Here is a 54376-nt window from a genome sequence, read left to right on the forward strand (position 1 = left end):
TGCCGGTGCCGTGGGCGGCGGCCATCGCGGCCCAGGCGTGCGCGGTGCTGTCGGCGGCCCACGCCCTGGCGATCTGCCACCGCGACCTCAAGCCGACCAACCTCATGCTCTGCCCCGACGGCAGCGTCAAGGTGCTCGACTTCGGGCTCGCGCTGCTGCGGGACGCCGACGTCACCACCTTCACCCGCATCGGCCAGATCCTCGGCACGCCGGCGTACATGGCCCCCGAGCAGATCCAGCACGGCGTGGCCGAGCCGCGCAGCGACCTGTACTCCCTCGGCTGCGTCCTGCACGAGATGCTGACCGGGCGGCAGCTCTTCACCGGGCCGACCGACTACGTGGTGTTCGAGCAGCAGGTCAAGGAGCGCCCTCCGGCCATCCCCGGGCTGCCCGACGAGCTGGGCGCGCTCCTGGCCGAGCTGCTGGAGAAGCAGCCGGAGAACCGTCCGGCCGACGCCGACGACCTGTACGAGCGGCTGGCCCCCTTCGCCGTCGAGCTGCCGATGCTGCCCGGCTTCCTGACCGAGGCGCCGAGCCCCGGCCGCATGTACGCCCGCATGGTGGGCCGCGTGCTCAGCCGCCGGTCGTAGCGCCCGGGAGCCCGGCGAAGGCGGCGATCAGGGCGTCCCCCAGGCGGTCGCGCCAGCAGTAGCGGTCGTGGCCGCCCTCGAACTCCCGGTAGTCCGCCGCCGCGCCGAGGACGGCCCGCAGCCGCTCGGTCGGGCCGTGCATGTCGTCGTCCTCCAGGCTGCCGAGCTGGAGGTGCACGCGCGGCGCCGGGCCCCTGGCCAGCTCGCCCGTCAGCCATTCGGACTCGGGGCCGTCCGGCCACCAGAACGAGCCCGACTGCGACACCGCCGCCGCGAACCTGCCGGGATGCCGGTGGGCGGCGTAGACGGCGGTGAGCCCGCCGAGGCTCTGGCCGGCGATCACGGTGCGGCCGTCGTGGGGCAGGGCGTCCACGAAGGCAGGGTCGCAGGTGAGCCGGGCCGCGCGCTCGGGGCCCGACTCGACCAGCCAGGCCCGCACCGGCGGGATGCGGCCGGCCGCGATGAGGTTGTCGAGGATGACGGGCAGGTCGCCGGTCCACTCCTCGCCGTCGAGCGCGACCAGCGAGCCGGCCGGCGGGAGGACGGGCTCGTACCGGAACCCGGCGCGCTCGCGCACGAGCCGGTGGCGGCGCCGGCCGGGGACCAGCCACGGTGACGACGGGGTCGTCTCGGCGATCGAGCAGCCCCGCCACAGGCGGGGGTTGAGCGGGTCGGCGAGCTGCGCGCCGTCAACCTGGAGGCGGTAGGAGGCGCGCCAGCCGTGCCGCACGCGGAAGGTACGGCTCCACAGGCCCGGTTCGCGCTCCAGCAGGGCGTCGTCGCCGTCGGGACGCAGCCGGCCGGCCAGGACGCGCACCTCGCGGGCGGGGCCGCGCCACAGGAACGTGACCGCGTCGTGCTCGTCGTCGAGCCGGGTGACGACGGGCGTGACGGCCGCGCCGGGACGGGGAACCGGCAGGGTCTCGGGCGGAAGGTCGCTCGTCAAGGCGGGCTGCTCCTCGATCCGGTCGGAGACGTTGCAGCACCCTACCCCAACCACTCCGGGACCGGCCCTGAACGCGCTCTCTTGGTAACGCCGATCGTTATGCGGACCCCGTTGACAGGGCGGCGTGACGGCCGCGAATCTGGCGAGAGAGCGCTCTCTCACCTGCCCCCAAGCTCCCCCCAGGAGGGTTTCCATGACCCCTCGTGTCCGGCGGCTCGCCCTGCCCGTGCTCACCGCGTCCCTGCTCGCGCTGGCGACCGCCTGCGGTGGCGGCGGCGGCCCCACCACCGAGGCGAGCGCCAAGCCCGGCGAGAAGATCAAGCTGTCCATCGGGCTCTTCGGCGACTTCGGCTTCAAGCCGCTCTACGAGGAATACAAGAAGACCCACCCGAACATCGAGATCACCGAAGCTGTCACCCAGTTCAACGACCACCACAACAACCTGGTCAAGCGCCTGGCCACGAACGCCGGCGCGGGTGACGTCGAGGCCGTCGAGGTGGGCTACATCAGCACGTTCACCTCCCAGCCCGACAAGTTCGTCGACCTCAAGCAGTACGGGCTGGACAAGCGCCAGGGCGACTACCTCGACTGGAAGTGGCAGCAGGGCCTCAGCAAGGACGGGCAGCAGCTCCTCGGCCTCGGCACCGACGTCGGCGGCCTGGCCATGTGCTACCGCAAGGACCTGTTCAAGAAGGCCGGGCTGCCGAGCGACCGGGCCGCGGTGAGCGCTCTCTGGCCGACCTGGGAGCAGTACATCGAGACCGGTAAGAAGTTCGGCGCCGCGGACGTCGCCGGCGCCAAGTTCGTCGACTCCCCCGGCGAGATCTTCCGCGCCATGGTCAACCAGGCCCCGGTCGGCCTGTACGACGCCCAGGACAAGATCATCGTGGACAGCAACCCCGACGTGAAGAAGGCGTGGGACCTGTCCAACCAGCTCACCCAGGAGGGCCTGACCGCCAAGCTGGCCGCCTTCACCCCGCCGTGGAACACCGGCTTCGCCAAGGGCTCGTTCGCCACGATCATCTGCCCGGCCTGGATGACCGGGTTCATCCAGGAGCAGGCCAAGGACGCCTCCGGCAAGTGGGACATCGCGACCGTGCCGGGCGGTTCGGGCAACAGCGGCGGCTCGCATCTCATGGTGCCCAAGCAGAGCAAGCACCCCAAGGAGGCGGCCGAGCTGATCGACTTCCTGACCTCCAAGGAGAACCAGGCCAAGGTGTTCAAGGAGGAGGGCACGTTCCCGTCGATCCCGTCGCTGTACGACGACCCCTCGATCCAGAACTTCACCAAGCCGTTCTTCGGCGACGCCCCCATCGGCAAGATCTACTCCGACGCCGCCAAGGCGCTCAAGCCGCAGCACCTAGGCCCCAAGGAGGCCGACGTCCGGGTGGCGATCGGCAACGGGCTCGGCCGGGTCGAGCAGGGCAAGCAGACGCCCGACGAGGCGTGGGCACAGGTCCTCCAGGACGTCCAGAAGATCAAATGAGTACGCTCCCGCTGTCGGCGCCGACCCGGCACCGGCGGCGTGGCGTGCGGCACACCCTCGACGTGAGGGTGTCGCCGTACGCCTACGTCGCCCCCTTCTTCCTGCTCTTCTGCGCCTTCGGGCTGTTCCCGCTGATCTACACGGCCTGGGTCAGCCTGCACGACTGGACCCTGCTGTCGGAGGAGCACACGTTCGTCGGCGCGAAGAACTTCCAGACGCTGCTGGCCGACGGCTACTTCTGGAACGCCACCTTCAACACGCTGTCCATCGGCGTGCTGTCCACCGTGCCGCAGCTCCTGCTGGCCGTCTGGCTGGCCCACCTGCTGAACCGGCGGCTGCGCTTCCAGACGCTGCTGCGCATCTCGATGCTGCTGCCCAACGTCACCAGCGTGGTGGCCGTGGTGGTGATCTTCAGCCAGCTCTTCGGCCGCGACTTCGGGCTGATCAACTGGGTGCTGTCATGGGTCGGCATCGGGAAGATCGACTGGGCGGCCGGCACCGCGACCTCGCACATCGCGCTCTCCGTGATGATCATGTGGCGCTGGACCGGCTACAACGCGCTCATCTTCCTGGCCGCCATGCAGGCCGTACCGCGCGAGCTGTACGAGGCCGCCACCCTCGACGGCGCGAGCAGCTTCACCCAGCTGCGCCGGATCACCATCCCGATGATCCGGCCCACGATCATCTTCGTCGTCATCGTCTCCACGATCGGCGCGATGCAGATCATCGCCGAGCCCCTGCTGTTCGGCCAGAGCAGCGGCGCGGGCGGCGGCGCGGCCAGCGGCGGCCCGGACCGCCAGTACCAGACGCTCGCGCTGTTCGTCTACGAGCAGGGCTTCACCAAGTTCGACTTCGGGTACGCCTCGGCGGCGTCATGGCTGATGTTCCTGGTCGTGGTGGTCGCCGCCGGGATCAACTTCCTGATCAGCCGGCGGGTGAAGGGCGGCACGACATGAGACTGCGCTACCTGACCCTCGTCGCGGTCGCCTTCTTCTCCGCCTTCCCGCTCTACTACAGCGTCGTGGTTGCCTCGCGGCACAACTCGGCGCTGGCCGAGGTCCCGCCGCCGCTGCTGCCCGGCGGGAACTTCTTCGCCAACGTCGCCCGCGTGTTCGACACCGTGCCCTTCGGGCTGGCGCTGCTGAACTCGGTCATCGTGGCGGGCTCGATCGCGGTCGCGGTGATGTTCTTCTCGACGCTGGCCGGGTTCGCCTTCGCCAAGCTGAGGTTCCGGGGCAGGAACGCCATGCTGGTGATCACCGTGGCCACCATGATGGTCCCGGCCCAGCTCGGCATCATCCCGCTCTACCTGCTCATGGTGAAACTGGAGTGGACCGGCACGGACTACGCGCTGATCGTGCCGGCGCTGGTCAACGCGTTCGGGGTGTTCTTCATGACCCAGTACCTGACCCGGGCGCTGCCGGACGAGCTGCTGGAGGCCGGGCGGGTGGACGGGTGCACGACGTGGGGCCTGTTCTGGCACGTCGTGCTGCCCGCCGCGCGGCCGGCGGCGGCCGTGCTCGGCATGCTGACGTTCATGTCGGCGTGGAACGACTACTTCTGGCCGCTGGTCGTGCTGAACCCGGACAACCCGACCGTCCAGGTGGCTCTGTCCACGCTGGCCAGCGGTTACGTCAACGACTACGTGCTGGGGCTGGCGGGCACGGCGGTCGGCGTCCTGCCGCTCGTGGCGGTCTTCGCCCTGTTCGGCAGGCAAATCATCGGTGGAATCATGCAAGGAGCTGTTAAGGGATGAAGTTTCCCGCGGAATTCGTCTGGGGAGCGGCCACGGCCTCCTACCAGATCGAGGGGGCGGTCAAGGAGGACGGGCGCGGCCGGTCGATCTGGGACACCTTCTCCCACACCCCCGGGAAGGTCGCCGGCGGCGACACCGGTGACGTGGCCTGCGACCACTACCACCGCTACCAGGACGACGTCGCGCTGATGCGCGAGCTGCGGCTGCGGGCCTACCGGTTCTCGGTGGCCTGGCCGCGCGTGCAGCCGGAGGGTGCGGGGCCGATCAACCCGCGCGGCCTCGCCTTCTACGACAAGCTCGTAGATGAACTACTAGCCGCCGAAATTTCGCCCTATGTCACGCTTTATCACTGGGACCTTCCCCAAGCACTCGAAGACCACGGCGGCTGGACGAACCGCGACACGGCCTACCGTTTCGCCGACTACGCCCAGGCCGTGCACGACCGGCTCGGCGACCGGGTGACCCACTGGGCGACGCTCAACGAGCCCTGGGTGTCGGCCTTCCTCGGCTACGGCAACGGCGTGCACGCGCCCGGCCGCCGCGACCCCGGCCAGGCCATGCGCGCGGCTCACCACCTGCTGCTCGGCCACGGCCTGGCGGCGCGCCGGCTGCGGGCGGCGGGGGCGCGCAGCATCATGCTCGTGGTCAACTCCGCGCCGGTGCTCACCCCGGCCCAGGTCAACGACCCCACGGCGGTCGCCGGCGAGGCGGACGCGGCCGCCGCCGAACGCGTCCACGCCCTGCTGACCAGGCAGTTCCTCGACCCGGCGATCCACGGCAGGTACCCGGAGGAGGTCCTCGCGGCGGCGGCGCGCAACGGCGGGACGGCGCACGTCCACGACGGCGACCTGGAGCTGATCAACGCGCCGATCGACCTGGTCGGCGTCAACTACTACAACCCGTGCGTGGTCGAGTCGGGCCCGGGGCTGCCCGCCGACGCCGCCTGGCCGGGCTCCGACGGCGTGCGCTTCACCACGGCCGACGCCCCGGTCACCGCGATGGGCTGGCCGATCGTGCCCGACGGCCTGTCCCGGCTGCTCGTCCGGCTCTCGAAGGACTATCCGCAGGTCGGGCTCATGGTCACCGAGAACGGCGCGGCCTTCGACGACCTGGTCGAGGACGGCCGGGTGCACGACGACGAGCGCGTGGCGTACCTGGACGGGCACCTGCGCGAGCTGCACCGGGCCGTCGAGGCGGGCGCCGACCTGCGCGGTTACCTGGTGTGGTCGCTGCTGGACAACTTCGAGTGGGCCGAGGGCTACCGGCGCAGGTTCGGCATCGTGCACGTGGACTACGCGACGCAGACCCGGGTGCCCAAGGACAGCGCCCTGTGGTACCGCGACGTCATCAGCAGGAACGGCCTGTAGATTTTTTCCGTGCTCTCCCTCTTGGTGCAGTCATGAGACGCCCGACGCTGGAGGCGGTCGCCGCCCGCGCGGGCGTCTCCCGCGCGACCGCCTCCAGGGTCGTCAACAACCAGACGACCGTCGCGCCGCACATCCGCGACGCCGTGCAGCGCGCCATCGACGAGCTGGGCTACATCCCCAACTCGGCGGCGCGCAGCCTGGTCACCCAGCGCACCGACTCGATCGCCCTGGTCGTCAGCGAGCCGGGCACCCGGGTCTTCTCCGAGGACCCGATGTTCTCCACGGCGATCAGGTCGGCCAGCTACGAGCTGGAGGCGGTCAACAAGCAGGTCGTGCTGATGCTGGCGTCCTCGCCCAAGAGCCACGCCCGGGTGGAGCGGTACATCTCGGGCGGTCACGTCGACGGCGTCATGCTGATCTCCATGCACGGCGCCGACCCGCTGCCGGCCGCGCTGTCGCGCCTGCGGGTGCCGGTGGTCTCCTACGGGCGGCCGGCCGTGCCGGTCGACATCCCGTTCGTCGACAACGACAACGTGGGCGGGGCCGAGGCGGGCGTGCGGCACCTGGTCGAGTCCGGGCGGCGCAGGATCGCCACCATCGCCGGCCCGCAGGACATGATCGCCGGCCAGGACCGCCTGACCGGCTACCGCAACGTGCTGCGCGACTCCGACCGCCGCTCGATCGTGGCCGTGGGCGACTTCACCCGGGAGTCGGGCGCGATCGCGATGCGCCAGCTCCTCGGCGACGACCCCGCGCTCGACGCCGTGTTCGTGGGCAACGACCTGATGGCGGTCGGCGCGCTGCAGGCGCTGCGCCAGGCCGGCCGGCGGGTGCCCGACGACGTCGCGGTGGTGGGGTTCGACGACATCGAGGCGGCCAAGTACACCGAGCCGCCGCTGACCACGCTGCGCCATCCGATCGCCGAGCAGGCGGCGGCCATGGTCGGGCTGCTGCTCGGCCTGTTCGAGGGCGGCTCGCGGGAGCCGGTGATCCTGCCGACCGAGCTGGTGGTCCGTGAGTCGGCCTGAGCCCGCCGCAGCTACCCGGGTGATCTCCGCCGGCGAGGCCGTGGCCGCCGCCGTCGCGGTGGCCGAGGAGCACGGCGTCACGGTGCGCGAGCCCGTCGTGCTGAAGGACTCCTACAACCTGCGCATCCATCTGCGGCCCGCGCCGGTCGTGGCGCGGGTGCCCACGGTCACCGCCCTGGCCCGGCTGCGGCCCGAGGAGGCGATGCGCCGGGAGCTGGCGGTGGTGTCGTTCCTGCACGAGCGGGGTGCGCCGGTCGTGCCGCCGAGCGACCTGCTGCCCGCGCGGGTGCACGAGCGCGGCGGGGCGCTGGTGTCGTACTGGCGGCACGTCGAGCACCACGGGGCGCGGCCGGTGACGCCCGAGGTGTTCGGGCGGGCGCTGCGCGAGCTGCACGAGGCGCTGCGCGGCTATCCCGGCGAGCTGCCGCGCCTCGGGCCGGTCCTCGACGAGCCCGCGCACCTGCTCCGGGTGCTCTCGGCCGACCTGGAGCCGGCGGTGTCGGCCCGGCTCGCGCAGGCCCGCGCCGGTCTGGCGGCCCGGCTGCCGGTGGGAGGGCAGGCCGTGCACGGCGACGCCCATCCGGGCAACCTGCTGGTCACGCCCGCCGGCCTGCTGTGGAACGACTTCGAGGAGACCACGTACGGGCCCGTGGGCTGGGACCTGGCCTGCCTGCTGGGCACCGTGCGGCTCGACGGCCGCGCGGCCGTGCGCGCCTACGGGGCCGATCCCGGCGACCCTGACCTGGCGGTGTTCGCCGAGGCACGGGCGCTGCAGGCCGTCCTGTGGACGCTGGTCAGGGCGCGGCGCTTCCCCGAGGAGCGGGCCGCCGCCCGTGCTGTCCTCGACGGCTGGCTGCGCGACCCCACCGGCCGCGCCCGCTGACCGCCCGTTCCCAGGCCCGTTCCCATGCCTGTTCCCAGGCCCGTTCCCAGGCCCGTTCTCAGACCGGCACGACGCCCTGCGCCGGGCCGAGGAAGTAGCCGCCGGTGGCGTCGAGCACGTGGCCGGTGATCCACCGCGCCTCCGGCCGCGCCAGCAGCGCCACGGCCTCGGCGATGTCCTCGGGACGGCCGATGCGGCCGAGCGCGGTGACCTCGGTGACGCGCCGCTCGGCGACGCCGTCGTGGTCCTCGCGCAGCCAGGCGTTCATGTCGGTCTCGGTGACGCCCGGGGAGACGGTGTTCACGGTGATGCCGCGCGGGCCGAGCAGCGGGGCCAGGGTGAAGCCGAGCGTGTCCAGCGCGCCCTTGGTCATCGAGTAGACGACGTCGGGCAGCGCGATGCGCACGACCGCCGAGGACACGTTGATGATCCGGCCGCCGTCGTTCAGCAGCGGCAGCGCCCGTTCGATGACGAAGTACGGCGCCCGCACGTTCACCGCGAACACCCGGTCGAACTGCTCGGGCGTGACCGAGTTCAGCACTCCGCCCAGGATGGCGGCGTTGTTCACCACGATGTCCAGCCGGTCGTCGCGCAGGCCGTCGAACAGGGCGTCCACGCCGTCCTCGAAGGCGGCCTTGACCGCGTACGCCTGCCCGCCGGCGTGCTCGATCTCGGCGACCGTCTCCTTGGCCAGGTCGTCGTTGGTGGCGTAATGGACGATCACGCGGGCGCCGCCGGCGGCCAGGCGGCGCGCCACGGCCCGTCCGATGCCGCGCGAGGCCCCCGTGACCAGCGCGGTCTTGCCTGCGAACTCACTCATTGCGTGCTCCTTCATCGGTGGAGCCCCATCGTGCGGCGGGGACGTCGTGGGCGTCCAAGACCGGCTGTTATAGCTTCTTGCTATGGATGCCCATATCCGGGATCTGCGGTATTTCGTGACGGTCGCGGAGGAGTTGAGCTTCACGCGGGCGGCCACCGAGCGGCTGTTCATCTCCCAGCCCTCGCTGAGCAGGCAGATCAGGCAGCTTGAGCTGTCCATGCGGGCCAGGCTGTTCGACCGCGACCGGCGGACCGTCGCGCTGACCGCCGCCGGGGCCGCGCTGCTGCCGCTGGCCCGGCAGATCATCGAGCAGTGGGAGGGCGCGCGGCGCGCGGTGGACGCGGCGCGCGAGGAGCGCACGCTGACCGTGGGGTTCCAGACGCGGATCGGGCGGGGGCTGGTGCCGTCCATCGTGGAGGCGCTGCCGGGATGGGAGTTGCGCTTCCGCCAGATCACCTGGGGCGACCCGACCGTGGGGCTGGGCGACGGGCAGGTGGACGTCGCGGTCGCCTGGCTGCCCGTCCCCGGCGACGGCGCCTACGACTGGACGGTGGTGAGCACCGAGGAGCGCTGGGTGGCGCTGCCCGCCGGACACCGGCTGGCCGGGCGGGCGGAGGTCGAGTTGGCCGAGCTGGCCGGCGAGCCGTTCGTCGCGCTGCCGCGCACGGCGGGGCCGATGCGGGACTTCTGGCTGGCCGCCGACCGGCGCACCGGCCCGGCGCTGGTCGGGGCGGAGGCGGAGACGGCGGAGGAGGCGTTCGAGGTGGTGGCGTCCGGGCGGGCCGTCGCGCTGGTCTCGGCCGGGAACGCCGAGCTCTACCGGCGCGACGACGTGGTGGCGCGGCCGGTGACCGGGCTGCCGCCGAGCAGGCTGGCCATCGTCTGGCGGCGCGGCGACCGCAGGCCGTCGGTGCGCGCGCTGGTGCGGGAGTTCGTCCGCTGCCTGTGCGCGTGACGCGGGAGCGATCGAGGTCAGGCCGGGTCAGGCCGGGATGGTGGCGCGGGCCTCCTCGACGTGGGCGGCGACGCGGTCGGCGCCGCACGACTCGGCCAGGGCGCGGGCCTCGTCGAGCCGCCCGGACCGGTGGGCCGCCCGGACCGGTGGGCCGCGATCCCCTGGTGCCTGAGCACCTCGGCGAGCGTGGCCAGGTCGCCCGCCTCCGCGGCCAGTTCCCGGCGCGCCGGAAGAGGGGCAGCGCGCGGTCGAGATCGCCTTCGACGACCTGGTGGTAACAGCCCTCCCAGAACGCCGACTCCCCCTCCCCGCGCCGGTCGCCGACCGCCTTGAACAGCGCGCCGGCCCGTTCGAACAGCGTCAGCTCGCGCGGGTCCGCCGCTCCCCCGTGCACGAAGCGCACGTGCAGGACCCGGCCTCTGGCCAGGCACAACGCGGCAACATTCGCCCGAATGTACGGGACGTTGACGCCGTGACCAAGGACGGTCGCGGCGGCTCCGGTCAGCCGCGAGCCCGCGCCGTCGAGGCCCTGACCACCAGCTCCGGCTCGAACAGCAGCTCGTCGGCGGGCACCACGGCCTTGTCGATCTGGGCCACCAGCAGGTCGACGGCGGCCCGGCCCATCGCGTCGATCGGCTGGCGGACCGTGGTCAGCGGCGGCTCGGTGCAGTTCATCAGCGCCGAGTCGTCGAAGCCGATGACCGAGACGTCGCCCGGCACGTCGAGACCGGCCCGCCTGGCCGCCCTGACCGTGCCGAGCGCGAGCAGGTCGCTGGCGCAGATCACGCCGGTCACGCCCTGCTTGACCAGCCTGGACGCGGCCGCGTGCCCGCCTTCCAGGGAGAACATCGTGTGCTCGACGAGCCGCGGGTCGCCGCCCCGGGCCTGGAACGTCTCCAGCTTGCGCCGGGAGGGCATGTGGTCCTTCGGGCCGAGCACCATGCCGACGCGTTCGTGGCCGAGCGCGCGCAGGTGGGACAGGGCCATCTCGGCGGCCACCACGTCGTCGCAGGAGACCTGCGGGAAGTCCAGCCGCTCGACGGCCGCGTTGACCAGGACGGTCGGCAGCTTGCGCTCGTGCAGCAGCTCGTAGTGGTCGTGCGAGGCGTCGGCCTGGGCGTAGAGGCCGCCGGCGAAGACCACGCCGCTGACCTGCTGCTGGAGCAGCAGATCGACGTAGTCGGCCTCGGAGACGCCGCCGACCGTGCGGGTGCAGAGCACCGAGGTGAACCCCTGCTGGGCCAGCGCGCCGCCGACGACCTCGGCGAAGGCGGGGAAGATCGGGTTCTGCAGCTCGGGCAGCACCAGGCCGACCAGCCGGGCCCGGTCGCCGCGCAACTGGGTGGGACGTTCGTAGCCGAGCACGTCGAGCGCGGTCAGCACGGCCTCGCGGGTGGCGTCGGAGACCCCCGGCTTGCCGTTGAGCACGCGGCTGACCGTCGCCTCGCTCACCCCGACCTTCTTCGCCACCTCTGCGAGTCGTCGCGTCATGCGCAAACTATACGGCCTGCCGCGCAAGCGCTTGCGATCACTTACGTAGCCGCGGCCGGCCCTTCCCACTCCCGCCCAGGACGGCCTTCCCGACGATTTCGGCGCATCCGCCGGAGGAAATGCGGGGTGCCGCACGACAATCGCCAGTCAAATGTTTGCGCAATCACGTCAAGCCGTTGCGAAATTCTGCGTCACAGCTCCGCCCTCGACGGCAAACCCTGCCAGTCGCTCACGCTCGTCATCGCCGCCGCGCTCAGCAGCGCGCCCCGGTGCAGCCGTTCCTGCGGCGTCAGGCCGTCGAGCGCGGCGCTGATGTAACCGGCCGCGAACGCCTCGCCCGCGCCCGCCATGTCCACGACGGGCACCTGCGGGACGGCCACGTCGTAACGCATGCGGTCGGCGCGCACGCTGGCGCCCTTGACGCCCCGGTCCACCACGACCTCGCGCTCGGGGGTGAGAGCGGGCTTGACCAGGTCCAGCTCGTCCTGGGCGAGGAAGAGCAGGTGGGACTGGCAGGCCAGCTCGCCGAGCACCTCCTCGGCCTCCCGGACCGAGGGCCACAGCTCGGGCACGTAGTGGACGGAGAACGAGATCATCACCCCGGCCGTCCGCGCCGCGCTCATGGCGGCGTGCACGGCGTCGAGCGCGTCCCTGCTCAGGGCCGCCGTGACGCCGCTCACGTGCAGCATCTTGGCGGCGCCCACCCGGTCCATCGGCACGTTGCCGGGCGACAGCCGGGACCCGGCCGAGCGGGTGCGGTACTGGGCGGTCACCGGCTCGCGGCCGACGCGCACCTCCCTGAGCACCATCCCGGTACGCGCCCCTTCGACCACCCGCACGTCCTCGACGTCCACGCCCTCGCCCTTGAGCACGGTCAGCGCCCTGGCGCCCAGCTCGTCGTCCCCCACGCGGGCGGCGTACGCGCACCGATGGCCCAGTCTGGACAGGGCGATCACCAAGGTGAACTCGGGGCCGCAGACGTCCAGCCTGGCCTCGTTCTCGTGCCGCACCCGGCCGCTGGAGACCACCCCGAGCGGCTCTCCCAGCGCGTAGACGTCGGTCATGAGCCAGACTGTAGTTGGTCACGACTACGCCGAATGATTTTTTCGCATAAGTCCTGGTTAGGACCGTGATCAAATATTTTCTGTATCTTTAGCGAACCTTTTCCCCAACTCGTGCCTCAAAGTAGTAGAGGAAGCCGGCGCGCCCCGGCGCCGGCTTCGAGTCGATACGGGGAGAGGAATCAGCACCCTCATGAGAAAGATCGCAGTAGGAATCATCACCGCCTTCGTCGGCGGGGCCATGTTGGTTTCCGGCGCGGGCGCCGCCTCCGCCACCGCGACCAAGCACGCCACCGAACTCAAGATCCGTGACATCACCCCCAACCCGGTCGTGGTGAAGGCCGGCAGCGAGACCACCGCGTACTTCGACATCGGGGCCAGCTCCGACGTCCAGAAGGTCACGCTGAGCGTGTCGCCGGAGGGCGACGTCCGCACCTTCCGTGCCAAGGACGTCAAGGACCTCGAGGGCTGGCGCTTCGCCGTCCCGTTCAACGAGGGCGACTTCGCCGGCAAGTGGAAGGCCACCGCCGTGGCCTTCGACAAGGACAACAAGCAGGTCGCCACCGACTCCGCGTTCTTCAACGTCGAGATCCAGAAGGGCAAGGCCGACACCCGCATCACGCGCTTCACGGCCGACCCCTACAAGGTCCGCCAGGGCCGCTCGATCTACTTCTCCGGTCGCCTTCAGGTCGATGACGAAGGCTGGGAGGGTCTGCGCGGCGAGAAGGTGAGCGTCTACTACCGCGCCAACGGCTCCAGCGGCTGGAAGTGGGTCGCCTCGGCCAAGACCTCCTGGGGCGGCAAGTTCGCCACCAAGACCCGCGCCTGGAAGAGCGGCACGTTCAAGGCCGTCTTCGAGGGTGACGACGAGCTCAACAGCTCCGAGAGCCGTCGCGACTACGTCAAGGTCTACCGCTCCTGGCACCACCACTGATTGATCGCCGAGGCCCGGTTCCCCTGGTGGGAGCCGGGCCTCCGGCATTTCCGGATTCTTTTCACCGGAGAGGTTTATCGATCAGCCGATCGCCGCATGGACTGTCCCATTTGCAAGGGAGGCGGCCCGCCGCCTCGCGGACCCAGCGCCGATCCGACAGGAGCCCCCATATGCCCCACCCCCTGATCGCCCTCGTCCTGAGCCTGACGAGCACGCTGGGGGCGGCCCCTTCCGTCCGTTACGAGCCCGCCGGCACGGCCCGCGAGCAGCACGCCAGGAAGCTCCTGAAGGACAGCGGCGTGCTGCGCACCCGGCTCGGCGGCGTCCAGGTCGTCGCCCGCGGCTGCGACGCGCCCCGCGCCACCTGGGACGGCGACCGGCGGCGGATCACGATCTGCTACTCGCTGGTCGCCAAGATCGACCGTACGCTCACCGGCATCTCCGAGACGGAGGAGGCCGACCGGCGCACCACCGCCGCCCGCGTGGACGGCGCTCTGGCCGCCCTCTACCACCACCAGCTCGGCCACGCCCTGGCCGCGCTCAACGGCCTGCCCGCCGGCGAGCCGCAGGCCGACCGGTTCGCCGCGCTGACGCTCGCCGCACGCGACGGCGGCCACGCGGTGGCCGCCGCCGAGGCCCGCCACCTGCTGGCCGCCCACACCCACGCCGACCATCTGTCGGGGACGGCCGCCTCCGCCACGTTCGCCTGCCTGCTGTACGGCGCCGACCCCGTCAGGTACGCCCGCATCGCCAAGGGCGGCTGGGTGCCGGCCGAGCGCGTCCCGTCGTGCCGCGCCGAGTACGAGCGGGCCAGGGCGGAACTGGGGTCACTGGCAGTGAAAGTCGGGGCCTGAGGGGTACGTCCGGATGTATGGCTGAGGAGCTGCTCAGAGACTTCGACCCGTTCGACATCTTCGACACCGAGGCGGCCCGGCTCGACCGGTTCTTCGACGGGCTCGACGAGGCGGGCTGGGCGCGTCCGTCCCGCTGCGCCGGGTGGTCGGTGCGCGACGTGCTGGCCCATCTGGCGGGTGAGGAGGCGTACAACCACGCCTGTCTCGACGGCACCGTGCAGGAGCTGCTGACCCGGGTGGCCGCCGAGGGGGTGACCGGGTTCAACGACTTCAACGAGTGGTCCGTACGGCAGCGCCGCGACGTGCCCGTCGAGGAGGTGCTCCAGGAGTGGCGCACCAAGAACGGCGAGACGCGCGAGCGGATGCGCGCCCTCGGCCCCGACGCGCTGATCGACACGACGGCGGGCCCGTACCCGGTGGGGTTGCAGACCTTCCACTACGACTCCGAGTACGCCACCCACGCCGACGACGTCGGCGCGCCGGTGACGGAGGAGGAGATCGACGACCGGACGTTGTGGCGGGTCGCCGTCGGCCGGTTCGTGCTGGCCGAGCAGGAGTCGAGGGCGCAGGTGGAGCAGACGGCCGAGCAGATCTGGGTGAGCGTCGACCAGGGCAGCGCGTCGCTGTCGTACCCGGAGTTCGTGGAGGCCACCGTGGGACGGCTGCCGACCGACGGGCTCGACCCGCGGGTCGCCGCCGCGCTGCGGTGCCTGGCCTGAGGGGAGAGCGGGATGTGGCTGCGCAACCGCGCGGGCACCGAGCCGGTGACGGCGCGCAGCCCGCTGCGCGCCAGGCGGGTGCTGTCGTGGATCGCCCTGGTCGTCGCCGCGGCCGCGGCGGTCTTCTTCGTGACCCGCGCGATGGCCACGGGTCAGCAGGTGTGGGTCTGGGAGGCCGCCCTGGCCGCCGCGGTGGCGGTGGTGGCCGCCGTGGACCTGGCGGTGCTCAGACGCCGGCGCGCCGGTCCGCCAGGTGGCGGGCACGGCCGGTCGGGTGGCGGGCACGGCGGGTAAGGTGGCGGGCGCGCTCGGTCAGGTGGTGAGGACGGCCAGCAGGAGCAGCAGGATCACCGCGGCGGCCACCCCGAAGATGATCCAGACATGGGTCAGCGCCCACACCCGTAGCCGGTCGCCGTAGGCCTGCGGGTAGTCGATGCCGTCGGACTCGATCCTGTTGATCGCCGCCACGCGCCGGGCCAGCTCGGGATCGTCCCGTTCGAGGCCCTGCTCGATCTCAGCGAGGATGCGGCGTTCCCTTCCAGAGAGACCCATCGCGATCACCATTGCTCCCACGCCGGTGAAAGCCTTGTACCCACCGGTAGCCCCAGCATGCCCGCCCGGCGCCTCCTTGGCGTGACATGCCGAGACCCCCGGCCGTTCCGGCCGGAAGGCGCGGAACGGACGGGGGCGGGTCAAGCCTTGGCTGTCATTTCTTGCCGTAGCGCTGGTTGAAGCGCTCGACGCGGCCCTCGGTGTCGAGGACGCGGCTGCGGCCGGTGTAGAACGGGTGGCTGGCCGACGACACGTCGACGTCCACGACCGGGTAGGTCCTGCCGTCCTCCCACTCGACGGTCCTGCCGCTCGTCAGGGTCGAGCGGGTGAGGAGGGCGAAGCCGGCGCTCGGGTCGCGGAAGACGACCGGACGGTACGAGGGGTGCAGGTTCTTCTTCATGCCCCTCTCAACCGGATGGCAATGGTTTTCATTCCCTCGCTTCGGGGTCCATCCCGAGGACCGTCCGGCCGCCGTCCACGGGGATCGTCGCCCCGTTGACGAACGAGGCGTCCGGCGAGAGCAGGTGCGCCACGACCGCGGCCACCTCGGCGGGGAAGGCCACCCGGCCCAGGGGGTGCACTCTGGCCATCTCGCGCTCGACGTCCACCACCTCGTCCGCGGTCCTGGAGGCCAGGAAGTCCTCGTAGCGTTCGGTGGCCACCGAGCCGGGCGCGACGGCGTTGACCCTGATGCCGTACCGGCCGTACTCGACGGCCAGCGACCTGGTCAGGCCCTCGGTCGCGGCCTTCGCGGTGGCGTAGGGCAGGCTGCCGGGCACCGCCCGCGTGGCCTGGTGGGAGGTGACGTTGACGATCGCGCCCGGCGTGCCCGCCGCGAGGAAGCGGCGGACGGCGACCGCGCAGCCCACCAGCGCCAGGTCCAGGTTGGCCGCGATCAGCCGCCTGACCTCCGCGATCGGGGCGTCGTGCACGGAGGCGTCGCGGAAGATCGCCGCGTTGTTGACCCAGCCCGCCAGCGTGCCGGCTTCCTCGGCCCGGTCGGCGGCCCAGGCGACCAGCTCCTCGTCGGCCGCGTCGCCCACCACGGGGACGACGCGGGGGCCGGTCCAGGACAGCGAGCCGCCGTCGCGGTCGATGACGACGACGGTGTCCTTCTCCCCCAGGAGCCGCTGGACCACGGCCTTCCCGATGCCACGCCCGCCGCCGGTCACCACGTAGGAAAGACTCATGCGTCCGACGCTACTCGGTCCCGGAGTGACCCTTGTCACCGTATTTCCGGCTGGTGAACGGGAACGAACCAATGCGTGATCGCCATACCCGGTCCGAGGTCGCCGGCCCGCGTGGTCGGGGCGCTCGCGATCACGCAGACGGCCGGCTACGGCGTGCTGTACTACGCGTTCTCGGTGTTCATCCCGCCGATGGCCCGCGACCTGCGCACCGGGGTCGCCCAGCTCACCGGCGCGATCACGGTGTCGGTGCTGGTGTCCGCGCTGGTGGCGCCCTTCGTCGGGCGCTGGCTCGACCGGCACGGCGGGCGCGCGCTGATGACGGCCGGGTCGCTGCTGGGCGGGCTCGCGGTGCTCGCCTGGTCGCAGGTGCGCACCGTGACGCAGCTCTACCTGGTGTGCGCGGCGCTCGGGATCGCCTCGGCCATGGTGCTCTACGAGGCCGCCTTCGCGGTGATCGTCGCCGGTTTCGATCCGGCCCGGCGGGCGCGCGCGCTGCTCGCCGTGACGGTGGTGGCCGGGTTCGCCTCCAGCATCTTCCTGCCGCTGACGGGCTTCCTCGTGGACCGGCACGGCTGGCGGCAGGCGCTGGTCGTCCTGGCCGCCGGGTACGCGCTGACGGCCGTGCCGCTGCACGCGCTGGCCGTGCGGGGGCGAGGGGCGTCCGCGCCGCCGGCCCGGCGCCGCGCGATCGTCGGCTCCGCGCTGCGCGAACGGCCGTTCTGGCTGCTGGTGGCCGCCTTCCTGGCCCAGACGGGCGCGGTGGCGGTCATGGGGGTGCTGCTGGTGACGTACCTGATCGCGCTCGGGCATCCGCCGTTGTTCGCGGCGAGCGTGGCCGGGCTGCTCGGCGTGCTGTCGGTGACCGGGCGGCTGGTCACGACGGGGCTCCAGAGCAGGTGGCCGGTGGCGCTGGTCACGGCGGCGATGTTCGCCGTCCAGGGGGTGGCCGCGCTGCTGCTGCCGCTGGCGGGCGACAGCGCGGCGGGGGCGGTCGCCGGGGTGGTGCTGTTCGGGCTGGGGTTCGGGGTGGCCACGATCGCCCGTCCCGCCCTGCTGGCCGACAGGTACGGGACGGCCGCGTACGCGACGCTGAGCGGCGCGCTCGCCCTGCCCGTCACGGTGGCCAAGGCCGTGGCCCCGCTGCTGTCGGCGGCGGTGGCGCAGGTCGCCGGATACCCCGCGGTGATGGCCTCGGTGGCGGCGGCCTGCGTGCTCGGAGCGCTCTCGCTGGTGGCCTACGATCGGTACGGGCGGGCGCCGGAGCGACAGGCCGCGTTGCCCGCCGAGCCGACCTGAGACCCGCGGTCCGCCGTCGGCGGAACTGACGGAACGTCGGCCGACGACCACGTAAGGTAGCCGCATGGATACCCCCACCGAGGCTCTCCACCGCGTCTTCGGTTACGACTCGTTCAGGGCGGGTCAGCAGGAGATCATCGACCACGTCGTCGGCGGCGGCGACGCGCTGGTGCTCATGCCCACCGGCGGCGGCAAGTCGCTGTGCTACCAGATCCCGGCGCTCGTGCGCCCCGGAGTGGGGGTCGTCGTCTCGCCGCTGATCGCGCTCATGCAGGACCAGGTCGACGCGCTGCGCGCGCTCGGCGTGCGGGCCGGTTTCCTCAACTCCACCCAAGACTTCGACGAGCGCCAGCTCGTGGAGGCCGAGTTCCTGGCCGGCGAGCTCGACCTGCTCTACCTCGCCCCCGAGCGGCTGCGCGTCGAGGCCACGATGCGGCTGCTGGCCAAGGGCGAGATCTCGTTGTTCGCCATCGACGAGGCCCACTGCGTGGCGCAGTGGGGCCACGACTTCCGCCCCGACTACCTCGCCCTGTCGGAGCTGCGCGAGCGCTGGCCGCAGGTGCCGCGCATCGCGCTGACCGCCACCGCCACCCCCGCCACCCACGCCGAGATCTCCACCCGGCTCGGCCTCGACCAGGCCCGCCATTTCGTGGCCGGCTTCGACCGGCCCAACATCCACTACCGCATCACGTCCAAGAGCGACCCCAAGCGGCAGCTCCTCGACTTCCTGCGCACCGAGCACCCGGGCGACTCCGGCATCGTCTACTGCCTGTCGCGCTCGTCGGTGGAGAAGATCGCCGCGTTCCTGGCCGACCACGGCATCGCGGCGGTGCCCTACCACGCGGGGCTCGACGCCCGCACCCGTGCCGCCCACCAGTCCCGCTTCCTGCGCGAGGACGGGCTGATCGTGGTGGCCACCATCGCGTTCGGCATGGGCATCGACAAGCCCGACGTGCGTTTCGTCGCCCACCTCGACCTGCCCAAGTCGGTCGAGGGCTACTACCAGGAGACCGGCCGCGCCGGGCGCGACGGCCTGCCCGCGACCGCCTGGATGGCCTACGGCCTGCAAGACGTCGTCCAGCACCGGCGCATGGCCCTGGAGGGCGACGAGGCCCACCGCCGCCGCCAGGTCCTCCACCTCGACGCCATGCTGGCGCTGTGCGAGACCGTCGGCTGCCGCCGGGTCATGCTGCTCGACTACTTCGGGCAGAAGGGCGCCGAGCCCTGCGGCAACTGCGACACCTGCCAGAGCCCGCCCGAGTCCTGGGACGGCACGATCGCCGCCCAGAAGGTGCTGTCCACCGTGCTGCGGCTGAAGCGGGAGCGCGGCCAGAAGTTCGGCGTCGGGCAGGTGGTCGACATCCTGCTCGGCAAGAAGACGGCCAAGGTGCTCCAGCACGGCCACGACTCGCTGAGCGTCTTCGGCGTGGGCACCGACCTGGGCAACGCCGAGTGGCACGGCGTGGTGCGGCAACTGCTGGCGCAGGGCCTGCTGGCGGTGGAGTCCGACCACGGCACGCTGGTGCTCACCGACGCCAGCGCCGACGTGCTGCGCGGGCAGCGGGAGGTGCCGTTGCGCCGCGACTCGGCCCGTCCGGCGTCCCGGTCGTCCAGGTCGTCGTCCGGGTCGTCCGGGTCCTCCGGGGCGAAGGGCCAGCCGGCCGCCGAGCTGCCCGCCGAGGCGGCGGCGCTGTTCGAGCGGCTGCGGGCCTGGCGGGGCGCGGTCGCCAAGGAGCAGGGCGTGCCCGCGTACGTCATCTTCCACGACGCCACGCTGCGGGAGATCGCCACGTTGTCGCCGTCCTCGCCGGCGGAGCTGAGCCGGGTCAACGGGGTCGGGGAGAACAAACTCGCCAAATACGGAGACCAGGTCCTGGAGGTCGTCGCGGCGGCGGCCGCCGAAGACGCCTGACGCCGTCCCCGCTCGGCTGCGCTCGACTGCCTTCGGCTCCGGGAGGGCCACGGTTCGGGGTGATGGCGACGGCCGCACGAAGAACGGTCGTCGCCATCACGCTGGCCGACCCGGTCGAGGCGCATGGCCAGCGACCGGCCGGACGGATGCCGGGCCCCGGTGTCCCTCTTTGATCGTACGGGGTGCCGCCGCCGGGTGGGGGGCCGGTCGTGCCGTCAGTTCGGGTCGCGGCCGAGGTAGGCGAGAAGGTGGTCCTGGGCGGTGCCCAGCGGGGGCGGCCGCAGCCTGGCGCCGAACCGGTACGGGCGGTCCTCGTCGGTGACGAAGAGCTGGGCCAGGTCCAGCAGCTCTTCGGCGAGGGCGTGCGGGATCGGGCGGCGTTCACCGCAGGCCCGCGCGATGTCCCAGCCGTGCACGGTGATCTCGATGGCGCCCGTGGCGGCCACCATCGGCGTCGTCATGGGCACGTGGCCCACCGCGATCATCCCGGCCTGGATCGTGCCCGTCCAGGTGCCGAGCACCTCCGTCGCGCCGTCCCTGACCAGCAGCGCCGGGTTCCCGGACACCGGCCCGCCGACCGGCACCGGTCTGCGGGCGGGGGCGATGCGGCCTAGCGCGGCCTCGTTCAGGGCCTCGAAGGAGTCCTGCATGTGGTCCAGGAGCTCCTGGAGGTTCCAGCGGGAGCACGGGGTGGGTCGGCACAGCACGTGCGGGCTCACCACTCGCAGGCTGCCCAAGGTGTAGTGGATGGCCCGCTCCAGCAACGCCACCCCTGCCGTCAACGCCCGCGCCCGTTCGTCCATGTCGCCTCCTCGACTCATACAGACCGCCCGGAACCCCGAAACTCATCGCCCCTCCCCCACCACACCTACGCCCGAACCTCTGTCAACGAACATCCCCACCCGTTCCGGCCCCGGCCCAAGCGACCGGCACAGGCGGGGTGTGGCTGGTGGGTGAGTGCTCTTGGGGTGCTTCGGCGCGGGGTGTCGAGGGCGGGCAGGGGGGGTGCGGGCGGCGCGTGTCCGCTGGAGCCTTTGGGCGGGTGGCGGTGGTGCGGGTGGCTTGTGTCCCGGTGGAACCTTCTGGGCGGGTGGGAGGTAGGTGAGGGTATGAGGAAGTTGGCGGTCATTTCGGTGGCGGTACTGCTGGCGGGGGTCGGATGTGCGGGGGATGGCGACGGTCCTGCGCGGGGCGTGGGGGCCAGTGGTGACGCTGGGGCCCCGTTCGAAGGTACGGGGAGCAGCGCGGCCCCCTCGGTGAGCGTGGATTCCTGGGTGAGCGTGGATTCCTCGGTGAGCGCGGATTCCTCGGTGAGCGCGGATTCGGGGTTCCCGGCGGGCGACGGTGGGAGCGGGAGCTCACGCCCGGCCGCTGATGCCACCCCGGCTCCTGACCACAGTGGAAGCGTCCACTCCGGCTCCACCGCCGCCCCCGCCCCCAACCTGAGCACCGACGCCCACCCAGCCACGAACCCCGGCCCCAGCCTGGGCACTGACGCCCGCCCGAGCCCTGGTGCTCGGGTGGGAGTTGGCGGGAGGGGGAGGTCCAGCGCCCCGGCTGAGCAGTTGGGGTGTCGGGGGGCGTTGGTGGCGGGAGGGGGTGGGGGTGGGTTTCCGGAGGTGCGGGGGATGTCGGCGGATGCCGAGGTGTGGGGGTTGTTGTTCGTGTCCGGGCTGCCGCTTCGAAAGAAGGAGACCACCAAGATCGTGTGGCGGATGACCGGGGATGGGCCGCTGACAGTCAGGGCGTCCCTTCCTGACGGCACCGCTGCCCGCCTTGCCTGGGGGCCCGAGGAGCACGGCGGGTCGTCCTGGCGCCGGCCGGGGGACGAATGGGGCACCGGGCTCGTCTTCCCCAAGCCCGGCTGCTGGAAGATCGAGCTCAGCCGCACCCACGGCAAGGGCCACCTCTGGCTACCGGTCGCCTGACGACAGCACCCAGCAACCCACCGCACGACCCCCGCCGACCTCCCACCGCCCACCGCCGACCTCCAACCGCCTCGACAGCTCACCGCAGGAACCGCCGCCGACGTCCCGCCGCCCAGCGGCCCACCGCATGAGCCACGCCTGGCTGCCAGCCACCTCGCATCCGGCAGCCGACGGCTCGCGCCGCTGCCGCATACCGGCTGCCCAGCACTCAGCAGCCCGTGGCACCCGCCGTCCTCGCCGCCGCCCAGCACCCGACAGCCCCTTGCAGGAGCCGTCCTGGCGACCGGGTGCCCAGCAGGCAGGGGTGCGGCAGACGGTGTGGTTCCCGTCAGTGGTTGGCCAGGGCTTGGTTGATGAAGGTTTGGACGTCGGTGAGGACCTCGTCCCTGTTGGTTTCGTTGAAGACCTCGTGGCGGGCGCCGGTGTAGATGCGTTCGGTCAGGTCGGTGCCCTTTACCGCCTCCACCCCGGCCCGGCTGCCGGCCAGCGGTACGAGCTGGTCGTCCTCGCCGTGCACCCACAACGTGGGCAGGGCGCCGAACGTGCCGCCCTTGGCGATCGTGTCCAGCATCGCGGCGAACGCCTCCACCGTGGCCCGCTTGAACGGCCCGTGCCAGACCAGCGGGTCGTCCGCGTACGCCGCCCCCACCGACGGGTCGCGGGAGAGCGTGGCCGGGTCGATGGGGATGTCGGGCAGCTCGTCGAGCGCCATCAGCGCGGGGATGACCGCCCACTCGCCGATCACCGGGCCCGACAGCACCAGCGCGGTCAGGCCCTCGGCGTAGCGCTGGGCGTACCGGGCGGCGATCATGCCGCCCATGGAGTGGCCGATCAGCACGACCGGGACGCCGGGGTGGTCGGCCCTGGCGCGCTCCTCGACGGTGTGCACGTCGGTGACGACGTCCTCGAAGTCCTCGACGAGCACGCGTTCGCCCGCCGACCTGCCGTGGCCCATGTGGTCGAGCCCGTAGACGGCGGCGCCGTGCCGGACGAGACGGTCGGCGACGTACTCGTAACGGCCGATGTGCTCGCCGTATCCGTGGACCAGGAGGGCGATGTAGCGGGGCCGGTCGTGCGGCCATTCGCGGACGACGTTCAGCCCCCGCGTGCCGGTGAAGGTGTGCTCTCGCGACTCGGCCATGAACTTCCTCTCCCATCCAGCCACGACGTCCGAAAACCGCTGACTTCCGCGGGCGCGCCGGTGTTGTAGAGAGTATGGACATCCACACCATCATCGACAGTCCGCTGGGCGAGATTCTCCTCGTCGGCGACGGCGCGGGGCGGCTGACCCGCGTGTCGTTCGACGTGGGCACGCCGCCCGGACGCCGGGAGCCGGCCGCGTTCGAGGAGGCCGAACGGCAGCTCGGCGAGTACTTCGCGGGCGGGCGCACCTCGTTCGACCTGCCCCTGGCCGCCCGCGGGACGGCGTTCCAGCAGCGGGTGTGGGCGGAGGTGGCGGCGCTCCCGTACGGGACGACGACGAGCTACGGCGAGCTGACCGCCCGCGCCGGCGTGGCGCGGGACCGGGTCCGCGCGGTCGGCGCCGCGATCGGCGCGAACCCGCTGCTCGTCGTGGTCCCCTGCCACCGGGTGGTCGCCGCGGACGGCGCGCTGACCGGCTACGCGGGCGGCCTGGAGCGCAAGTGCGACCTGCTCACCCTCGAAGGCGTCCTGCAGCCGCAGCTCTGGAGCGTGTTGTCGTGACGCCGCAGGTCGACGGGGCCGACTGGCAGCGGCTGGCCGGGGAGCTCGACGCCCACGGCTGCGCGCTGACGCCGCGGCTGCTCTCGCCCGGGGAGTGCGCGGAGATCTCCGGCCTGTACGACGAGACCGGACGGTTCCGCTCGACGGTCGACATGGCCCGCCACCGGTTCGGCTCGGGCCAGTACCGGTACTTCCGCCGGCCGTTCCCGCCGCTGGTCGAGGAGTTGCGGGCGGCGTTCTATCCGCGTCTGCTGCCGATCGCCCGCGACTGGGCGGCCCGGCTCGGGCAGCCAGCGCCCTGGCCGGACGACTTCGCCGAGTGGCTGGACATGTGCCACGCGGCGGGACAGACCAGGCCGACCCCCATCCTGCTGCGCTACCGGGAGAACGACTGGAACGCGCTCCACCGCGACCTGTACGGCGACCTCGTGTTCCCGCTGCAGGTCGTCATCGGGCTCGACCGGCCCGGCGAGGACTACACCGGGGGCGAGTTCCTGCTGGTGGAGCAGCGGCCGAGGGCCCAGTCGCGGGGCACGGTGACCGCGCTGCCGCAGGGTCACGGGCTGATCTTCACCACCCGCGACCGGCCGGTGCGCTCCTCGCGCGGCTGGTCGGCCTCGCCGGTGCGGCACGGGGTCAGCACCGTGCGCTCGGGGCTGCGGCACACCCTCGGCCTGGTCCTGCACGACGCGGCATGACCGCCGACCTGACCGGGGAGCGGACGGCCGAGCTGGAGGCGCTGCTCACCCTCGTCCGGGCCCAGCGCCCGCGGGCGGAGGCCGTCGTCGTCGGCCACGGCCGGGACGGCGCCCGCCTGGCCGGGGCGTTCGCCGACGCCTGGGACGGGACGGTGCTCGCCGTGGTCGCCTGGCCGGAGACGGCGGCGTCGTGGTTGCGCCAGGCCAGGCGGTTCACGGCGGGTGAGCCGGACGCCTGGGTGGTCGCGGGCGCGCCGGCCGGATGGGCCGGGATGAGCGAGCGCCTGCGCCGCAGCACCGACTGGGATCCGCGCCGGACGTACGGTTCGGCGGCCACGGCCCGCGCGGTGGCCCTGGCCGCTCCTGGGACACTGGAAGGCATGCGCGGAGCCGACGCCGACGGCACGACATGGCGAATAGGACGAAACCTGATATTTAGGGAACCATCGTGATCCCCCTGCCCATGCGGGAGATCGCCCCGGGTGCGGTGCACGTCCCCGGCTGGCTGTCCCTGGCCGAGCAGCAGGACCTGGTGCGCGCCTGCCGCGCGTGGGCGACCGGCCCGGTGCCGATCCGGCACACCGTGCTGCCCGGCGGCGGCGTGATGTCGGTGCGGACGGTGTGCGTCGGCTGGCACTGGCAGCCGTACCGGTACACGCGCCTGGCCCATGACGTGAACGGGCGGCGGGTGGCCGCGTTCCCCACGTGGCTCGGCGACCTCGGCCGCCGCGCGCTGGCCGACGCCTACGGCCGCCCGGACGACGGCTACGACCCCGACACCGCGCTGGTCAACTTCTACGACGGCCACCAGGCCAGGATGGGCATGCACCAGGACAAGGACGAGCGATCCGACGCCCCGGTGGTGTCCCTGAGCGTCGGCGACACGTGCCTGTTCCGCTTCGGCAACACCGAGACGCGCGGGAAGCCGTACACCGACGTCGAGCTGGCCTCGGGTGATCTGTTCGTGTTCGGCGGCGCGTCCCGCTTCGCCTTCCACGGCGTGCCGAAGGTCTACCCGGGCACCGGCGACCCGGCCACGGGCCTGGCCGCCGGGCGGCTCAATGTGACGATGCGGGTGACGGGTCTTCGATGAAGTAGTCGAACTGGTCGTCGGTGAGGGTGCGGCGCAGGATGCGCAGGACCTTGCCCGGGTCGTCGTGCGGGCCCGGGGTGTAGAAGGGCTTGCCGTCGCGGCCGAAGGTGATGGCCGAGCCGCCCTCCCACTTGCCCAGCAGGTCGCTGACGGGCGAGAAGTCCTCGTGGGGCTCGAAGCCGAGGGTGCGCGCGTGGTCGATCGAGCCGAAGACCAGGTGCTGGGCCAGCTCGATCGGCACCTCCTGGTAGCCCGCGTACTCGCCGAAGAAGTACTCGCGGAACCTGCGCAGGTCGCGCTCGTCGAGCACGTCGGGGCCGATGGTGTTCTTGAGGCCGAGGCAGTAGACGTCGGCGAGGTAGCCGCAGACCGTCATCCGGTCCCAGGTGTGGCGCCGGGCGACCAGCACGCACACCATGCCGCCGGCGCCGGACTCCGGGGCCTCGTCGACCCAGCCCTTGGACGGATCGACGCCCAGCCCGGCGCTCCAGCCGACGTTCATCCAGCAGCCGACCACCTCGGGCTCGGCCGACGTCACGTTCTCGGCGGCGATGGCGCGCACGAGGGGCGCGACGACCGACGGCGACACCTTGAGCGCCCGGGCGATCTCCTTGGGGGACCTGCCCTGGGCGCGCAGCTCGCGTACCTGATCCTTCAACTCCACACGCGGCAGCCTAGCGCCCGGCGTCCCGTCGGGCGGACAGGCGGCGGGCGAGCCACGCCAGGAGCCGGCGCGGCCGGGCCGCCCGCTCAGGCTCAGCCGACGGACGACGTCACGGTGTCGACGTGCTGCTGGCCGACCGAACGCCCCGACACCAGCACGAGGTCGAGCGCGCGCAGGTCGGCCAGGCGGTCGAGCGGGTTGCCGCGGACCGCGATGACGTCGGCGCGCTTCCCGGCCTCCAGGCTGCCGGTCTCGGCCCCGACCCCGCACGCCTCGGCGGCGCGTACGGTGGCCAGCTCGACGATCTCGGCGTTGCCGAACCCGGCCTCGGCGAAGACCTCCAGCCCGGACACGTAGTCGTCGGTGCGCTTGTCGAGCCCGGCGATGGCGAACCCGGTGTCGGTCCCGGCGACGAGCCTGATCCCGGCCTCGCGCATGGCGGCGAGGTTGCCCAGCCAGCGGTCCATGGGCTCGGCGCCGACGAGCGCGCGCAGGTTCCAGAACTGGCCGTGCACGGTCGGGCACACGAACGTGCCGGTCCCGGCGATGCGGTCGGCCAGCCGCGCGTCGTAGGCCGGGCCCGCCGGGGTGTGGAACGTGCAGTGCTCGATCGTGGTGACCCCGGCCTCCAGCGCGTTGCCGATCGACTCGGGGGCATGGGCGTGGGCCGCGACGGTCCTGCCGCGCGTCGCGGCCTCCTCCACGGCGGCCCTGATCAGCGCGGCCGGGTACTGGGCCCGCCAGCTCGGCACCGAGCCGGGCGACATCTCGCCGCCCGAGGCCATCACCTTCAGGCAGTCGGCCCCGGCCCGCAGGTTCTCCCTGGCCACCCGGCGGACGGACGGCTCGTCGTCGGCCTCCCCGCCCATGTACCAGCAGTGGCCGCCGGTGACTGTGATCGGCCGGGTCGCGGCGATCAGGTGGGGGCCGACGGCGAGGCCGTCCTCGATGGCGTCGCGCAGGGTGAGGTCGAGGAAGCCGCGCCCGCCGAGGTCGCGGGCCGTGGTGACGCCCGCGGAGACGAGCTTGCGGGCGTTCTCGGCCATGCGCAGCAGCAGGCGGCCGTCGCTCACGGCGCTGCGCCCGGTCACCGGGTCGACCGTGCCGTCGAACCCGAGGTGCACGTGCGCGTCGACGAGACCGGGCAGCAGGGTGTGGCCGGGCAGGTCGAGCGTCTCCGCGGCCCGGCCCGCGCTCCCGCGGGGGCCCACCGAGACGATGCGCGAGCCGTCGATCAGCACCTCGCCGTCCGTGATGACCTCTCCGGGACGCCCGGTGAGCACCGTGCCGGCACGGATGATCCGCATGCCTCCACAGTGCCACAGGCGGCCCCGCCTGAAGCGGAACCACCCCAATCGATAAGAAGGTTTACTTATTACGGCATGATGGCCGTCCATGTGGACGCGCGACTTCGTGCTCTTCTTCACCGCCCGCACGGTGTCGATGCTGGGCTCGGCGATGATGCCGGTGGCCACCGCGCTCGGCATGCACGACGCCGGTTACGGCGCCACCGGCGTCGGCCTGGCGCTGGCCGCCTGGATGGTGCCGATGGCCGGGCTCATCCTGTTCGGCGGCGTGCTCATGGACCGCTTCACGCCGCGCCGCATGATGGTCGGCGCCGACCTGGCCAGGACCGGGACGCAGGCGGCCACGGCGGCGCTGTTCGGGCTGGGACGGCCGGAGTTGTGGCAGGTCGTGGCGCTGTCGGCGGTCGCCGGGGCGGCGGCCGCCATGTACACGCCGGGCGTCGCGGGCACCATCTCGCGGATCGCGGCCGACGTGCAGCGGGCCAACGCCACCCTGCGCATGTCCGAGGCGATCATGCAGTTGCTCGGGCCGGGGCTGGCGGGGGCGCTGGTCGGGCTCGCCGGGGTGGGCGTGGTGTTCGCCGCCGACTCGGCCGGGTTCGCGGTCAGCGCGGTGTGCCTGCTGCTCATGCGGGTGCGGGTGGCGGGCGCCGGCGCGGAGCCGGTGCTGCTGCGGCTGCGGGAGGGCTGGCGGGAGTTCCGGTCGCGCACGTGGATGTGGAGCGTCATCCTGATCTGGGTGGTCTTCGGGATCACCCTGTTCGGGCCGCTGATCCCGCTGGGCTCGGTGCTGGTGACCGACGCGTACGGGCAGACCGCGTACGGGCTGGTCATGTCGGCGGGCGGGGCCGGGACGATCGTGGGCGGCCTGGTGGCGCTGCGGATCAGGCCGGCCAGGCCGCTGGTGGCAGGCGGGATCGGCATGTTCCTGTTCGCGCTGGAGCCGCTGAGCTTCGCGGCCGGCGTGCCGCTCGGCGTGATCATGGCCTGCCACGTGGTGGGCGGGGCTGGGTGGGCGTTCTGGTCGGTGATGTGGGCGACGAGCGTGCAGACGCTGGTGCCGGCCGAGGCGCTGAACCGGGTCAGCGCGTACGAGATCGGCGGCTCGACCATGTCGCTCCCGATCGGCCAGGCGCTGGCCGGGCCGGTGGCCACACTGGTGGGCTCCCGCGAGGTGCTGGGCTTCTCCGCGCTGGTCACGGTCGCCGGCTGCCTGGCGCTGCTGGCCCTGCGGCCGGTGCGGCAGATCACCGTAAGGCCGCGGGAAGAGGATCGTAAGGCCGCTCCCGCATCGTAGAGGCATGACAACGACGCAGACCGCGCAGTACGAGATCGTCCGCACCTTCGACGCCCCCCGCGAGGACGTCTACGCCGCCTGGACCGAGCCCGAGCGCTTCTCCCGCTGGTTCGGCCCCCGCATGCTGGCCACGCCGGTCGGCCGGATCACCCTCGACGCCCGTCCCGGCGGCCGGTGGCGCGCGACGCTCGTCGGCGAGGAGGGGTTCGAGGCGACGCTGGAGGGCTCCTACCGCGAGGTGCAGGCGCCCGCCCGGCTGGTGTTCACCACCGGCGACCCCGACAACCCCGGCGACGGCCCGGCCTCGGTCGTGACGCTCGACCTGCTCGACCGGGACGGCGGCACCGAGATGCGCTTCCATCAGTTCGGCGTCAACACCGACCAGGAGCACGCCGAGCAGGCCAGGGCCGGCTGGGACGAGTTCTTCGACCGCCTGGCCGAGCATGTCGCCCGCTGACCACCGACACGCCGGCCCCCACGCGCCGACCCTCGGCAGGCCGACCCTCAGAACAGGCCGAGGGCGTCGTCCAGCTTGTACGTGCCGCCCCGCTGGTACGCCGCGGCGAAGACGTGCTCACCGAGCGCGTCCCGGACCCGGGCCGTGACCCGCTCCTCCTCCTCGCGTTCGGAGGCGTTGGCCGGGGTCCGGATCTGCTCGCGGACCGCGGCGGCCAGCCCCAGCAGCACCGCCGCCCGCTCGGTCGGCCCGGCCGCCGACGCCGCGCCCGCGACGCACGCCGCCGCCGTGCGCGGGTCGCCGACCCTGACCGCCGCGGCCAGCGCCTCCCGGTGCAGCTCCAGGGCCGCGGCCGGGTCGCCGCGCAGCTCGGTGACGTGGCCCAGCTCGACCAGCAGGTCCGGCAGGTGCAACGGCGGCTCGACGGCTGGGTCGCGCGGCAGCCCCTCCAGCAGGTGGCGCAGGTGCGACTCGGCCAGGTCGAGCAGCCCGGCGCGGCGCGCGGCGAAGGCCAGGCCCATCTCGGCCATGGTCTCGCCCATCTTGTAGCCCTGGTCGAGCGCCAGCTTCATGGCCCGTCCGCACAGCTCCATGGCCTGGTCGTAGGCGCCGCCGTGCAGCGCCGTCCAGCCCAGCCAGGCGATGCGCCCGGCCACCTCCGGCCACAGGCCGAGCTCCTCGGCCATCCGCAGCCCCTCGGCGAACAGCCGGCGCGCCCGCTCGTGGTCGCCGGCCATCTCGGCCGCGCCCGCCAGCCATTCGGTGGCCTGCAACATGCCCCAGCGGTCGCCCAGCTCGCCGAACAGCCGCGCGCTCTCCCCCGCGTCGCGCTCCAGCGCCTCGGTGTCGCGCATGGTGAACGCGTCGCGCGCCCGCCTGGCCAGCGCGACGGCGACGCCCCACGTGTCGCCGAGGGCGCGGCAGGCGGCCAGCGCGCGTCCGGTCAGCTCCTGGCCGGTGACCATGTCGGGCACGCTCATGCCGGCGAACAGCTCGGCCCTGGCCCGCGCGCCCGGGTCGGCGACGCGCTCCAGCAGCGGCTCCCATGCCACCTGTTCGCCCAGCAGGAGCGCGAACCCGGCGTGCCAGGCCGCCGCCCGGTGCCTGGCCGGGCCGTCCGGCCCCGCGACGGCCAGCGCCGCGCCCAGCGAGCGCCGTCCCTCGGCCAGCCGGCCGCGCAGGAACCAGTACCAGGCCAGCGCGTTGACCAGGCGCGCGGCGGCGTCGGCGGCCCCCTCGGCGATCGCGGTGTCCAGCGCGGCCCGCATGTTGGCCGACTCGGCGTCCAGGCGCAGCAGGCGGTCCCGCTGCTCGCCGCCGTACAGGCCGGGTTCGGCGGCCACGGCCAGCTCCAGGTAGTGGCGCAGGTGGGCGCGGCGCACGTCGGCCAGCTCGCCGGCGTCGGCCAGGCGGCCCACGCAGTACTCCGACACCGACTCCAGCAGCCGGTAGCGGACGCCCGTCGCGCTCTCGGCGACGACCACGAGCGAGCGGTCGACCAGCCGGGCCAGCAGGTCGAGCACGTCGAGCCCCGGCTCGGCGCACACCGCCTCGGCCGACTCCAGGGTGCAGCCGTCGGCGTGCACGGCCAGGCGGCGCAGCACCACCCGTTCCGCGTCCGACAGCAGGTCCCAGCTCCAGTCGATCACGGCGGTGAGCGTCTGCTGCCGGGCGGGCGCGCCCCTTCGTCCGGACGCCAGCAGCCTGAACCGGTCGTCCAGCCGGTCCACCACCCCCTGGACGCCCAGCGCCCGCACCCGCGTCGCGGCCAGCTCCAGGGCCAGCGGGATGCCGTCGAGCCGCCGGCAGAGCTGGGCCACCGCCTGCGCGTTGCCCGCCTCCAGGGCGAACCCGCGGGCCGAGGCGGCGGCCCTGGCGACGAACAGCCGGACGGCGTCCGAGCGGGCCATCTCCGTCAGGTCCGTGCCCGCCGGCAGGCCGAGCGGCGGGACGCTCCACAACACCTCGCCGTCCACGCCGAGCGGCTCCCGGCTGGTGGCCAGGACGGTCAGGCCCGGCGCCGCGGCCAGCAGCGCGTCGACCACCTCGGCGACCTGCTCGACCACGTGCTCGCAGTTGTCCAGCACGAGCAGCACGCGCCTCGGCCGCAGCGCCGCGGCCAGCCGCTCGCGCACGTCGCCGCCCGACGGGTCCTCCCGGATGTCCAGGGCGGCCATGATCGCTTCGGTGGGCGAGTGGGTGGCGGCGTCGAGCGCGACCAGCCAGGCGCCGTCGGCGAAGCCGTCCAGCAGCCGGTGTGCCGCCTCCAGCGCCAGCCTGGTCTTGCCGACGCCGCCGGCGCCGGTGAGCGTCACCAGCCGCTCGGCGGTGACCAGCGAGCAGATCTCGGCCAGCGCCTCGTCCCTGCCGACGAGCTTGCTGACGGACGCCGGCAGGTTCGTGGTGGGCCGCTCGGCGGGCAGGCTCAGCTCCGGGTCCTGGGCCAGGATCGCCTGGTGCAGCGCGACCAGCTCGGGGCCGGGGTCGAGGCCCAGCTCGTCGGCCAGGCGCTCGCGCAGCTCGGCGAAGCTCGCCAGGGCGTCGCTCTGCCGTCCGGCCCGGTACAGAGCCCGCATGTGCACGGCGCGCAGCCGCTCCCGCAGCGGATGCCGGGCCACCAGGTCGCCCAGCTCGCCCACGAGCAGCCCGTGCTCGCCCAGGTCGAGCCGGGCCTCGGCGCGCTGCTCCAGCGCCGTCAGCCGCTGCTCCTCCAGCCGGACGATCGCCGACCTGGTGTACTCCTCGTCGGCGAAGTCGGCGTACGCCGCCCCCCGCCACAGCGCCAGGGCGTCGGCCAGCAGCCCCGCCCTGGTCCGCGGGCTGTCGGCGGCCTCGGCGCGGGTCAGCAGATCGGCGAAGCGGTCGGCGTCGAGCGCGCCGGGATCGGTGCGCAGCAGGTAGCCGGGCGCCCGCGAGACCACCAGGTTCTTACCGCCCGGCTCGGCGTCCTCCAGCGCCTTGCGCAACTGGGAGACCCGCACCTGGAGCGCGCCCGCCGGGTTGCCCGGCGGCTCCTCCCCCCACAGGTCCTCCACCAGCCGGTCGGCCGAGACCGGATGGCCCTCGTGGACGAGCAGGTCGGCGAGCAGCGCCCGGACCTTGAGCCCGGGGATCGTCACGGGCTCCCCCGCGTCGGTCCACACCGCCAGCGACCCCAGCACCCCAAAACGCATGCCCGTCACCTTATGCGCCGCCGTAAGCACACGAGAAGCGCACCGGAAGCGCCCTCCGGCACGGTGAGAGCGACGAAAGGGGAAACGACATGAAGACCGGCACCCTCGCTGGACGGCGTGAATGGACGGGGCTCGCGATCCTCGCCTCGGTGGCCCTGCTGCTCTCCATCGACCTGAGCGTGCTCTACCTGGCGCTGCCGCACCTGAGCGCCGGGCTCGGCGCCTCCGCGCCGCAGCAGCTGTGGATCCTGGACATCTACTCGTTCATGCTGGCCGGGTTCCTGGTGACGATGGGGACGCTGGGCGACCGGATCGGGCGGCGCAGGCTGCTGCTGATCGGCTCGGTGGCCTTCGCCGCGGCCTCGGTGGCCGCCGCGTACTCGGTGAACGCGGAGATGCTCATCGCGTCCCGGGCGCTGCTCGGCGTCTCGGGGGCGACGCTGCTGCCGTCGTCGCTGGCGCTGATCCGCACGATGTTCACCGACGGCCGGCAGATGGGCACCGCGATCGGCCTCTGGTACGGCTGCTTCATGCTCGGCATGGCGGTCGGCCCGCTGGTGGGCGGGCTGCTGCTGGAGCACTTCTGGTGGGGGTCGGCGTTCCTGATGGGCGTGCCGTTCATGGCGGCCGTGCTGGTCGCCGGACGGCTGCTGCTCCCCGAGTACCGCGACCCGCACGCCGGCCGCCTCGACCCGGCCAGCGTGGCCCTGTCCCTGGCGACCATCCTGCCGGTCATCTACGGGCTCAAGGAGGTCGCGCGCGGCGGCTGGCAGCCCGTCCCGCTGATCGCGGTCGCCGCCGGGACGGCCTTCGGCGTGGTGTTCGTCAGGCGGCAGCGCAGCCTCGCCAACCCGCTGCTGGACCTGCGGCTGTTCGGCGACCGCGCGTTCGCGGCGACGCTGGGGATCATGTCGCTCGGCGGGATCGTCATGGCCGGGACCACGCTCATGACCACCCAGTACCTGCAGACCGTGGAGTCGCTGTCGCCGCTGGGCGCCGGGTTGTGGCTGGTGCCGCAGAACGTGGCGATGATCGTGGCCCTGTCGGTCGCGCCGCGGCTCGCCGCCCGGATCGGCACCGCGTACGTGATGGCCGCCGGGCTGGCGCTGGGCGCCGTCGGGCTGTTCCTGCACACCCAGGTCCCCAGCGTGGGCGGGACCGGGCTGGTCGTCACCGGGCTGGTCCTGGCCTCGGCGGGCATCGCGCTGCCGATGGGCGCGGGCAACAGCGTGATCATGACGGCCGCGCCCGCCGAGAAGGCCGGGTCGGCGGCGTCGCTGACCGAGACGAGCGGCGAGTTCGGGGTGGCGGTCGGCGTGGCCGCGCTCGGCAGCCTCGGCACGGCCGTCTACCGCGGGCGGCTGCCCGAGCACCTGCCGGTGGAGGCCGTGCGGGAGAGCATCAGCGCGGCGGTGACCGCCGCCAAGGACCTGCCCGGCCTGCTGGAGACGGCGCGGGCGGCGTTCACGGCGGGGCTGAACACGGTGGGGGCCGTGAGCGCGGTGGTCTTCGCGGGACTGGCCGTCTTCGCCCTCCTCACCCTCCGCCACCACCGCCCGACGTCCTGACCCCTCCTGCCCTTCCCACCCCCTGACCGCCGGCCCGGCCGGCGGTCCTCCGCCGTCCCCGGCCCTCTCAGAGGCATGCCGTCCGTACGCCCGATCAAGCGGACGGCGGCGCTTCCCCGTACGCCCGATCAGCCGGACGGGGGCGCCTTCCTGGCCGAGCCGCGGTAGGCGGCCGGGTCGTAGCGGCGTTCGTTGTCGGCCAGCTTGGCGGTCGCCGCCGCCACCAGGTCGACCCCCAGGATGTCGGCCAGCCGGACCAGGTACAGGGTCACGTCGCCGAGCTCGGCGCGGATGCGGGCGAGCGTGTCGGGGTCGGGGCTCGCGGACTCCTCGGCGGTCAGCCACTGGAACTCCGCGACCAGCTCGCCCGCCTCCCCCGCCAGCGCCATCGCCAGGTTCTTCGGCGTGTGGAACCTCTCCCAGTCGCGGGCCCGCGCGAACTCCCGCAGCCGTACGGCCAGCCCTTCCAGCTCCTCGCTCACGACACCCGACCCTACTGGCCCGCCGGCCGATTCATCACGACCGGTGATGACAGTCCGGGCGAACCCCGTCTGGTTCCCCGGCCGCTTCCGCGATCGACTGGCTTACGTGTTCTCCCACTTCAACGGCCCGGTCCTGGTCCCCGGCGACCCCGGGTACGACGACGAGACGGCCCGCTTCAACACCGTCGCCGGCCCCGTCCGCCCCGCCGTGGTCGTCGGCGCCCGGGACGCGGACGACGTCCGGAAGGCCATCGACCACGCCCGGTCGGCGGGGCTGCGGGTGGCGGTCCAGGCGACCGGCCACGGCCTGTCCGCCCCCGTGGACGGAGCCCTGCTGATCAACACCCGCAGGATGACCGGCCTGTCCGTCGACCCGGCCACCCGCACCGTCCGCGTCGGGGCAGGCGTGCGCTGGGGCCAGGTCGTCGACGCCGCCGCCGGCCACGGCCTCGCCCCGCCGAACGGCTCCTCCCCCCTGGTCGGCGCGGTCGGCTACACGCTGGGCGGCGGCCTGCCCGTGCTCGGCCGCACGCTCGGGTGGGCCGCCGACCGGGTCAGGTCCCTGGAGCTGGTCACGGCCGACGGAACCCTGCGCACGCTGAGCCCGTACGAGAACGTCGAGATCCGCCGCCTCGGCGGCGCCCTGGCCGCCGTCCCGGACGTCCCGAACGCGATCGACCACCGCACGGCCGCCTACAGCCTGACCACGATCGCCTTCGCGGGCACGGACCCGAAACCGCCCCTGGACCCCGCCGACCCGTCCAGCACGGGCCTCCGCTTCCGCAACTTCCTGGCCGGCCCGCAGGCCCCGGCCCTGGCCGCCGAGGCGTACACCCCGTCCACCTGGACCAGACTCACCTCCCTCAAATCCACCCACGACCCCCACGACCTGTTCCTCTGATCGCCTGGCGTCCGAGCACCGGCGCTCGCCCGCCGCCTGGGGCCTGCCGGCCAGTTGGGCGAGGGGTCGGCTGCCGGTGCTGCCGCCGACGTACAGTCGCGGGTATGAGCGCCGGACATACGCATGAGGAGCTGCATCACCTGGTCGATCTGCTGTCGTCCGACCAGGCACTCGCCGACATGCCGGGCGAAGACGGCAAGCCGGTACGTCGTCGGCTCTCGACCGCAGGGATCGGCGCCTCCGGTGGGGGCACTCTTTCGGAACGTGTCGAAGATCTGTTGGCCGAGCGGTTCAATCGCTCAGTGTGACCGCTGTCCTTCCGGACACAGGTCCTTGATCGCGATGGTCGACCACGACGACAGGCACCACCTCTCCCGTCTGCGGCCATCCTTGATCGACGCGACTTCTCACTGGTACGACCGCGCGATGTAGTGGCCTTCACGTTGTCGCCCGAGAAATTGTCGTGACGCGGGGCACGCGCAACGGGTTCGCGTACACCTGAAGCTCAGTCCGCATGGCCACACGCGCCCGGATTGCTGGACGGTTGAGTGGGCGGGGGTGCACGCAGCACACACAGGCAAGGGCGCCCGCTGTCTCGCAGGTTCAAAGGTGGGATATCAGGGCGCGGGGTGCGCCGGAGGCGCCGAAGGAAGGGGGCCTGAGCCCGGAGGACGAAGACGCTTGTAGCGTCTCACTCCACGGCGGCCGTGCTATCCCGGACGATCAGTTCCGTAGCCAGTTCCACCCGCTTCGTCTCCGGCACCTCGCCCTTCCCCATCCCCAGCACCGTACGGGTCGCCAGCGCCGCCATCTCCTGCAGCGGCTGGCGCACGGTCGTCAGCGGCGGCCAGGCCGACTTCGACAGCGGCAGGTCGTCGAACCCCACCACGCTCAGATCCTCCGGCACGCGCAACCCGCGCTGCCGGGCGGCCTCGAACACGCCGAACGCCATCAGGTCGCACCCGGCGAAGATGGCCGTGGGCGGCTCGTCCAGGGACAGGAGTTCGTGGCCCTGGTCGTGGCCGGAGTCGACGAGGAACGTGCCGCGCCGGACGAGTTCGGGGGCGAGCGGCACGCCGGCCGTCTCCAGGGCGGCCCGGTAGCCGTCGACGCGGGCCTGGCTGCACAGCATGTCGGCGGGGCCGCTGATCACGCCGATCCGGCGGTGGCCGAGTTCGAGCAGGTGGCGGGTGGCGGCCAGGCCGCCGTTCCAGTTGGTGGCGCCGACCGAGACGATGCCGGGGGCCGGCTCGCCCTCGGGGTCGACCACCACGAACGGCAGCGACCGCGCGCTGAGCTGGGCCTGCACGCCCGTGGACAGGCGCGAGGCGACGATCACCACGCCGTCGGTGCGGCGGGCGGCCAGCCGTTCGAGCCAGTCGCGGCCGGGACCGGCGTGGGTGTGCAGCACCGAGATGACGACGCTGGCCCCGGCCTCGTGGGCCGCGCTCTCCGCGCCGCGCACGATCTCCATGGCCCACGGCGACTCGATCTCGGCGAACACCAGGTCGACCAGGCCGGCGGGGGTGTCGTCCTGGCTGACGCGCCGCTGGTAGCCGTGTTCCTGGAGCAGCCGTTCGACCTTGTGACGGGTCGCCGGCGCCACCTCGGGCCGGCCGTTGATGACTTTGGAGACCGTCGGGATGGACACCCCGGCCTCTTCTGCGATCAGTGCGATCGTCACGCGCCTCTTAGCTGACACGTTCGGGAGTGTATCCGAAAGTTTCGGGCTGGGATCGCTCCCAAGACGGCTATTGACGCCCTGCGCAGCACGTACCTATGCTCCGAGCAACGAAATTATCGGGGGCTATACGAAACTTTCATACCGCTCGTGCCCGATGAAGGGACCCCTGGATGAAACGCGGTCTGATCCTCATGGCCACCGCCGTGCTCGTCGCCGGATGCGGCAGCGGCGGAAGTGGCGAGAGCGGCGGGCAGCCCGGCGGCTCGCAGCCCGCCCAGAAGCCCGCCAAGGTCACGCTGGAATGGTGGCACCTGTCCACCGCCGAACCGCTGAAGTCCCTGTGGGCGCAGCGGGCCAAGGACTTCGAGGCCGCGCACCCTGACGTCACCATCAAGGCGACGGTGCTGGAGAACGACGCCTACAAGGCCAAGCTGACCACGATCACCCAGTCGGGCAAGGCCCCCGACGTGTTCGTCACGTGGGGCGGCGGCGTGCTCAAGCAGCAGGTCGAGGCCGGCCTGGTCAAGGACGTCTCCGGCGACGTCGCCTCGGTGCTGGGCACGTTCACCCCCGCGGCGCTGAGCGCGTACCAGTTCGACGGCAAGACCTACGGGCTGCCGACGGACATCGGGCTGGTCGGCTTCTGGTACAACAAGAAGCTCTTCGCCAAGGCCGGCATCTCGGCCCCGCCCGCCACCTGGGCGGAGTTCCTCGACGACGTCAAGAAGCTGAAGGCGTCCGGCACCACCCCGATCGCGCTGGCCGGCAAGGAGAAGTGGCCGGGCCACTACTACTGGGCCTATCTGGCGATGCGCATCGCCGGCCTGCCCGCGCTCACCCAGGCGGGCGTGGACCACGACTTCACCAAGCCCGACTTCGTGGCCGCCGGACAGCAGGTCAAGGCGCTGGCCGACCTCCAGCCGTTCCAGAAGGGCTTCCTCGGCGCGGGCTACGGCACCCCCGACGGGCAGGCGGCCACGGTCTCCAACGGCAAGGCCGCCATGGAGCTCATGGGCCAGTGGGCGCCCGCCGTCCAGAAGGACGCCGGCAAGGGCCTCGGCGACGACCTGGGCTTCTTCCCCTTCCCCGCGGTCGACGGCGGCAAGGGCTCGATCGGCGACGCCTTCGGCGGCGGCAACGGCCTGTCGGTGGGCGCGGACGCGCCCCCGCAGGCCGTGGAGTTCGTGAAGTTCATGACGCAGATGGACCAGCATGCCAAGGCCGTCGCGGCCGGCGGCGTGCTGCCGGTGCTCAAGGGCGAGGAGAGCGCGGTCAAGGACGCCAACCTCAAGCAGGTCGCGACCCTGCTGGCCGGCGCCTCCGGCTACCAGCTCTACCTGGACCAGGCCTACCCGCCGGCCGTCGGCCAGCAGGTCAACGACAGCGTGGCCGAGCTGATCGCCGGGACCAAGACGCCGGAGCAGATCGGCCAGGACATCAGCGAAGTGGCCAAGAGCGAATGACGACGCTGACCCGAGGGCCGGCGGCCGTCGCGCCGCCGGTCCCCGCCCCGCCGGGGCGACGGCGCGGGCGCGCGGTGACGATCGGGCTGTTCCTGCTGCCCGCGCTGGTGCTCTTCGTCCTGCTGGTGGTGGCGCCGATCCTGGTGGCGGTCTACGCCAGCGCGTTCAAGTGGAACGGGTTCGGCGGGCTGCCCACCGAGTTCGTCGGGCTGGACAACTTCACCAGGCTGCTGTCGTCCGGGATCTTCGCCACCGACCTGTGGCACCTGGTGGTCCTGGTGCTGCTGTCGGTGCTGGTCCAGCTCCCGTTCTCGCTGGCCGTGGCGATGCTGCTGAACCAGCGCATCCGCGGGCGGGCGGTCTACCGGCTGGTGTTCTTCGCCCCGTACGTGCTGTCCGAGGTGATCACCGGCGTGCTGTTCTCGCTGATCCTCGCGCCGGACGGCGGGATGGCGAACCAGCTGCTGTCGGTGTTCGGGCTGGAGTCGGAGTTCCTGGCCGATCCGGACACCGTGATGCCCGCGCTGTTCCTGGTCATGACGTGGAAGTACTTCGGCTTCCACATGATGATCTACCTGGCCGGACGGCAGGGCATCCCGAACGAGCTGATCGAGGCCGCGCAGATCGACGGCGCGACGCCCTGGAAGACGTTCCGGCACATCACCCTGCCGCTGCTCGGGCCGACGATCAGGATCAGCGTGTTCCTGTCGGTCATCTACACCATCCAGCTGTTCGACCTGGTCTGGATCCTCACCGGCGGCGGCCCGTCGCACTCCTCGGAGACGATGGCGGTCACCATGATGGAGTTCGGCTTCAAGCGCTCCCAGGTGGGTTACGCCAACGCGATCAGCGTCGTGATGTTCGCGCTCAGCCTCGTCTTCGCCCTCGTCTACCAGCGCGTGGTGATGCGCCGGGACCTGGCGGGCGCGACGACGTCCATGGGAGGCCGCCGATGAACCACGGAAGGCCGCCCGCGCGGCGGCGCCGTCCCACCCTGCCCCTGCACGTGATCGCCTGGATCGTCGGCGCGTTCATCCTGGCGCCGATCGTGTACGCGCTGCTCGGCGGGTTCAAGAGCAACAGCCAGCTCTCGGGCAACCCCTTCGGCCTGCCCGATCCCTGGGTCACCGCGAACTACACCGACGTGCTCGGCTCGGGGTCGTTCTGGCGGCAGGTGTGGAACAGCACGTTCATCGCCGTCGCCACGACCGTGGTGATGGTCGGGCTGGCGGCGCTGGCCGCGTTCGTCTTCGCCAGGTTCGCCTTCCGGGGCAGGGAGGCGCTGTTCACGCTGTTCACCGCGGGGCTGATGTTCCCGTTCGCGGTGGCCATCCTGCCGATCTTCGTGCTGCTGCGCACGTTCGGGCTGCTGGACGACCCGCTCGGCGTCATCCTGACGCAGGCCGCCTTCGGGCTGCCGCTGACGATCATCATCCTGCGGGGGTTCTTCCGGAGCATCCCGGGCGAGATCGAGGAGGCCGCGATCATCGACGGCTGCTCGCCGTTCGGGTTCTTCTGGCGGATCCTGCTGCCGATGGCCCGCCCGGCGATGGCGACGGTCTCCGTGCTGGCCGTCGTGGGGAGCTGGAACAACTTCATGCTGCCCCTGGTGGTCTTCAGCGACGAGTCGAGCTGGACGCTGCCGCTCGGCATCCAGCAGTTCCAGGGCCAGTACGCCACCGACACCGCCCGCGTCCTCGCCTACCTGATCCTGGCCATGGTGCCGGCGCTCGGGTTCTACGCCATCGCTGAACGTCACCTGGTCGGTGGGCTCACCGCGGGTGCGACGAAAGGGTGAACATGCTCCACGTCTCAGGAAGCCGGCTCCTCACCCCCGAAGGCACGCCCGTCCGGCTCAGGGGGGTGGGTCTCGGGGGCTGGATGAACATGGAGAACTTCATCACCGGCTATCCCGCCAACGAGACCTCGATGCGCGCGGCCGTGACCGGCGTGCTGGGCGAGGAGCGGGCCGAGCTCTTCTTCGACCGGCTGCTCACCTCGTTCTTCACCGACAGCGACGCCGGGCTGCTGGCCGGGCTGGGCATGAACTGCGTGCGCATCCCGGTCAACTACCACCACTGGGAGTCCGACGACCGGCCCATGGAGATCGATCCGAGAGGCTTCCGGCACCTCGACCGGGTGATCGGCCTGCTGGGCGAGCGCGGCCTCTACAGCGTGATCGACCTGCACGCCCTGCCCGGCTCCCAGAACCAGCACTGGCACAGCGACAACCCCACGCACGTGGCGGCGTTCTGGCAGCACCGGCACTTCCAGGACCGGGCCGTGCACCTGTGGGAGGCGCTGGCCGACCACTACCGCGGGCATCCGTGGGTGGCCGGTTACAACGTGGTGAACGAGCCGGGCGACGTCTCGGGCAAGGTGGTCGGCCCGTTCTACGACCGGCTGGTCAAGGCCGTACGGGCGGCCGACCCCGACCACGTCCTGTTCCTGGACGGCAACACCTACGCCACCGACTTCTCGATGTTCCGGGAGATGTACGAGAACACGGTGTTCGTCATGCACGACTACGCCCTGGCCGGGTTCGCCCACGGCGGCCCGTACCCGGGGCTCACCAGGGGCGAGTGGTGCGACCGCGGCCAGCTTGAGGAGACCTTCGCCCGGCGGTCCCGGTTCCAGCGCGAGACCGGCACGCCGTTGTGGGTGGGCGAGTTCGGCCCGGTCTACACCGGCGACCCCGACCGGGACGCCCAGCGCTACCAGGTCCTGCGCGACCAGCTCGCCATCTACGACGCCCACGACGCCGGCTGGTCGCTGTGGACGTACAAGGACGTGGGCCTCCAGGGGCTGGTGCACGCGTCGGGGGCGTACCTGGACAGGTTCGGCGCGTTCATCGGCAAGAAGCGGCGGCTCGGCGCGGACCGGTGGGGCTCGACCATGGAGGAGTGCGCCGACGTGCTCGCCCCGCTGCACCGGCTGGTCGAGACCGAGTTCCCGGACTGGGCGCCCTACCCGTGGGGCGCCCGCTACCAGACCGACGACCTGATCAGGCACATCCTCATCGCCCAGGCGCTGCTGCCCGAGTACGCCGGGCTGTTCAGGGGCCTCGGCGACGACGAGCTGCTGGCCCTGGCCGACTCGTTCACGCTGGAACAGTGCGTACGGCGGGAGCCGCTGCTCGACCTGCTGGCCGCCAATCTCACCGGGTGACAAACCGCTCATACAGTCGGGTGCGTCACACCACCGGGCAAACTATCGCCATCACTTCTTGCGCTAGGTATGCTTCGGCTGCCCTAATTTAGGTAAGCCTTTCCTCAGCGAGCGGGAGTGACGGTGTTCGCCAGCTACCTCATCGGACTGCGCGAGGGACTGGAGGCGACACTCGTCGTCTCCGTCCTCATCGCCTTCCTCGTCAAGAGCGACAGGAAGGACAAGCTTCCCCAGGTCTGGACGGGCGTCGCCGCGGCGGTCGCGCTGTCCGTCGGCTTCGGCGCGCTGCTGACCTTCACCGCCGCCAACCTCGGGCACATGGGGCAGGAGCTGTTCGACGCGATCACCTCGCTGCTCGCCGTCGCGTTCGTCACCTGGATGATCTTCTGGATGCGGCGCACCGCCCGCGCGCTCTCCGGCGAGCTGCGGGGCAAGCTCTCCGACGCGCTGCAGATGGGCTCGCTCGCGGTGGTCGTGATGGCCTTCCTGGCCGTGGCCCGCGAGGGACTGGAGACGGCGCTGCTGTTCTTCGCCGCCGTCCAGGGCGCCACCGCCACCGTGGACCCGCTGCTCGGCATCGCGCTCGGCCTGCTCACGTCGGTGGTCATCGGCTGGGGGCTGTACAAGAGCGCGCTGAAGATCAACCTCACCAAGTTCTTCACCTGGACGGGCCTGCTGCTCATCCTGGTCGCCGCCGGCATCTTCAAGTACGGCGTGCACGACCTCCAGGAAGCCAACATCCTGCCCGGACTGAGCTCCTACGCCTTCGACATCAGCGCGGTCCTGCCCGCCGATTCCTGGTACGGCGCGCTGCTTTCCGGCATGCTCAACATCACGCCGCAGCCGAGCATCGCCGAGGCCGTGGCCTGGATCGTCTACCTCGCGCCCACTCTCTTCCTCTTCCTGCTGCCTCAGCGAGTGAAGACCACTCCCGCCTCCACCGCACCCGCGGCCTGAACAGGAGCATCATGCGTACCGCCATCAGCCTGTCCTTCGGCGCGCTCGCCCTCGCGGGCCTGACCGCGTGCGGCTCGGGCACCACCGCCACGCAGGCCGCCAAGGGGTCCGCCGCCGCGCCCGGCAAGATCACCGTGGCCGCGTCCGACACCGAGTGCAAGGTCGCGGCCTCCGAGATCGCGGCGGGCACGAGCACGTTCACGATCACCAACGGCGGGTCCAAGGTGACCGAGTTCTACGTGTACGCCCCCGGTGACCGGGTGATGGCCGAGGTCGAGAACATCGTGCCCGGCCTGACCAGGGAGCTGGTCGCCGAGCTGCCGGCCGGCGCGTACGAGACCGTCTGCAAGCCCGGCATGGTGGGCAAGGGCATCCGCAACGCGCTGAAGGTGACCGGCGAGCACAAGGCGCTCACCTCCGACGCCCAGCTCGCCGACGCCGTCGCCGGCTACAAGCGCTACATCAAGTCGCAGAGCGACACGCTGCTGGTCAAGACGCAGGAGTTCGTGGACGCCGTCAAGGCCGGCGAGATCGACAAGGCCAAGGAGCTGTACCCGGTCTCGCGGACGTACTGGGAGCGCATCGAGCCGGTCGCGGAGATCTTCGGCGACCTCGACCCGGCCATCGACGCCCGCGAGGCCGACCTCGCCGACGGCGAGGAGTGGACCGGATTCCACCGGATCGAGAAGGATCTGTGGATCAAGAAGGACATCAGCAAGGACGGCCCGGTCGCCGACAAGCTGATCGCCGACGTCAAGACGATCGTCCAGAAGTCCAACGCCGCCGAGCTGACCCCGCTCAACCTGGCCAACGGAGCCAAGGAGCTGCTCGACGAGGTGGCCTCCGGGAAGATCACCGGCGAGGAGGACATCTGGTCGCACACCGACCTGTGGGACTTCGACGCCAACCTCCAGGGCTCCAAGGCCGCCGTGCAGTCGCTGCGCCCGGTGCTGGAGCAGCGCTCCCCCGACCTGGTCAAGACGCTGGACGAGAAGTTCGCCGCCGCGGAGGCCGCGCTGGGCGCGCACCGGAAGGGCGAGGGCTGGAAGCTGCACGACGAGCTGTCCAAGGCCGAGCTGAAGGCGCTGTCCGACGCGATCAACGCGCTGGCCGAGCCGATCAGTAAGATCGCGCCGGTCATCGCCAAGTAACGAAAGGTGGGGGCGATGTCGCAGGCCGGGGGGCGGATGAGCCGCCGCAAGCTGTTCGGGCTGGGCGCGGCGGGAGCGGCCGTGCTCGGGGCGGGGGCGGTGACGACCAGGTCGCTGCTGGAGGAGCCGCCGGTCGCGCACGCCGCGTCGACGTCCGATCCGTTCCCGTTCTACGGGCAGCACCAGGCGGGGGTCGTCACCCCCGCCCAGGACCGGCTGCACTTCGTCGCCTTCGACGTCATCACCGACAAGAAGGCCGAGCTGGTCGATCTGCTCCAGGAGTGGACGGCCGCGGCGGCCCGGCTGACGCAGGGCAAGGAGGCCGGGGCGTTCGGCGCGGTGGGCGGGGCGGCGGAGGCGGCGCCCGACGACACCGGCGAGGCGCTGGGGCTGCCGGCCTCGGGGCTGACGCTGACGATCGGGTTCGGCCCTTCGCTGTTCGACGACCGGTTCGGGCTGGCGGGCAAGCGACCGGCCGCGCTGGCCGACCTGCCCAAGTTCCCCGGCGAACAGCTCATCCCGGAGATCTCGGGCGGGGACATCTGCGTCCAGGCGTGCGCGCACGACCCCCAGGTGGCCGTGCACGCCATCCGCAACCTGGCCAGGATCGGCTTCGGCAAGGTCTCGGTGCGCTGGTCGCAGCTCGGTTTCGGCCGTACGTCGTCCACGTCGCGGGCCCAGGCCACGCCGCGCAACCTCCTGGGCTTCAAGGACGGCACCAACAACATGAAGCTGGAGGACGCCGACCTGCTGCGCGACCACCTGTGGGCCGCCGGCTCGGACGGCGCCGCCTGGATGGCGGGCGGCACGTACATGGTCACCAGGAAGATCCGCATGACGATCGAGACCTGGGACCGCGCCTCGCTCGCCGAGCAGGAGCAGATCTTCGGCCGGGACAAGGGCGAGGGCGCGCCGCTGGGCAGGAAGGCCGAGTTCGACGCCGTGGACTTCGCCGCCAAGGGCCCCGACGGGCAGCCGCTGATCAAGGACGACTCGCACGTCAAGCTGGCGCATCCGAGCAGCAACGGCAACGCCCACCTGCTGCGCCGCGGCTACAACTTCGTCGACGGCTCCGACGGCCTCGGCCGCCTGGACGCCGGGCTGTTCTTCATCGCCTACCAGCGCGACCCGCGCAAGCAGTTCGTGCCCGTGCAGATGAACCTGGCCCGGCACGACGCGCTCAACGAGTACATCAAGCACGTCTCCAGCGGCCTGTTCGCCTGCCCGCCCGGCGTCCAGGACGCCGGCGACTACTGGGGCCGCACGCTGTTCGCCTGACCCTCCTCAGCGCCCGCCGTCAGCGCCCGCCGTCAGCGGTGGCGGGCGCGCGAGGCCTGGGCGTGGGCGCGGTTGGCGCAGCGGGTCGAGCAGAACTGCCGCTTGCCCGGCCGGCTGCGGTCGACGAAGGCGTCGGTGCACGGCGTGGCCGCGCACTGGCGCAGGCGTTCCCAGTCACCAGCCGCGGCCAGCTCCAGCAGCTCGGTGACGGCCCGTACGGCGAGCCGGCCCGCCGCCGTCGCCCCCTCCGGCGCGACCAGCCGCAGCCGGGGCACGCCGCCCGCCTGCTCCACCGCCGCCCGCGCCGGCAGCCGGGCCACCCACTCCGCCAGCGCCCCCGCCCGGCCGTCGGGCTCGGCGGCCAGCACCGCCCGCAGCCGCTCGCGCACCTCCCTGACCTCCCGCAGGTCCGCCTCTTCGAGCCCCTGGTCGTCTTCGCCCAGCTCGCGGCAGAAGCGGCGCAGCTCGGCCACGTCGGGCAGCCGCTCGGGATCGTCCAGGTACTCGTCCCACGTGTTGGCCAGATCGACGGCCACGAGACCCGTCTCGGTGAACTGGCGCATCCCTCACCCTCCTGCTACTGTCACGACTATGAGCACTATAACCCCTGACAGAAAATTGACCGTCCTCGACGCGCCGTCCAACCTCGGCCTGCGTCCACTCGCCGAGGATGTCATCCCCGGCTGCTACAAGGCCCCCTGGGCGTTGCGGGACAACGGGCTGGTCGCGCGGATCGGCGCAGCCGACGCGGGCGCGCTGGTCCCGCCCCGCTACGTGGCCACCTGGAAGCCCGGCGACGGCGTGCGCAACGGCGCGGCCATCGCCGCCTACACCCGGCGGCTGGCCGACCGGGTGGCCGGCATCAGGGCGGGCGGCGGCTTCCCCGTCCTGCTCGGCGGCGACTGCTCGATCCTGCTCGGCTCCGCGCTCGCCCTGCGCAGGACGGGCCGCTACGGCGTGGCCTACCTCGACGCCCACACCGACTTCCGCCACCTCGGCAACTCTCCCCACGTCGGCGCGGCGGCCGGCGAGGACCTGGCCCTGGTGACCGGCCGCGGCGACGACTACCTGACCGACATCGACGGCCTGCGCCCGTACGTCCGGGACGAGGACGTCATCGTGCTCGGCGTCCGGGACGACGAGGACATCCAGGAGCTCGTCGCCGACGGCATCGCCTTCGTCGCCGGGAACGACATCCCCCTGGAGGCCGCCGAGCGCGTGCTCGTGCGCGACGACCTGGACGGCTTCTGGATCCACGTGGACGCCGACGTGCTCGACCCGTCCGTGGTGTCGGCCGTCGACTCGCCCTCCCCCGGCGGCCTGACCGGCGAGCAGCTCGCCGGCCTGCTCCGCGGGCTGCTCGCGCTGCCCGGGGCGGCCGGGATCCAGTTCACCATCTTCGACCCCGACCTCGACGAGGACGGCCGCCAGGCGGCCACCCTGACCGACATCCTCGTCTCAGCCCTGACCTGACCCGTGACGGTCCGGGGCGGAGTCGTCCGCCCGCAGGATGCGGAAGACGGGGTGATCAGGCGCGATGCGGCGGAAACGGTCCAGCGGCGCCTTGGGGCCGAGGCCCAGATGGGGCCGCGCGCCGGGCGCGACGGCGGCATAGCGGCGCAGGATCTCGGCGCGGCGCTCGACCGGGACCTCCGCCAGCCTGATCGCCGCCGCCCGCCCGCGACGCCGCAACACGGCCCGGCCCCCGGCGGCCCGGACGTTGCGCACCCAGTTCGCCTCCGGCCCCAGCATGGACACCAGGTACTCGCCGCCCTCGTGCCCGGCGACCGCGACGGGCACCGACGTGAGGGCCCCGCTGCGGCGTCCCACCACCTGGAGCACCGCCCCCTGGGGCAGCGGCAGCCACCGGGACGCGTACGTCAGCGCGTCGAGCCGGTTCATCGCCCGCATGAGCGCGTTGGGCCGCCCGCCCCGGTACATCAGGCGCTTGAGCGCCCCCGGCCACCGGGCGACCCGGATCACCGCGCCCTCCTCCACAGCAGCACGACCGCCACGAGCCCCGGGACCAGCGGAAGGACCTGCAACCAGCCGAGCAGCGGCGCCAGGCCGACCTCGCCGTTGGTGTCCCGGACGGTCAGGCCCGCGAGCGCGAGGCACGCCGCCACCACGAACAGCCCGGCCCCCAGCCACCGGGCCCACCCCCTGCCCGCCCCGGCCGCCCGGACGGTGACGAGCCAGCCGGCCAGCCCGACCGCCCCCACGACCGACAGGATCACCGTGTACGCGGTGACCCCCTCGTCGATCTTGCCCGGCCCCAGCTCCGGGTAGCCCGTCCTGAGGTACTCGGCCAGCCCGGACCGGTAGGCGAAGGCGAAAAGAGTGACGAGCACCGTGAGCGCGGCCCCGCCGTAGAGCAGGGCGGAGGCTCCGCGCGGCTTCCCTGTCATGACATGAGTCCCTTCGTGGACGACATTCTTACAAAGTATGTTTTGACTATACTTACCACGTAAGAATCGAGAAAGGGCACCATGTCCCCGAAGCGCACCCGCGGCCAGAACGCCGGCCTGACCCGGCAGGCCATCCTGCGGGCGGCTCTGGCGCTGGCCGACCGCGAAGGGCTGAAGGCGCTGTCCATGCGCCGCATCGGCCAGGAGCTCGGGGTCGAGGCCATGTCCCTCTACCAGCACGTCGACAGCAAGGACGCGCTGCTCGACGGCCTGGTCGAACAGGTCGTCACGCAGGCCGCGCCGCTGCTGACCGAGGCCGCCACCTGGCAGGAGGCCCTGCGCGAGTACGCCCACGCGCTGCTGCGGGCGCTGCTCGCGCACCCGAACGTCCTCCCCCTGGTGGTCAGCCGTCCCGCGATCACGCCGGGGAACCTGCGCCTGATGGAGGAGGGGCTGCGCGTGCTGCGCGCGGCGGGGCTGCCGCCGGGCCGCGCGCTGGACATGCTCTACGCCGTGACGGGGTTCGTCGTCGGCCACGTCTCCGTCCTGGCGGGCGGCCAGGCCACCGGTGGGGCCGCCGGTGGGGGCGAGGGGGCCGCGTCCGGCTCCGCGATGCGCGACATCCCCGAGCCGGACCTGGTGGAGACCCCGCTGCTGGCCGAGGCCACCCGGGCGCGGCGCGCCCAGCCGTCCTCGGGGACCGACCGCCGCTTCGTCTTCGCGCTCGAAGCCATGCTGCGCGGCTTCGGCGAACCAGGCGGAAGCGGCGGGCTCTAGCGGAAGACGTACCCGCTCGTGCTGGTGCGGCCGGCGGCGTTCGTGGCGGTGACCGAGGTCCAGGGGCCGGGCGGGACGTAGGGGGCCCACGCCGACTCGGGGCGGCCCGGCCCGTGCCAGCGCTGGGCCACGCCGACCTCGCGGCCGCCGGGCGAGGTGAAGCGCAGGGTGCCGCCGCGCAGGTTGTAGCCCTCGACGGTGATCCCGGGCCGTCCGTCCCGTTCCTCGCGGTAGGCGTTCACGATGATCGGCTCCCGGCCGCCGTTCGCGATGTCGTCGGCCAGCGAGGGGGTGGCCGGGCTCGCCTGGCAGGTGAAGAACGGCTCCCAGCCGTAGGAGATGATCTTCGCGGCGTGCCCGCCCGTCGCCATGATCTGCTGGTCGAGCCGGGCCTTGCTGGTACGTCCCCGCAACGGCAGCGGCTCGACCCGCCCGCACTCGCCGTCCGCCGGGGCGGGCTCGAAGCCCTCGACGTTGACCCACAGCTCGACCCCGGCGGGCACGCTCCCGGCCGCCGCCTCGATGTAGTCCCTGGTGGGCCCGTAGTAGCCGTCGGCGTTGCGCACCCGGCCGACCACCGGGACGAGCCGCGGGGCGACCATGGACCCGCCCTCCTCGATCCCGTGCACCGGGACCTTGCCGGTGCCCCGCCCGTCCTGCACGGCGACGGCCATGGGCGCGCCGGCGCGGGTGGCAGCGATGTCGGCCAGCCCGCCGGGCACCTGGCCGGGCGGGAAGCCGCGGCCCCTGCGGGCGTCGATGTAGGGGCTGACCAGGATCTTCCTGCCGGGCAGCGCGGCCGCGACCGCCGCGTGCTGGGCCGCGTACAGGGCGAGGACGGGGTCGCGCGGCCCCCGTTCGCGCATGGCCAGCTCGAACGACTGGTAGACCCCGCCGAAGGCGGCCGACCCGCCGAACCGCTCCCGGTAGCCGGCCAGCACCCGCGCGGTGAAGGCGTTCAGCGCGGCGAGGTGCGCGAGGTCGGGCTCCCACGGCTTGCCCCGCCGCTGCGGCGCGGCGGGCAGCCCGGGGAACACCTTCATCCCGTACGCCGCCGCCTCCTCCACCAGGTTGCCCAGCCCGTCGCCGTCGCTGGAGACCAGCACCAGGTCCTGGACGCGCGCGGCGCACGACGCGGCCAGCGACACGCGGTAGAAGATCCGCCCGCCGCTGTCGATCCGCCGGTCGAGGCCCGGGCAGCGCAGCACGGAAGGCCCGAACTCCTCGCTGGTCACGTACGTGTAGACGTGCCGGATCCGTTTGCCGGGCACCCGCGCGCAGGGCCGTCCGTCCACCCGGCAGGCGGCGAACTCCGGCTCCATCGGCCCGGCGTCGAACCGCGGGCCGAACGTGACGAGCGTGTCGCCGCCGAGCGAGTGGATCGCCTCCACCGTCCGCCGCGTGACGCACACGCCGGCCCGCGGCATGACCCAGTAGCCGGTGATCGCGTACGGCGCGGTCACCCGCGTGTCCCTGGGCGGGCACCCGTCGTCGCCGGCGCCGGGCCCGGCCGGGACCACGACGAGGACGGCGAGGACCACCATCACGACCAGCCACCGTAACCGGCGCACCCATGCTCCCCTCGACGTACCGACCAGAGTAGGCATCTACCCGATCCGCGGCCGGTAGTGCCCCGGTGCCAGCCGGCCGCGGGGCGGCACGGACAATGGAGTCATGGTGCGCATCGACCTCAGCGGGAAGACGGCGCTGGTCACGGGCTCGACCCAGGGCATCGGGGCGGCCATCGCGGCCGGTCTGGCCCAGGCCGGCGCGCGCGTCGGCGTCAACGGCCGCAGCGAACGCTCGGTGGCCGCGGCCATCGAGCGCATGGACCACGGCGGCCTGGTCGCCGCGCCCGGCGACGTCTCCACCGACGAAGGGGTCCAGCGGGTCCTCGGCTCGCTGCCGCGGGTGGACATCCTCGTCAACAACCTGGGCATCTTCGAGGCCAGGCCGGCGCTGGAGATCGACGACGCCGAGTGGCGGCGCTTCTTCGAGGTCAACGTCCTGTCGGCGGTGCGCCTCACGCGCGCCTACCTGCCCGGCATGATCGAGCGCGGCTGGGGCCGGGTCCAGTACATCGCCAGCGACTCGGCCGTCGTCACGCCCGCCGAGATGATCCACTACGGCATGAGCAAGACGGCGCTGCTGGCCGTCTCGCGCGGGTTCGCCAAGGAGGCCGCCGGCAGCGGGGTGACGGTCAACTCGGTGATCGCCGGGCCCACGCACACCGGCGGCGTGGAGGAGTTCGTCTACCAGCTCGTGGACCGGGAGCTGCCGTGGGAGGAGGCGCAGCGGGCGTTCATGCGCGAGCACCGTCCGCAGTCGCTGCTCCAGCGGCTGATCGAGCCGGAGGAGATCGCCAACATGGTCGTCTACCTCAGCTCGCCGCTCGCCTCGGCGACCACCGGCGGCGCCCTGCGCGTGGACGGCGGCTACGTGGACGCCATCCTGCCCTGACCGCCCGCGCTCAGTACGACTGGAGCTCGATCAGGTTGCCCTCCGGGTCGCGCAGGTGGGCGGTCCGCAGGCCGGGCCCCCAGGCGGGCCGGTCCTGCGGCGGCGCGGCGACGGTGGCGCCCAGCCCGACGAGCCGGTCGGCCTCGCCGTCGACGTCGCCGACCCGCATCACCAGCATCACCGCGTCCTGGGCGCCCGCCTGCGGCAGGCCGGACGTGCCGACGACCTCGGCGACGCGGTCGCGGCCGAAGAGCACGAGACCGGCCTGGCCGTCGATGTCCCAGTTGGCGTAGGCGGCCTCCGTCAGCACCTTCACCGGCTCCAGTCCGAGGGCGGCCCGGTAGAAGGCGACGCTCGCCGGGAAGTCGCGCACCAGCAGCCGAGGGTAGAGGGCGTCCATCCTGATCCTCCGAAATTAGTGGGTAACTACCAACTGTTGGGAACAACCTACACTTCTCGATGAGATGGAACTGCCACCCACCCTGCTCGGGACGACCACTTTCGTGCTGCACAAGGTCGGCGTCGCCAACCGGCGCGCCCTGGCCGCGCGGCTCACCGCCGCCACGGGGCTGAGCCTGTGGGAGTTCGCGGCGCTGGCCACGCTCGACGACTTCGGCCCGGCCGCCCAGCGGGAGGTCGGCGTCCGGCTGGGCCTCGACCCGAGCGACATGGTCCGCCTGATGGACGGCCTCATGGCCGAAGGGCTGGCCGCCCGGGACCGCGACCCCGCCGACCGCCGCCGCTACCGGATCTCGCTGACCGCCGCCGGCCGGGACGTCCTGGCCCGGGCCCGCGCGGTGGTGGCCGACGTCGAACGCGAGACGCTCGCCCCCCTGACGGACGCCGAGCGCCGCGACCTCCACAGCCTGGTCATGAAACTCTTCTCGCCCTGACAAATTCCATAACTCTGGTCAACTGGCGAACAACTGTCACAACAACTGCCCTCTTTGCACAAAGAATCAGATCATGTTAGATGGAGGGCAAGCTCCGGGAGAGAGGACCGGGCATTGTGACGCTGATCCTCGATGGCGTCCGCGTACGGCAGCGCGGGGAGACCTGGCTCGACGACATCCACCTGGAACTACCTCACGGACTGACCACCCTCGTCGGCCCGATGAACTCGGGAAAGACCACGCTCATGCGGGTCGCCGCCGGGTTGCAGCCGCCCGATTCGGGGCGGGTGCTGGTCAACGGAAATGACGTCACCTCGATTTCCATGCGAAAGCGCTCGGTCGCCTTCGTCTATCAGCAATTCATCAATTACCCGTCCCTCACCGTTTACGAGAACATCGCCTCGCCGTTGCGGCTGGACCGGTCGTACCGGAAGGACGGCATCGACCGGCGGGTGCGGGAGGTGGCCGCGGTCATGGGCCTCGGCGACCTGCTGGGCCGCAGGCCCGCGGAGCTGTCAGGCGGCCAGCAGCAGCGCACGGCGATCGCCCGCGCGCTGGCCCGGCCCGTGGACGTGCTGCTGCTCGACGAGCCGCTGGCCAACCTCGACTTCAAGCTCAGGGAGCAGTTGCGCGAGGACCTCAGGCGCATGTTCACCGGCTCGCCGGGCGTCGTCCTCTACTCCACCGCCGACCCGAACGAGGCGCTGACCTTCGCCGCGCCCGCCGTGGTGCTCGGCGAGGGCCGGGTGCGGCACGTCGGCGACCCGGCCGCCATGTACGCCGAGCCGCCCACGCTCGCCGTCGCGGCCACGCTCAGCGACCCGCCGCTGAACCTGCTGCCCGGCACGGTCAGGGACGGCCGGATCGAGGTCATGGGCGCTTCCTTCCCCGCGCCGGGCGCCGCCGCCTGCGGCCAGGAAGTCGTGCTGGGCATCCGCCCCCACCAGGTGACGATCACCAGGACCGGCCCCGGCCTGCTGGAGCTGCCCGCCGAGATCAGGCTGGCCGAGGTGACCGGGGGCGCGACGTTCCTGCACCTGCTGCTGGCGGGACGCCGGCACCTGGTGGCCCACCTGCCGGGCACCCGGCCGTTCACGCCCGGCCAGGCGGCCACCGCGTACGTGGACCCGCGGCACGTCTTCGTGTTCGACGAGACCGGCGGCCGATTACCGGTCGCCCCGGCGGCGGGGGCGGGCCGGCATGGCTGACATCCGCCTGGAGGGCGTGGGCCACAGCTACGACGGCGGCCGCACGTGGGCGCTGCGGCCGACGACCTGGACCTGGCGCGGCGGCCGGGCCTACGCCCTGCTCGGCCCGAGCGGCTGCGGCAAGACGACGCTGCTGAACATCGTCTCGGGGCTGCTCACGCCCACGGTGGGCCGGATCTGGTTCGACGACCGCGAGGTCACCGGCGTCCCCACGGCGGGCCGCAACATCGCGCAGGTCTTCCAGTTCCCCGTCCTGTACGAGGAGATGTCGGTCTACGACAACCTGGCCTTCCCGCTGCGCAACAGGAAGGTCCCGGCCGAGGAGGTCCGCCGGCGCGTGCTGCGGGTCTCGGCCATGCTGGGCCTGGACGACGTGCTGCGCCGCCGGGCGCGCCGGCTCGACCCGGGCCGCAAGCAGATCGTCAGCCTGGGCCGCGGCCTGGTGCGCGAGCAGGTGGCGGCCGTGCTGCTCGACGAGCCGCTGACCGTGGTGGACCCGGCGCTGAAGTGGACGCTGCGCAGCAAGCTCAAGGAGATCCACCGCGACACCGGCCACACCCTGGTCTACGTCACCCACGACCAGACCGAGGCGCTGACCTTCGCCGACGAGGTGGTCGTGCTCGACGACGGCGAGATCGTGCAGGCCGGGGCGCCGGCCGAGCTGTTCCTGTCGCCCGCGCACGAGTTCGTCGGCCACTTCATCGGCTCGCCCGGCATGAACGTGCTGCCCGCCGAGATCGACGGCGACGTGGTCAGGATCGGGCAGTGCGAGGTCGGCGCGGTGAGCCAGGCGCTGCCGCCGGGGCCGGTGCGGATCGGCGTGCGGCCCGAGTTCGTCCGGGTCGGCGGGCCGCCCGCCGGGCCCGGCGTGACGGCCAGGGTGACCCGGATCGACCGCATGGGCTCCCACGACCTGGTGCGCGCCGAGGTCGGCGGCCATCCGGTGATCGCCAGGACCGAGGCGGGCTCGTCCTGGACGCCGGGCGCGGTCGAGTTCCTGCACTTCCCCGCGGACCGGACGTTCCTGTTCCGCGACAAGGTCAGGTGCGGCTCGCTCGCACCCCTGGACGGAGGGGGGCAGGCGTGACCGAGCGGACCGCCGTCGCGGGCGGCCAGGCGGGCGACGAGGTCGTCCCGGACGCCGCGCCCGCGCCCCCGCAGGGAACCGCCGGGCCGCGCGCCGATCCCCGTCCGCGCAACAACCGGGCCTGGCTGCTGGTGCTGCCGGTCGTGGTGTCGGTGGCCTTCACCGCGGTGATCCCGCTGATGACCGTCGTGAACTTCTCCGTCCAGGACGTCTTCAGCCCGGTGGACCGGGTGTTCGTCGGCCTGGACTGGTTCCGGCAGATCGCCCGCGACCCCGAGGTGCGCGCGGCGCTCGTGCGCACGCTGCTGTTCTCGGCGCAGGTGCTGCTGGTGGAGGTCCCGCTCGGGGTGGCCATCGCGGTCTGCATGCCGCGCCGCGGCTTCTGGGTGTCGGTGGCGCTGGTGCTGGTGGCGCTGCCGCTGCTCATCCCGTGGAACGTCGTGGGCACGATCTGGCAGATCTTCGCCCGCGGCGACATCGGGCTCGGCGGCTGGGCGGTCAACAACGTGCTGGGCGTCAACTTCAACTACACGCTCGACTCGGCCGACGCCTGGATCACCGTCCTGGTCATGGACGTGTGGCACTGGACGCCGCTGGTGGCGCTGCTGGCCTACGCGGGGCTGCGGTCGATCCCGGAGCCGTACTTCCAGGCGGCGCAGATCGACGGCGCGTCGGCGTGGGCGACGTTCCGGCACATCCAGCTCCCGAGGCTGCGCGGGGTGCTGACGAT

At 72.5% G+C, this 54376-nt stretch carries 57 protein-coding genes (2 of these 57 running past the window's edge); 38 read left to right on the top strand and 19 right to left on the bottom strand.

The window, feature by feature from the left end; translation table 11 throughout:
• On the top strand, positions 1 to 590 hold the 3' portion of the coding sequence (locus tag ACIBST_RS07065; protein WP_397169783.1) for a serine/threonine-protein kinase. Its footprint begins 307 nt before the window's first position; the window shows 590 of its 897 coding nt (coding positions 308-897); its start codon lies beyond the left edge, outside the window; it ends in the stop codon at positions 588 to 590.
• On the opposite strand, the gene ACIBST_RS07070 is transcribed toward ACIBST_RS07065, so the two are convergent.
• Positions 574 to 1536 (bottom strand): alpha/beta hydrolase-fold protein, encoded by a 963-nt coding sequence (locus ACIBST_RS07070; protein WP_397169784.1) that lies wholly within the window; start codon positions 1534 to 1536, stop codon positions 574 to 576. The genes ACIBST_RS07065 and ACIBST_RS07070 overlap by 17 nt on opposite strands.
• Positions 1537 to 1729: 193 nt before the next feature.
• Between ACIBST_RS07070 and ACIBST_RS07075 the strand changes: the two genes are divergently transcribed.
• From ACIBST_RS07075 to ACIBST_RS07100, 6 genes are read left to right on the top strand one after another with little or no spacing between them, the layout of a single operon-like run.
• Positions 1730 to 3022, top strand: a complete 1293-nt coding sequence (locus ACIBST_RS07075) for an extracellular solute-binding protein (RefSeq protein WP_397169786.1) — start codon at positions 1730 to 1732, stop codon at positions 3020 to 3022.
• Positions 3019 to 3978, top strand: a complete 960-nt coding sequence (locus ACIBST_RS07080; protein ID WP_397169788.1) for a carbohydrate ABC transporter permease — start codon at positions 3019 to 3021, stop codon at positions 3976 to 3978. Before ACIBST_RS07075 ends, ACIBST_RS07080 begins: the two co-directional genes overlap by 4 nt.
• On the top strand, positions 3975 to 4778 hold the full coding sequence (locus ACIBST_RS07085) for a carbohydrate ABC transporter permease (RefSeq protein ID WP_397169790.1): 804 nt from the start codon (positions 3975 to 3977) through the stop codon (positions 4776 to 4778). The genes ACIBST_RS07080 and ACIBST_RS07085 overlap by 4 nt, the downstream gene beginning before the upstream one ends.
• Positions 4775 to 6145 (top strand): GH1 family beta-glucosidase, encoded by a 1371-nt coding sequence (locus ACIBST_RS07090; RefSeq protein ID WP_397169792.1) that lies wholly within the window; start codon positions 4775 to 4777, stop codon positions 6143 to 6145. Before ACIBST_RS07085 ends, ACIBST_RS07090 begins: the two co-directional genes overlap by 4 nt.
• Before the next feature lie 32 nt (positions 6146 to 6177).
• The gene (locus ACIBST_RS07095) at positions 6178 to 7173 is read left to right on the top strand and encodes a LacI family DNA-binding transcriptional regulator (protein ID WP_397169794.1); all 996 of its coding nucleotides are present in this window, start codon (positions 6178 to 6180) and stop codon (positions 7171 to 7173) included.
• Complete coding sequence (locus ACIBST_RS07100) at positions 7160 to 8056, top strand: aminoglycoside phosphotransferase family protein (RefSeq protein WP_397169795.1); 897 nt, start codon at positions 7160 to 7162, stop codon at positions 8054 to 8056. The genes ACIBST_RS07095 and ACIBST_RS07100 overlap by 14 nt, the downstream gene beginning before the upstream one ends.
• 58 nt (positions 8057 to 8114) lie before the next feature.
• On the opposite strand, the gene ACIBST_RS07105 is transcribed toward ACIBST_RS07100, so the two are convergent.
• Entirely contained in the window at positions 8115 to 8876 is a 762-nt protein-coding gene (locus ACIBST_RS07105; RefSeq protein ID WP_397169797.1) for an SDR family oxidoreductase, read from the bottom strand.
• A gap of 82 nt (positions 8877 to 8958) precedes the next feature.
• Between ACIBST_RS07105 and ACIBST_RS07110 the strand changes: the two genes are divergently transcribed.
• Complete coding sequence (locus ACIBST_RS07110; protein ID WP_397169799.1) at positions 8959 to 9831, top strand: LysR family transcriptional regulator; 873 nt, start codon at positions 8959 to 8961, stop codon at positions 9829 to 9831.
• Between the two features lie 501 nt (positions 9832 to 10332).
• Here ACIBST_RS07110 and ACIBST_RS07115 read toward each other — a convergent pair.
• Both ACIBST_RS07115 and ACIBST_RS07120 read right to left on the bottom strand, forming a co-directional pair.
• The gene (locus ACIBST_RS07115) at positions 10333 to 11322 is read right to left on the bottom strand and encodes a LacI family DNA-binding transcriptional regulator (RefSeq protein WP_352320092.1); all 990 of its coding nucleotides are present in this window, start codon (positions 11320 to 11322) and stop codon (positions 10333 to 10335) included.
• Between the two features lie 191 nt (positions 11323 to 11513).
• Positions 11514 to 12386 (bottom strand): PfkB family carbohydrate kinase, encoded by an 873-nt coding sequence (locus ACIBST_RS07120; protein WP_397169801.1) that lies wholly within the window; start codon positions 12384 to 12386, stop codon positions 11514 to 11516.
• A gap of 190 nt (positions 12387 to 12576) precedes the next feature.
• Between ACIBST_RS07120 and ACIBST_RS07125 the strand changes: the two genes are divergently transcribed.
• From ACIBST_RS07125 to ACIBST_RS07140, 4 genes are all read left to right on the top strand, one after another.
• Positions 12577 to 13317, top strand: a complete 741-nt coding sequence (locus ACIBST_RS07125; protein WP_397169803.1) for a hypothetical protein — start codon at positions 12577 to 12579, stop codon at positions 13315 to 13317.
• Between the two features lie 170 nt (positions 13318 to 13487).
• A complete protein-coding gene (locus ACIBST_RS07130) occupies positions 13488 to 14171 on the top strand; it encodes a DUF4344 domain-containing metallopeptidase (RefSeq protein ID WP_397169805.1) in 684 nt (227 codons plus the stop codon).
• Between the two features lie 17 nt (positions 14172 to 14188).
• Positions 14189 to 14890 carry a maleylpyruvate isomerase family mycothiol-dependent enzyme gene (locus ACIBST_RS07135; protein WP_397169807.1) on the top strand — a complete coding sequence of 234 codons (702 nt, stop codon included), beginning with the start codon at positions 14189 to 14191 and terminating at the stop codon, positions 14888 to 14890.
• 12 nt (positions 14891 to 14902) lie between these two features.
• Positions 14903 to 15184: a DUF6343 family protein gene (locus tag ACIBST_RS07140; protein WP_397169809.1), complete on the top strand. Its 282-nt coding sequence runs from the start codon at positions 14903 to 14905 to the stop codon at positions 15182 to 15184.
• 18 nt (positions 15185 to 15202) lie between these two features.
• Here the strand turns inward: ACIBST_RS07140 and ACIBST_RS07145 are convergent, their stop codons facing one another.
• From ACIBST_RS07145 to ACIBST_RS07155, 3 genes are all read right to left on the bottom strand, one after another.
• Complete coding sequence (locus ACIBST_RS07145; protein WP_357970963.1) at positions 15203 to 15442, bottom strand: DUF3040 domain-containing protein; 240 nt, start codon at positions 15440 to 15442, stop codon at positions 15203 to 15205.
• A 154-nt stretch (positions 15443 to 15596) separates the two neighbouring features.
• On the bottom strand, positions 15597 to 15842 hold the full coding sequence (locus ACIBST_RS07150) for a type B 50S ribosomal protein L31 (protein ID WP_358283284.1): 246 nt from the start codon (positions 15840 to 15842) through the stop codon (positions 15597 to 15599).
• Positions 15843 to 15870: 28 nt separating this feature from the next.
• Complete coding sequence (locus ACIBST_RS07155; protein WP_397169811.1) at positions 15871 to 16632, bottom strand: SDR family NAD(P)-dependent oxidoreductase; 762 nt, start codon at positions 16630 to 16632, stop codon at positions 15871 to 15873.
• 75 nt (positions 16633 to 16707) lie between these two features.
• On the opposite strand from ACIBST_RS07155, the gene ACIBST_RS07160 reads away from it, so the two are divergent.
• Together ACIBST_RS07160 and recQ are read left to right on the top strand one after the other, a co-directional pair.
• Positions 16708 to 17928: an MFS transporter gene (locus ACIBST_RS07160; protein ID WP_397169813.1), complete on the top strand. Its 1221-nt coding sequence runs from the start codon at positions 16708 to 16710 to the stop codon at positions 17926 to 17928.
• A 64-nt stretch (positions 17929 to 17992) separates the two neighbouring features.
• The gene (recQ, locus tag ACIBST_RS07165) at positions 17993 to 19840 is read left to right on the top strand and encodes a DNA helicase RecQ (RefSeq protein WP_397169815.1); all 1848 of its coding nucleotides are present in this window, start codon (positions 17993 to 17995) and stop codon (positions 19838 to 19840) included.
• Between the two features lie 215 nt (positions 19841 to 20055).
• Here recQ and ACIBST_RS07170 read toward each other — a convergent pair whose 3' ends face one another.
• A complete protein-coding gene (locus ACIBST_RS07170; RefSeq protein WP_397169816.1) occupies positions 20056 to 20643 on the bottom strand; it encodes a TIGR03086 family metal-binding protein in 588 nt (195 codons plus the stop codon).
• A gap of 825 nt (positions 20644 to 21468) precedes the next feature.
• Between ACIBST_RS07170 and ACIBST_RS07175 the strand changes: the two genes are divergently transcribed.
• Complete coding sequence (locus ACIBST_RS07175) at positions 21469 to 21768, top strand: hypothetical protein (protein ID WP_397169818.1); 300 nt, start codon at positions 21469 to 21471, stop codon at positions 21766 to 21768.
• A gap of 328 nt (positions 21769 to 22096) precedes the next feature.
• Here ACIBST_RS07175 and ACIBST_RS07180 read toward each other — a convergent pair whose 3' ends face one another.
• Positions 22097 to 22909: a lysophospholipase gene (locus ACIBST_RS07180; RefSeq protein WP_397169819.1), complete on the bottom strand. Its 813-nt coding sequence runs from the start codon at positions 22907 to 22909 to the stop codon at positions 22097 to 22099.
• A gap of 74 nt (positions 22910 to 22983) precedes the next feature.
• Here ACIBST_RS07180 and ACIBST_RS07185 point away from each other — a divergent pair, with 74 nt between their 5' ends.
• The 4 genes from ACIBST_RS07185 to ACIBST_RS07200 are packed head-to-tail and all read left to right on the top strand — an operon-like array spanning position 22984 to position 25263.
• On the top strand, positions 22984 to 23472 hold the full coding sequence (locus ACIBST_RS07185) for a methylated-DNA--[protein]-cysteine S-methyltransferase (protein ID WP_397169821.1): 489 nt from the start codon (positions 22984 to 22986) through the stop codon (positions 23470 to 23472).
• Entirely contained in the window at positions 23469 to 24170 is a 702-nt protein-coding gene (locus ACIBST_RS07190) for a 2OG-Fe(II) oxygenase (protein WP_397169823.1), read from the top strand. Before ACIBST_RS07185 ends, ACIBST_RS07190 begins: the two co-directional genes overlap by 4 nt.
• Entirely contained in the window at positions 24167 to 24622 is a 456-nt protein-coding gene (locus ACIBST_RS07195) for a hypothetical protein (protein ID WP_397169825.1), read from the top strand. The genes ACIBST_RS07190 and ACIBST_RS07195 overlap by 4 nt, the downstream gene beginning before the upstream one ends.
• Positions 24616 to 25263, top strand: coding sequence for an alpha-ketoglutarate-dependent dioxygenase AlkB family protein (locus ACIBST_RS07200; protein ID WP_397170705.1), 648 nt, complete (start codon positions 24616 to 24618; stop codon positions 25261 to 25263). The genes ACIBST_RS07195 and ACIBST_RS07200 overlap by 7 nt, the downstream gene beginning before the upstream one ends.
• Here ACIBST_RS07200 and ACIBST_RS07205 read toward each other — a convergent pair.
• Together ACIBST_RS07205 and ACIBST_RS07210 are read right to left on the bottom strand one after the other, a co-directional pair.
• Positions 25229 to 25927: a helix-turn-helix domain-containing protein gene (locus ACIBST_RS07205; RefSeq protein WP_397169826.1), complete on the bottom strand. Its 699-nt coding sequence runs from the start codon at positions 25925 to 25927 to the stop codon at positions 25229 to 25231. The genes ACIBST_RS07200 and ACIBST_RS07205 overlap by 35 nt on opposite strands.
• A gap of 92 nt (positions 25928 to 26019) precedes the next feature.
• Positions 26020 to 27234 (bottom strand): amidohydrolase family protein, encoded by a 1215-nt coding sequence (locus ACIBST_RS07210; RefSeq protein WP_397169828.1) that lies wholly within the window; start codon positions 27232 to 27234, stop codon positions 26020 to 26022.
• An 88-nt stretch (positions 27235 to 27322) separates the two neighbouring features.
• On the opposite strand from ACIBST_RS07210, the gene ACIBST_RS07215 reads away from it, so the two are divergent.
• Positions 27323 to 28531: an MFS transporter gene (locus ACIBST_RS07215; RefSeq protein WP_397169830.1), complete on the top strand. Its 1209-nt coding sequence runs from the start codon at positions 27323 to 27325 to the stop codon at positions 28529 to 28531.
• A gap of 4 nt (positions 28532 to 28535) precedes the next feature.
• A complete protein-coding gene (locus ACIBST_RS07220; protein ID WP_352320052.1) occupies positions 28536 to 28988 on the top strand; it encodes an SRPBCC domain-containing protein in 453 nt (150 codons plus the stop codon).
• A gap of 47 nt (positions 28989 to 29035) precedes the next feature.
• Here the strand turns inward: ACIBST_RS07220 and ACIBST_RS07225 are convergent, their stop codons facing one another.
• Entirely contained in the window at positions 29036 to 32161 is a 3126-nt protein-coding gene (locus ACIBST_RS07225) for a BTAD domain-containing putative transcriptional regulator (RefSeq protein WP_397169832.1), read from the bottom strand.
• 89 nt (positions 32162 to 32250) lie between these two features.
• On the opposite strand from ACIBST_RS07225, the gene ACIBST_RS07230 reads away from it, so the two are divergent.
• Positions 32251 to 33729: an MFS transporter gene (locus ACIBST_RS07230; protein ID WP_397169834.1), complete on the top strand. Its 1479-nt coding sequence runs from the start codon at positions 32251 to 32253 to the stop codon at positions 33727 to 33729.
• A 128-nt stretch (positions 33730 to 33857) separates the two neighbouring features.
• Here the strand turns inward: ACIBST_RS07230 and ACIBST_RS07235 are convergent, their stop codons facing one another.
• Complete coding sequence (locus ACIBST_RS07235) at positions 33858 to 34211, bottom strand: nucleotide pyrophosphohydrolase (RefSeq protein ID WP_397169836.1); 354 nt, start codon at positions 34209 to 34211, stop codon at positions 33858 to 33860.
• A 46-nt stretch (positions 34212 to 34257) separates the two neighbouring features.
• Here ACIBST_RS07235 and ACIBST_RS07240 point away from each other — a divergent pair, with 46 nt between their 5' ends.
• Together ACIBST_RS07240 and ACIBST_RS07245 are read left to right on the top strand one after the other, a co-directional pair.
• A complete protein-coding gene (locus tag ACIBST_RS07240) occupies positions 34258 to 35112 on the top strand; it encodes an FAD-binding oxidoreductase (RefSeq protein WP_397169838.1) in 855 nt (284 codons plus the stop codon).
• A 104-nt stretch (positions 35113 to 35216) separates the two neighbouring features.
• On the top strand, positions 35217 to 35420 hold the full coding sequence (locus ACIBST_RS07245) for a hypothetical protein (RefSeq protein ID WP_397169839.1): 204 nt from the start codon (positions 35217 to 35219) through the stop codon (positions 35418 to 35420).
• Positions 35421 to 35803: 383 nt separating this feature from the next.
• Here ACIBST_RS07245 and ACIBST_RS07250 read toward each other — a convergent pair whose 3' ends face one another.
• Entirely contained in the window at positions 35804 to 36814 is a 1011-nt protein-coding gene (locus tag ACIBST_RS07250; protein ID WP_397169841.1) for a LacI family DNA-binding transcriptional regulator, read from the bottom strand.
• Positions 36815 to 36966: 152 nt separating this feature from the next.
• Here ACIBST_RS07250 and ACIBST_RS07255 point away from each other — a divergent pair, with 152 nt between their 5' ends.
• From ACIBST_RS07255 to efeB, 7 genes are all read left to right on the top strand, one after another.
• Positions 36967 to 38259 carry an extracellular solute-binding protein gene (locus tag ACIBST_RS07255; protein ID WP_397169843.1) on the top strand — a complete coding sequence of 431 codons (1293 nt, stop codon included), beginning with the start codon at positions 36967 to 36969 and terminating at the stop codon, positions 38257 to 38259.
• Positions 38256 to 39215 (top strand): carbohydrate ABC transporter permease, encoded by a 960-nt coding sequence (locus ACIBST_RS07260; RefSeq protein WP_397169845.1) that lies wholly within the window; start codon positions 38256 to 38258, stop codon positions 39213 to 39215. The genes ACIBST_RS07255 and ACIBST_RS07260 overlap by 4 nt, the downstream gene beginning before the upstream one ends.
• Positions 39212 to 40057 carry a carbohydrate ABC transporter permease gene (locus ACIBST_RS07265; protein ID WP_352349787.1) on the top strand — a complete coding sequence of 282 codons (846 nt, stop codon included), beginning with the start codon at positions 39212 to 39214 and terminating at the stop codon, positions 40055 to 40057. Before ACIBST_RS07260 ends, ACIBST_RS07265 begins: the two co-directional genes overlap by 4 nt.
• Before the next feature lie 2 nt (positions 40058 to 40059).
• Positions 40060 to 41427 carry a glycoside hydrolase family 5 protein gene (locus ACIBST_RS07270; protein WP_397169847.1) on the top strand — a complete coding sequence of 456 codons (1368 nt, stop codon included), beginning with the start codon at positions 40060 to 40062 and terminating at the stop codon, positions 41425 to 41427.
• Positions 41428 to 41550: 123 nt separating this feature from the next.
• The gene (gene efeU, locus ACIBST_RS07275) at positions 41551 to 42384 is read left to right on the top strand and encodes an iron uptake transporter permease EfeU (protein WP_397169849.1); all 834 of its coding nucleotides are present in this window, start codon (positions 41551 to 41553) and stop codon (positions 42382 to 42384) included.
• Positions 42385 to 42395: 11 nt separating this feature from the next.
• A complete protein-coding gene (efeO, locus tag ACIBST_RS07280) occupies positions 42396 to 43535 on the top strand; it encodes an iron uptake system protein EfeO (protein ID WP_397169850.1) in 1140 nt (379 codons plus the stop codon).
• A 15-nt stretch (positions 43536 to 43550) separates the two neighbouring features.
• Positions 43551 to 44813, top strand: a complete 1263-nt coding sequence (efeB, locus tag ACIBST_RS07285) for an iron uptake transporter deferrochelatase/peroxidase subunit (protein ID WP_397169852.1) — start codon at positions 43551 to 43553, stop codon at positions 44811 to 44813.
• Between the two features lie 32 nt (positions 44814 to 44845).
• Here efeB and ACIBST_RS07290 read toward each other — a convergent pair whose 3' ends face one another.
• Positions 44846 to 45376 carry a CGNR zinc finger domain-containing protein gene (locus ACIBST_RS07290; RefSeq protein WP_397169854.1) on the bottom strand — a complete coding sequence of 177 codons (531 nt, stop codon included), beginning with the start codon at positions 45374 to 45376 and terminating at the stop codon, positions 44846 to 44848.
• 28 nt (positions 45377 to 45404) lie between these two features.
• Here ACIBST_RS07290 and ACIBST_RS07295 point away from each other — a divergent pair, with 28 nt between their 5' ends.
• Entirely contained in the window at positions 45405 to 46286 is an 882-nt protein-coding gene (locus ACIBST_RS07295; RefSeq protein ID WP_397169856.1) for an arginase family protein, read from the top strand.
• On the opposite strand, the gene ACIBST_RS07300 is transcribed toward ACIBST_RS07295, so the two are convergent.
• Positions 46272 to 46796 (bottom strand): nitroreductase/quinone reductase family protein, encoded by a 525-nt coding sequence (locus ACIBST_RS07300; RefSeq protein WP_397169857.1) that lies wholly within the window; start codon positions 46794 to 46796, stop codon positions 46272 to 46274. The two genes, ACIBST_RS07295 and ACIBST_RS07300, sit on opposite strands and share 15 nt — an antisense overlap.
• Positions 46793 to 47221, bottom strand: coding sequence for a hypothetical protein (locus tag ACIBST_RS07305; protein ID WP_397169859.1), 429 nt, complete (start codon positions 47219 to 47221; stop codon positions 46793 to 46795). The genes ACIBST_RS07300 and ACIBST_RS07305 overlap by 4 nt, the downstream gene beginning before the upstream one ends.
• Before the next feature lie 81 nt (positions 47222 to 47302).
• Here ACIBST_RS07305 and ACIBST_RS07310 point away from each other — a divergent pair, with 81 nt between their 5' ends.
• Positions 47303 to 47998, top strand: coding sequence for a TetR/AcrR family transcriptional regulator (locus ACIBST_RS07310; protein WP_397169861.1), 696 nt, complete (start codon positions 47303 to 47305; stop codon positions 47996 to 47998).
• Here the strand turns inward: ACIBST_RS07310 and ACIBST_RS07315 are convergent.
• Positions 47995 to 49569 (bottom strand): DUF4434 domain-containing protein, encoded by a 1575-nt coding sequence (locus ACIBST_RS07315; protein ID WP_397169863.1) that lies wholly within the window; start codon positions 49567 to 49569, stop codon positions 47995 to 47997. The genes ACIBST_RS07310 and ACIBST_RS07315 overlap by 4 nt on opposite strands.
• A 106-nt stretch (positions 49570 to 49675) precedes the next feature.
• Between ACIBST_RS07315 and ACIBST_RS07320 the strand changes: the two genes are divergently transcribed.
• The gene (locus ACIBST_RS07320; RefSeq protein WP_397170707.1) at positions 49676 to 50458 is read left to right on the top strand and encodes an SDR family NAD(P)-dependent oxidoreductase; all 783 of its coding nucleotides are present in this window, start codon (positions 49676 to 49678) and stop codon (positions 50456 to 50458) included.
• A gap of 10 nt (positions 50459 to 50468) precedes the next feature.
• On the opposite strand, the gene ACIBST_RS07325 is transcribed toward ACIBST_RS07320, so the two are convergent.
• A complete protein-coding gene (locus ACIBST_RS07325) occupies positions 50469 to 50858 on the bottom strand; it encodes a VOC family protein (RefSeq protein ID WP_397169865.1) in 390 nt (129 codons plus the stop codon).
• 64 nt (positions 50859 to 50922) lie between these two features.
• On the opposite strand from ACIBST_RS07325, the gene ACIBST_RS07330 reads away from it, so the two are divergent.
• From ACIBST_RS07330 to ACIBST_RS07345, 4 genes are all read left to right on the top strand, one after another.
• On the top strand, positions 50923 to 51351 hold the full coding sequence (locus ACIBST_RS07330) for a MarR family winged helix-turn-helix transcriptional regulator (protein WP_397169867.1): 429 nt from the start codon (positions 50923 to 50925) through the stop codon (positions 51349 to 51351).
• 116 nt (positions 51352 to 51467) lie between these two features.
• Entirely contained in the window at positions 51468 to 52559 is a 1092-nt protein-coding gene (locus ACIBST_RS07335) for an ABC transporter ATP-binding protein (protein ID WP_397169869.1), read from the top strand.
• On the top strand, positions 52552 to 53646 hold the full coding sequence (locus ACIBST_RS07340; protein WP_397169871.1) for an ABC transporter ATP-binding protein: 1095 nt from the start codon (positions 52552 to 52554) through the stop codon (positions 53644 to 53646). Before ACIBST_RS07335 ends, ACIBST_RS07340 begins: the two co-directional genes overlap by 8 nt.
• Positions 53643 to 54376, top strand: partial view of a carbohydrate ABC transporter permease gene (locus ACIBST_RS07345; protein ID WP_397169873.1) — the 5' portion only. Its footprint extends 229 nt past the window's final position; 734 of the gene's 963 nt are visible here — the first part of the coding sequence; the start codon lies at positions 53643 to 53645; its stop codon lies beyond the right edge, outside the window. The genes ACIBST_RS07340 and ACIBST_RS07345 overlap by 4 nt, the downstream gene beginning before the upstream one ends.

It is taken from the genome of Nonomuraea sp. NPDC049684, from assembly GCF_044465345.1.
Taxonomy (GTDB): domain Bacteria; phylum Actinomycetota; class Actinomycetes; order Streptosporangiales; family Streptosporangiaceae; genus Nonomuraea.

Coding starts and splice junctions, on each gene's coding strand:
- ACIBST_RS07075 (WP_397169786.1), top strand. CDS start 1,730: ATGACCCCTCGTGTCCGGCGGCTCGCCCTGCCCGTGCTCACCGCGTCC.
- ACIBST_RS07080 (WP_397169788.1), top strand. CDS start 3,019: ATGAGTACGCTCCCGCTGTCGGCGCCGACCCGGCACCGGCGGCGTGGC.
- ACIBST_RS07085 (WP_397169790.1), top strand. CDS start 3,975: ATGAGACTGCGCTACCTGACCCTCGTCGCGGTCGCCTTCTTCTCCGCC.
- ACIBST_RS07090 (WP_397169792.1), top strand. CDS start 4,775: ATGAAGTTTCCCGCGGAATTCGTCTGGGGAGCGGCCACGGCCTCCTAC.
- ACIBST_RS07095 (WP_397169794.1), top strand. CDS start 6,178: ATGAGACGCCCGACGCTGGAGGCGGTCGCCGCCCGCGCGGGCGTCTCC.
- ACIBST_RS07105 (WP_397169797.1), bottom strand. CDS start 8,876: ATGAGTGAGTTCGCAGGCAAGACCGCGCTGGTCACGGGGGCCTCGCGC.
- ACIBST_RS07110 (WP_397169799.1), top strand. CDS start 8,959: ATGGATGCCCATATCCGGGATCTGCGGTATTTCGTGACGGTCGCGGAG.
- ACIBST_RS07115 (WP_352320092.1), bottom strand. CDS start 11,322: ATGACGCGACGACTCGCAGAGGTGGCGAAGAAGGTCGGGGTGAGCGAG.
- ACIBST_RS07120 (WP_397169801.1), bottom strand. CDS start 12,386: ATGACCGACGTCTACGCGCTGGGAGAGCCGCTCGGGGTGGTCTCCAGC.
- ACIBST_RS07125 (WP_397169803.1), top strand. CDS start 12,577: ATGAGAAAGATCGCAGTAGGAATCATCACCGCCTTCGTCGGCGGGGCC.
- ACIBST_RS07130 (WP_397169805.1), top strand. CDS start 13,488: ATGCCCCACCCCCTGATCGCCCTCGTCCTGAGCCTGACGAGCACGCTG.
- ACIBST_RS07135 (WP_397169807.1), top strand. CDS start 14,189: ATGGCTGAGGAGCTGCTCAGAGACTTCGACCCGTTCGACATCTTCGAC.
- ACIBST_RS07140 (WP_397169809.1), top strand. CDS start 14,903: ATGTGGCTGCGCAACCGCGCGGGCACCGAGCCGGTGACGGCGCGCAGC.
- ACIBST_RS07145 (WP_357970963.1), bottom strand. CDS start 15,442: ATGGGTCTCTCTGGAAGGGAACGCCGCATCCTCGCTGAGATCGAGCAG.
- ACIBST_RS07150 (WP_358283284.1), bottom strand. CDS start 15,842: ATGAAGAAGAACCTGCACCCCTCGTACCGTCCGGTCGTCTTCCGCGAC.
- ACIBST_RS07155 (WP_397169811.1), bottom strand. CDS start 16,632: ATGAGTCTTTCCTACGTGGTGACCGGCGGCGGGCGTGGCATCGGGAAG.
- recQ (WP_397169815.1), top strand. CDS start 17,993: ATGGATACCCCCACCGAGGCTCTCCACCGCGTCTTCGGTTACGACTCG.
- ACIBST_RS07170 (WP_397169816.1), bottom strand. CDS start 20,643: ATGGACGAACGGGCGCGGGCGTTGACGGCAGGGGTGGCGTTGCTGGAG.
- ACIBST_RS07175 (WP_397169818.1), top strand. CDS start 21,469: ATGTCGGCGGATGCCGAGGTGTGGGGGTTGTTGTTCGTGTCCGGGCTG.
- ACIBST_RS07180 (WP_397169819.1), bottom strand. CDS start 22,909: ATGGCCGAGTCGCGAGAGCACACCTTCACCGGCACGCGGGGGCTGAAC.
- ACIBST_RS07185 (WP_397169821.1), top strand. CDS start 22,984: ATGGACATCCACACCATCATCGACAGTCCGCTGGGCGAGATTCTCCTC.
- ACIBST_RS07195 (WP_397169825.1), top strand. CDS start 24,167: ATGACCGCCGACCTGACCGGGGAGCGGACGGCCGAGCTGGAGGCGCTG.
- ACIBST_RS07210 (WP_397169828.1), bottom strand. CDS start 27,234: ATGCGGATCATCCGTGCCGGCACGGTGCTCACCGGGCGTCCCGGAGAG.
- ACIBST_RS07215 (WP_397169830.1), top strand. CDS start 27,323: ATGTGGACGCGCGACTTCGTGCTCTTCTTCACCGCCCGCACGGTGTCG.
- ACIBST_RS07220 (WP_352320052.1), top strand. CDS start 28,536: ATGACAACGACGCAGACCGCGCAGTACGAGATCGTCCGCACCTTCGAC.
- ACIBST_RS07225 (WP_397169832.1), bottom strand. CDS start 32,161: ATGCGTTTTGGGGTGCTGGGGTCGCTGGCGGTGTGGACCGACGCGGGG.
- ACIBST_RS07230 (WP_397169834.1), top strand. CDS start 32,251: ATGAAGACCGGCACCCTCGCTGGACGGCGTGAATGGACGGGGCTCGCG.
- ACIBST_RS07240 (WP_397169838.1), top strand. CDS start 34,258: ATGACAGTCCGGGCGAACCCCGTCTGGTTCCCCGGCCGCTTCCGCGAT.
- ACIBST_RS07245 (WP_397169839.1), top strand. CDS start 35,217: ATGAGCGCCGGACATACGCATGAGGAGCTGCATCACCTGGTCGATCTG.
- ACIBST_RS07255 (WP_397169843.1), top strand. CDS start 36,967: ATGAAACGCGGTCTGATCCTCATGGCCACCGCCGTGCTCGTCGCCGGA.
- ACIBST_RS07260 (WP_397169845.1), top strand. CDS start 38,256: ATGACGACGCTGACCCGAGGGCCGGCGGCCGTCGCGCCGCCGGTCCCC.
- ACIBST_RS07265 (WP_352349787.1), top strand. CDS start 39,212: ATGAACCACGGAAGGCCGCCCGCGCGGCGGCGCCGTCCCACCCTGCCC.
- ACIBST_RS07270 (WP_397169847.1), top strand. CDS start 40,060: ATGCTCCACGTCTCAGGAAGCCGGCTCCTCACCCCCGAAGGCACGCCC.
- efeO (WP_397169850.1), top strand. CDS start 42,396: ATGCGTACCGCCATCAGCCTGTCCTTCGGCGCGCTCGCCCTCGCGGGC.
- efeB (WP_397169852.1), top strand. CDS start 43,551: ATGTCGCAGGCCGGGGGGCGGATGAGCCGCCGCAAGCTGTTCGGGCTG.
- ACIBST_RS07290 (WP_397169854.1), bottom strand. CDS start 45,376: ATGCGCCAGTTCACCGAGACGGGTCTCGTGGCCGTCGATCTGGCCAAC.
- ACIBST_RS07295 (WP_397169856.1), top strand. CDS start 45,405: ATGAGCACTATAACCCCTGACAGAAAATTGACCGTCCTCGACGCGCCG.
- ACIBST_RS07305 (WP_397169859.1), bottom strand. CDS start 47,221: ATGACAGGGAAGCCGCGCGGAGCCTCCGCCCTGCTCTACGGCGGGGCC.
- ACIBST_RS07310 (WP_397169861.1), top strand. CDS start 47,303: ATGTCCCCGAAGCGCACCCGCGGCCAGAACGCCGGCCTGACCCGGCAG.
- ACIBST_RS07325 (WP_397169865.1), bottom strand. CDS start 50,858: ATGGACGCCCTCTACCCTCGGCTGCTGGTGCGCGACTTCCCGGCGAGC.
- ACIBST_RS07330 (WP_397169867.1), top strand. CDS start 50,923: ATGGAACTGCCACCCACCCTGCTCGGGACGACCACTTTCGTGCTGCAC.
- ACIBST_RS07340 (WP_397169871.1), top strand. CDS start 52,552: ATGGCTGACATCCGCCTGGAGGGCGTGGGCCACAGCTACGACGGCGGC.